This is a genomic window from Dyella ginsengisoli, from assembly GCF_044904665.1.
Classification (GTDB): Bacteria; Pseudomonadota; Gammaproteobacteria; order Xanthomonadales; family Rhodanobacteraceae; genus Dyella_A; species Dyella_A ginsengisoli.
The window spans coordinates 335,691-390,755 of the sequence record NZ_JADIKM010000001.1 but is presented as its reverse complement, the minus strand read 5'-3'; the positions used below and the strand labels follow the sequence as shown (position 1 = coordinate 390,755).

Annotated in this window: 55 protein-coding genes (2 of these 55 running past the window's edge); 36 read left to right on the top strand and 19 right to left on the bottom strand. The window is 69.2% G+C overall.

Going from position 1 to position 55,065, the window contains the following annotated elements; genetic code table 11:
- The 3 genes from rpmB to ISP17_RS01835 form a co-directional block, all read left to right on the top strand.
- On the top strand, window positions 1–115 hold the final stretch of the coding sequence (gene rpmB, locus ISP17_RS01845; protein WP_404629810.1) for a 50S ribosomal protein L28. The gene continues 122 nt to the left of window position 1, outside the view; only the last 115 of its 237 coding nucleotides appear in the window; its start codon lies off the left edge, out of view; the stop codon is at window positions 113–115.
- 11 nt (window positions 116–126) lie between these two features.
- Entirely contained in the window at window positions 127–294 is a 168-nt protein-coding gene (gene rpmG / locus ISP17_RS01840; protein WP_017463578.1) for a 50S ribosomal protein L33, read from the top strand.
- 234 nt (window positions 295–528) lie between these two features.
- The gene (locus tag ISP17_RS01835) at window positions 529–1,053 is read left to right on the top strand and encodes a DUF3016 domain-containing protein (RefSeq protein WP_404629809.1); all 525 of its coding nucleotides are present in this window, start codon (window positions 529–531) and stop codon (window positions 1,051–1,053) included.
- A gap of 79 nt (window positions 1,054–1,132) precedes the next feature.
- Here ISP17_RS01835 and ISP17_RS01830 read toward each other — a convergent pair whose 3' ends face one another.
- A complete protein-coding gene (locus tag ISP17_RS01830; protein WP_404629808.1) occupies window positions 1,133–2,326 on the bottom strand; it encodes a DesA family fatty acid desaturase in 1,194 nt (397 codons plus the stop codon).
- 146 nt (window positions 2,327–2,472) lie between these two features.
- On the opposite strand from ISP17_RS01830, the gene ISP17_RS01825 reads away from it, so the two are divergent.
- The 6 genes from ISP17_RS01825 (at window position 2,473) to mutM (ending at window position 8,306) form a co-directional block, all read left to right on the top strand.
- Window positions 2,473–3,213, top strand: a complete 741-nt coding sequence (locus tag ISP17_RS01825; RefSeq protein WP_404629807.1) for an ABC transporter ATP-binding protein — start codon at window positions 2,473–2,475, stop codon at window positions 3,211–3,213.
- Window positions 3,210–3,995 carry an ABC transporter permease gene (locus ISP17_RS01820; protein WP_404629806.1) on the top strand — a complete coding sequence of 262 codons (786 nt, stop codon included), beginning with the start codon at window positions 3,210–3,212 and terminating at the stop codon, window positions 3,993–3,995. The genes ISP17_RS01825 and ISP17_RS01820 overlap by 4 nt, the downstream gene beginning before the upstream one ends.
- A 5-nt stretch (window positions 3,996–4,000) precedes the next feature.
- Window positions 4,001–5,344 (top strand): GldG family protein, encoded by a 1,344-nt coding sequence (locus ISP17_RS01815; protein ID WP_404631391.1) that lies wholly within the window; start codon window positions 4,001–4,003, stop codon window positions 5,342–5,344.
- 2 nt (window positions 5,345–5,346) lie between these two features.
- On the top strand, window positions 5,347–5,838 hold the full coding sequence (locus tag ISP17_RS01810; RefSeq protein ID WP_404629805.1) for a hypothetical protein: 492 nt from the start codon (window positions 5,347–5,349) through the stop codon (window positions 5,836–5,838).
- 66 nt (window positions 5,839–5,904) lie between these two features.
- Window positions 5,905–7,314, top strand: coding sequence for an NADP-dependent phosphogluconate dehydrogenase (gene gndA / locus ISP17_RS01805; RefSeq protein WP_404629804.1), 1,410 nt, complete (start codon window positions 5,905–5,907; stop codon window positions 7,312–7,314).
- 164 nt (window positions 7,315–7,478) lie between these two features.
- On the top strand, window positions 7,479–8,306 hold the full coding sequence (mutM, locus tag ISP17_RS01800) for a bifunctional DNA-formamidopyrimidine glycosylase/DNA-(apurinic or apyrimidinic site) lyase (protein WP_404629803.1): 828 nt from the start codon (window positions 7,479–7,481) through the stop codon (window positions 8,304–8,306).
- A gap of 103 nt (window positions 8,307–8,409) precedes the next feature.
- On the opposite strand, the gene ISP17_RS01795 is transcribed toward mutM, so the two are convergent.
- Both ISP17_RS01795 and ISP17_RS01790 read right to left on the bottom strand, forming a co-directional pair.
- Window positions 8,410–9,177, bottom strand: a complete 768-nt coding sequence (locus tag ISP17_RS01795) for a hypothetical protein (protein ID WP_404629802.1) — start codon at window positions 9,175–9,177, stop codon at window positions 8,410–8,412.
- A gap of 63 nt (window positions 9,178–9,240) precedes the next feature.
- Entirely contained in the window at window positions 9,241–9,867 is a 627-nt protein-coding gene (locus ISP17_RS01790; RefSeq protein WP_404629801.1) for a thymidine kinase, read from the bottom strand.
- A 217-nt stretch (window positions 9,868–10,084) separates the two neighbouring features.
- Between ISP17_RS01790 and ISP17_RS01785 the strand changes: the two genes are divergently transcribed.
- Both ISP17_RS01785 and ISP17_RS01780 read left to right on the top strand, forming a co-directional pair.
- The gene (locus ISP17_RS01785; protein WP_404629800.1) at window positions 10,085–12,064 is read left to right on the top strand and encodes a UvrD-helicase domain-containing protein; all 1,980 of its coding nucleotides are present in this window, start codon (window positions 10,085–10,087) and stop codon (window positions 12,062–12,064) included.
- A 13-nt stretch (window positions 12,065–12,077) separates the two neighbouring features.
- Complete coding sequence (locus tag ISP17_RS01780; protein ID WP_404629799.1) at window positions 12,078–13,652, top strand: tetratricopeptide repeat-containing sulfotransferase family protein; 1,575 nt, start codon at window positions 12,078–12,080, stop codon at window positions 13,650–13,652.
- A gap of 4 nt (window positions 13,653–13,656) precedes the next feature.
- Here ISP17_RS01780 and ISP17_RS01775 read toward each other — a convergent pair whose 3' ends face one another.
- Window positions 13,657–14,694, bottom strand: coding sequence for an AI-2E family transporter (locus ISP17_RS01775; protein ID WP_404629798.1), 1,038 nt, complete (start codon window positions 14,692–14,694; stop codon window positions 13,657–13,659).
- A 136-nt stretch (window positions 14,695–14,830) separates the two neighbouring features.
- On the opposite strand from ISP17_RS01775, the gene ISP17_RS01770 reads away from it, so the two are divergent.
- The 6 genes from ISP17_RS01770 (at window position 14,831) to ISP17_RS01745 (ending at window position 22,699) form a co-directional block, all read left to right on the top strand.
- Window positions 14,831–15,736, top strand: coding sequence for a 5'-nucleotidase, lipoprotein e(P4) family (locus ISP17_RS01770; protein WP_404629797.1), 906 nt, complete (start codon window positions 14,831–14,833; stop codon window positions 15,734–15,736).
- Between the two features lie 333 nt (window positions 15,737–16,069).
- Window positions 16,070–17,029 (top strand): hypothetical protein, encoded by a 960-nt coding sequence (locus ISP17_RS01765; RefSeq protein WP_404629796.1) that lies wholly within the window; start codon window positions 16,070–16,072, stop codon window positions 17,027–17,029.
- 10 nt (window positions 17,030–17,039) lie between these two features.
- The gene (gene plsB, locus ISP17_RS01760) at window positions 17,040–19,712 is read left to right on the top strand and encodes a glycerol-3-phosphate 1-O-acyltransferase PlsB (protein WP_404629795.1); all 2,673 of its coding nucleotides are present in this window, start codon (window positions 17,040–17,042) and stop codon (window positions 19,710–19,712) included.
- Window positions 19,713–19,776: 64 nt separating this feature from the next.
- Window positions 19,777–21,141 (top strand): metal-dependent hydrolase family protein, encoded by a 1,365-nt coding sequence (locus ISP17_RS01755; RefSeq protein WP_404629794.1) that lies wholly within the window; start codon window positions 19,777–19,779, stop codon window positions 21,139–21,141.
- A 94-nt stretch (window positions 21,142–21,235) separates the two neighbouring features.
- The gene (ubiE, locus tag ISP17_RS01750) at window positions 21,236–22,003 is read left to right on the top strand and encodes a bifunctional demethylmenaquinone methyltransferase/2-methoxy-6-polyprenyl-1,4-benzoquinol methylase UbiE (protein ID WP_404629793.1); all 768 of its coding nucleotides are present in this window, start codon (window positions 21,236–21,238) and stop codon (window positions 22,001–22,003) included.
- Window positions 22,004–22,075: 72 nt separating this feature from the next.
- Complete coding sequence (locus ISP17_RS01745) at window positions 22,076–22,699, top strand: TMEM175 family protein (RefSeq protein ID WP_404629792.1); 624 nt, start codon at window positions 22,076–22,078, stop codon at window positions 22,697–22,699.
- Window positions 22,700–22,738: 39 nt separating this feature from the next.
- Here the strand turns inward: ISP17_RS01745 and ISP17_RS01740 are convergent, their stop codons facing one another.
- Window positions 22,739–23,419: a glutathione S-transferase family protein gene (locus tag ISP17_RS01740; RefSeq protein ID WP_404629791.1), complete on the bottom strand. Its 681-nt coding sequence runs from the start codon at window positions 23,417–23,419 to the stop codon at window positions 22,739–22,741.
- A 22-nt stretch (window positions 23,420–23,441) separates the two neighbouring features.
- Window positions 23,442–24,356 (bottom strand): DMT family transporter, encoded by a 915-nt coding sequence (locus ISP17_RS01735; protein ID WP_404629790.1) that lies wholly within the window; start codon window positions 24,354–24,356, stop codon window positions 23,442–23,444.
- A gap of 138 nt (window positions 24,357–24,494) precedes the next feature.
- Here ISP17_RS01735 and ISP17_RS01730 point away from each other — a divergent pair, with 138 nt between their 5' ends.
- Both ISP17_RS01730 and pip read left to right on the top strand, forming a co-directional pair.
- Complete coding sequence (locus ISP17_RS01730) at window positions 24,495–24,989, top strand: Lrp/AsnC family transcriptional regulator (protein ID WP_404629789.1); 495 nt, start codon at window positions 24,495–24,497, stop codon at window positions 24,987–24,989.
- 32 nt (window positions 24,990–25,021) lie between these two features.
- The gene (pip, locus tag ISP17_RS01725) at window positions 25,022–25,975 is read left to right on the top strand and encodes a prolyl aminopeptidase (RefSeq protein WP_404629788.1); all 954 of its coding nucleotides are present in this window, start codon (window positions 25,022–25,024) and stop codon (window positions 25,973–25,975) included.
- A gap of 16 nt (window positions 25,976–25,991) precedes the next feature.
- On the opposite strand, the gene ISP17_RS01720 is transcribed toward pip, so the two are convergent.
- Window positions 25,992–26,492 (bottom strand): lipocalin-like domain-containing protein, encoded by a 501-nt coding sequence (locus ISP17_RS01720; protein WP_404629787.1) that lies wholly within the window; start codon window positions 26,490–26,492, stop codon window positions 25,992–25,994.
- A 115-nt stretch (window positions 26,493–26,607) separates the two neighbouring features.
- Here ISP17_RS01720 and ISP17_RS01715 point away from each other — a divergent pair, with 115 nt between their 5' ends.
- The 4 genes from ISP17_RS01715 (at window position 26,608) to ISP17_RS01700 (ending at window position 31,262) form a co-directional block, all read left to right on the top strand.
- The gene (locus ISP17_RS01715; RefSeq protein WP_404629786.1) at window positions 26,608–27,459 is read left to right on the top strand and encodes a LysR family transcriptional regulator; all 852 of its coding nucleotides are present in this window, start codon (window positions 26,608–26,610) and stop codon (window positions 27,457–27,459) included.
- Between the two features lie 72 nt (window positions 27,460–27,531).
- Window positions 27,532–28,173 (top strand): glutathione S-transferase family protein, encoded by a 642-nt coding sequence (locus tag ISP17_RS01710; protein WP_404629785.1) that lies wholly within the window; start codon window positions 27,532–27,534, stop codon window positions 28,171–28,173.
- A 90-nt stretch (window positions 28,174–28,263) separates the two neighbouring features.
- Entirely contained in the window at window positions 28,264–30,123 is a 1,860-nt protein-coding gene (locus ISP17_RS01705; RefSeq protein ID WP_404629784.1) for a M1 family metallopeptidase, read from the top strand.
- A 140-nt stretch (window positions 30,124–30,263) separates the two neighbouring features.
- On the top strand, window positions 30,264–31,262 hold the full coding sequence (locus ISP17_RS01700; RefSeq protein WP_404629783.1) for an alpha/beta fold hydrolase: 999 nt from the start codon (window positions 30,264–30,266) through the stop codon (window positions 31,260–31,262).
- 121 nt (window positions 31,263–31,383) lie between these two features.
- On the opposite strand, the gene ISP17_RS01695 is transcribed toward ISP17_RS01700, so the two are convergent.
- The 4 genes from ISP17_RS01695 to ISP17_RS01680 all read right to left on the bottom strand — a co-directional run bounded on the left by ISP17_RS01695 (window position 31,384) and on the right by ISP17_RS01680 (window position 34,387).
- Window positions 31,384–31,962 (bottom strand): methyltransferase family protein, encoded by a 579-nt coding sequence (locus ISP17_RS01695; protein ID WP_404629782.1) that lies wholly within the window; start codon window positions 31,960–31,962, stop codon window positions 31,384–31,386.
- Window positions 31,963–32,083: 121 nt separating this feature from the next.
- The gene (locus ISP17_RS01690) at window positions 32,084–32,926 is read right to left on the bottom strand and encodes a DUF2182 domain-containing protein (RefSeq protein ID WP_404629781.1); all 843 of its coding nucleotides are present in this window, start codon (window positions 32,924–32,926) and stop codon (window positions 32,084–32,086) included.
- Window positions 32,913–33,677 carry a DUF899 domain-containing protein gene (locus ISP17_RS01685; RefSeq protein ID WP_404629780.1) on the bottom strand — a complete coding sequence of 255 codons (765 nt, stop codon included), beginning with the start codon at window positions 33,675–33,677 and terminating at the stop codon, window positions 32,913–32,915. Before ISP17_RS01685 ends, ISP17_RS01690 begins: the two co-directional genes overlap by 14 nt.
- Before the next feature lie 50 nt (window positions 33,678–33,727).
- Window positions 33,728–34,387, bottom strand: a complete 660-nt coding sequence (locus ISP17_RS01680; RefSeq protein WP_404629779.1) for a glutathione S-transferase family protein — start codon at window positions 34,385–34,387, stop codon at window positions 33,728–33,730.
- Window positions 34,388–34,523: 136 nt separating this feature from the next.
- On the opposite strand from ISP17_RS01680, the gene ISP17_RS01675 reads away from it, so the two are divergent.
- The gene (locus ISP17_RS01675; RefSeq protein ID WP_404629778.1) at window positions 34,524–35,744 is read left to right on the top strand and encodes a helix-turn-helix domain-containing protein; all 1,221 of its coding nucleotides are present in this window, start codon (window positions 34,524–34,526) and stop codon (window positions 35,742–35,744) included.
- Window positions 35,745–35,775: 31 nt separating this feature from the next.
- The gene (locus tag ISP17_RS01670; protein ID WP_404629777.1) at window positions 35,776–36,429 is read left to right on the top strand and encodes a Vgb family protein; all 654 of its coding nucleotides are present in this window, start codon (window positions 35,776–35,778) and stop codon (window positions 36,427–36,429) included.
- 40 nt (window positions 36,430–36,469) lie between these two features.
- Here ISP17_RS01670 and ISP17_RS01665 read toward each other — a convergent pair whose 3' ends face one another.
- The 5 genes from ISP17_RS01665 to ttcA all read right to left on the bottom strand — a co-directional run bounded on the left by ISP17_RS01665 (window position 36,470) and on the right by ttcA (window position 40,989).
- A complete protein-coding gene (locus ISP17_RS01665) occupies window positions 36,470–36,715 on the bottom strand; it encodes a hypothetical protein (protein WP_404629776.1) in 246 nt (81 codons plus the stop codon).
- A 71-nt stretch (window positions 36,716–36,786) separates the two neighbouring features.
- Entirely contained in the window at window positions 36,787–37,557 is a 771-nt protein-coding gene (locus tag ISP17_RS01660; RefSeq protein WP_404629775.1) for a M48 family metallopeptidase, read from the bottom strand.
- Between the two features lie 163 nt (window positions 37,558–37,720).
- Window positions 37,721–38,638: a recombination-associated protein RdgC gene (locus tag ISP17_RS01655; protein ID WP_404629774.1), complete on the bottom strand. Its 918-nt coding sequence runs from the start codon at window positions 38,636–38,638 to the stop codon at window positions 37,721–37,723.
- 231 nt (window positions 38,639–38,869) lie between these two features.
- Entirely contained in the window at window positions 38,870–40,069 is a 1,200-nt protein-coding gene (locus tag ISP17_RS01650) for an amino acid aminotransferase (protein ID WP_404629773.1), read from the bottom strand.
- A gap of 38 nt (window positions 40,070–40,107) precedes the next feature.
- A complete protein-coding gene (ttcA, locus tag ISP17_RS01645) occupies window positions 40,108–40,989 on the bottom strand; it encodes a tRNA 2-thiocytidine(32) synthetase TtcA (RefSeq protein WP_404629772.1) in 882 nt (293 codons plus the stop codon).
- A 96-nt stretch (window positions 40,990–41,085) separates the two neighbouring features.
- On the opposite strand from ttcA, the gene ISP17_RS01640 reads away from it, so the two are divergent.
- The 5 genes from ISP17_RS01640 to ISP17_RS01620 all read left to right on the top strand — a co-directional run bounded on the left by ISP17_RS01640 (window position 41,086) and on the right by ISP17_RS01620 (window position 45,574).
- Window positions 41,086–41,292: a YdcH family protein gene (locus ISP17_RS01640; protein WP_404629771.1), complete on the top strand. Its 207-nt coding sequence runs from the start codon at window positions 41,086–41,088 to the stop codon at window positions 41,290–41,292.
- A 10-nt stretch (window positions 41,293–41,302) separates the two neighbouring features.
- Window positions 41,303–41,902, top strand: coding sequence for a GNAT family N-acetyltransferase (locus tag ISP17_RS01635; RefSeq protein WP_404629770.1), 600 nt, complete (start codon window positions 41,303–41,305; stop codon window positions 41,900–41,902).
- A 124-nt stretch (window positions 41,903–42,026) separates the two neighbouring features.
- Window positions 42,027–42,464, top strand: a complete 438-nt coding sequence (locus tag ISP17_RS01630) for a hypothetical protein (protein WP_404629769.1) — start codon at window positions 42,027–42,029, stop codon at window positions 42,462–42,464.
- Window positions 42,461–43,939 carry an RAD55 family ATPase gene (locus ISP17_RS01625; protein ID WP_404629768.1) on the top strand — a complete coding sequence of 493 codons (1,479 nt, stop codon included), beginning with the start codon at window positions 42,461–42,463 and terminating at the stop codon, window positions 43,937–43,939. The genes ISP17_RS01630 and ISP17_RS01625 overlap by 4 nt, the downstream gene beginning before the upstream one ends.
- 24 nt (window positions 43,940–43,963) lie before the next feature.
- Window positions 43,964–45,574, top strand: coding sequence for a diguanylate cyclase domain-containing protein (locus tag ISP17_RS01620; RefSeq protein ID WP_404629767.1), 1,611 nt, complete (start codon window positions 43,964–43,966; stop codon window positions 45,572–45,574).
- 38 nt (window positions 45,575–45,612) lie between these two features.
- Here ISP17_RS01620 and pssA read toward each other — a convergent pair whose 3' ends face one another.
- From pssA to ISP17_RS01605, 3 genes are all read right to left on the bottom strand, one after another.
- Window positions 45,613–47,016, bottom strand: coding sequence for a CDP-diacylglycerol--serine O-phosphatidyltransferase (gene pssA, locus ISP17_RS01615; protein WP_404629766.1), 1,404 nt, complete (start codon window positions 47,014–47,016; stop codon window positions 45,613–45,615).
- Between the two features lie 228 nt (window positions 47,017–47,244).
- The gene (locus tag ISP17_RS01610) at window positions 47,245–47,664 is read right to left on the bottom strand and encodes a DUF4156 domain-containing protein (protein WP_404629765.1); all 420 of its coding nucleotides are present in this window, start codon (window positions 47,662–47,664) and stop codon (window positions 47,245–47,247) included.
- A 109-nt stretch (window positions 47,665–47,773) separates the two neighbouring features.
- Window positions 47,774–50,638 (bottom strand): M16 family metallopeptidase, encoded by a 2,865-nt coding sequence (locus ISP17_RS01605; RefSeq protein ID WP_404629764.1) that lies wholly within the window; start codon window positions 50,636–50,638, stop codon window positions 47,774–47,776.
- Between the two features lie 266 nt (window positions 50,639–50,904).
- Between ISP17_RS01605 and ISP17_RS01600 the strand changes: the two genes are divergently transcribed.
- The 6 genes from ISP17_RS01600 to arfB form a co-directional block, all read left to right on the top strand.
- Complete coding sequence (locus ISP17_RS01600) at window positions 50,905–51,111, top strand: hypothetical protein (RefSeq protein WP_404629763.1); 207 nt, start codon at window positions 50,905–50,907, stop codon at window positions 51,109–51,111.
- Between the two features lie 55 nt (window positions 51,112–51,166).
- Window positions 51,167–51,646, top strand: a complete 480-nt coding sequence (gene trmL / locus ISP17_RS01595) for a tRNA (uridine(34)/cytosine(34)/5-carboxymethylaminomethyluridine(34)-2'-O)-methyltransferase TrmL (RefSeq protein ID WP_404629762.1) — start codon at window positions 51,167–51,169, stop codon at window positions 51,644–51,646.
- 65 nt (window positions 51,647–51,711) lie between these two features.
- Complete coding sequence (locus ISP17_RS01590) at window positions 51,712–52,362, top strand: ubiquinone biosynthesis accessory factor UbiJ (protein ID WP_404629761.1); 651 nt, start codon at window positions 51,712–51,714, stop codon at window positions 52,360–52,362.
- Window positions 52,359–54,008, top strand: coding sequence for a ubiquinone biosynthesis regulatory protein kinase UbiB (gene ubiB, locus ISP17_RS01585; protein ID WP_404629760.1), 1,650 nt, complete (start codon window positions 52,359–52,361; stop codon window positions 54,006–54,008). The genes ISP17_RS01590 and ubiB overlap by 4 nt, the downstream gene beginning before the upstream one ends.
- 104 nt (window positions 54,009–54,112) lie before the next feature.
- A complete protein-coding gene (locus tag ISP17_RS01580) occupies window positions 54,113–54,814 on the top strand; it encodes a pseudouridine synthase (protein ID WP_404629759.1) in 702 nt (233 codons plus the stop codon).
- Between the two features lie 178 nt (window positions 54,815–54,992).
- Window positions 54,993–55,065 carry the start of an alternative ribosome rescue aminoacyl-tRNA hydrolase ArfB gene (gene arfB / locus ISP17_RS01575; RefSeq protein ID WP_404629758.1) on the top strand. 350 nt of this gene lie beyond the right edge of the window, so 73 of the gene's 423 nt are visible here — the first part of the coding sequence; the start codon lies at window positions 54,993–54,995; its stop codon lies beyond the right edge, outside the window.

Genomic DNA, 55,065 nt, shown 5'->3' with positions numbered 1-55,065 from the left:
CAGCGAGAACCGCTGGGTCAAGCTGCGTGTTTCCAATCATGCGCTGCGCACCATCGACAAGAATGGCATCGAGGCCGTGATTGCCCAGCTGCGTGCCCGCGGCGAGAAGATCTGAGGAGCTAGACCATGGCTAACAAGACCCAGGACAAGATCCGCCTGATCTCTTCGGCCGGCACCGGCCACTTCTACACCACGCAGAAGAACAAGAAGAACACGCCGGAAAAGTTCGAGTTCAAGAAGTACGATCCGGTCGTGCGCAAGCACGTGATCTACAAGGAAGGCAAGATCAAGTGACGTGACAGCCCGTTCGCGTCACGCGCGAACGGCTTGCTGGATCGTCATCCCCGCGAAGCGACTTTCAACAGTCGCAGGCTGGTAAAGCAGAGATCTTCCATTCGAAGAAACCCGCCCTCGTGGCGGGTTTTTTTTTGGCCGGCATCCCGTCGCATTCGTCCACCGTCCGTGCGACCAGACGTTATGCTGGATTCCCCCACGGCGAATGCCGCCGCTCTCACGAGGAGATGTGCCATGACCCGATTGCCCACCCTCCCCCGTCTTGCTATCGCAGCCGCCCTGGTCCTGGGCCTGGCCGGACCCGCGTCCGCGACAGGCTCAGCCCAGGTCACCGTCACCTATGACCATCCCGAGCAGTTCACCGAAACCAGGGAAACCAAGGCGTTTGCGCCAATGCGCGCGGACAACAGCTACCTCGACACCCTGAAGAAATACATCGAGCAGCGGGCCGGCAAGGTGCTGGTGGACGGCCAGCAGTTGCAGATCGTGATCACCGACGTCGACCGCGCGGGCTCGTACGAGCCGTGGCGCGGGCCCAGGCTGAGCGACGTGCGCATCGTCAAGGACATCTACCCGCCGCGCGTCAACCTGCATTTCCGCCTGCTCGACGCCAGCGGCGCGGTGCTGCGCGAAGGCGACCGCACGCTGCGCGATCCGGCCTTCCTCAGCAGCGGCGGCAATGCGACCTCGACCGACAGCCTGCGTTATGAGAAGCGCATGATCGACCGCTGGCTGCAGCGGGGACCGGACAAGCTCTGACACCGGCCTCCTGCACGCGCGACAAAAAAAGAGCCCGCCGTGAGGCGGGCTCTTTCATTCCAGCATCGGCAAGCGGCTATCAGCGCGCGGCGACGGTGTAACCCTTGAGTCGGGCCGCGAAGTCCTGCAGGGAGCGGATGCCGCTCTGCTCGGCCTCGGCAATCCACTGCTGCAGGCCCTTCAGGGTCTGCTCGGCGCCGCGCTGCTCCATCAATGCCACCAGGCGCGCACGGAAATCGACCACCGTACGCAGGGTCGGGCGCTTGGCCAGCACGGCCTGCAGCTTGTCGTGGCCTTCGCCGTCCAGCCAGCGGCCGCCATCGGCCAGCGCACGACGCACACGACGCGGCATCGCCTTGATGCTCTCGCCGGCGTGCTGCGCTTCCTCGCGCAGGGTCGGCACGATCACGCCGCGGTAGTAATCGGTCATCGCCTGGAAGCGGTGCGTGAGCACGGCCTTCAGCGTCTCGGCGTCGGGCAGGCTCACGTTCGGGCGCACGTCCAGCGTCGGCGCCACGCGGAGCACCTTGGCCAGGCCAACCGAACGCAGCGCGCAGATCACCGCCCAGCCGATGTCGAACTCCCACTTGCGCAGCGCGAACTTGGCCGAGCTGGGGAAGGCGTGGTGGTTGTTGTGCAGCTCTTCGCCGCCGATCCAGAAACCCCAGGGGATCAGGTTGCGTGCGGTGTCGGCGCTCTCGAAATTGCGGTAGCCGGCCCAGTGGCCGACGCCGTTGACGAAACCGGCGGCCCAGAACGGGATCCAGATCATCTGCACCGCCCACATCGCCACACCGATCACACCGAACAGCGCGAAGCTGATGAACAGCATCAGGGTCGGGCCCCAGTAGGGGTGGCCGCCATAGACGTTGCGCTCGATCCAGTCGTCCGGCGTGCCGCGGCCGTACTGCTCCATGTCCTGCTTGTTCTCGGAGGCGTCGCGATACAGCGACACGCCGTCCCAGAACACCTTCTTGATGCCGTAGATCATCGGGCTGTGCGGATCGTCGACGGTCTCGACCTTGGCGTGGTGCTTGCGGTGGATCGCCACCCACTCCTTGATCACCATGCCCGTGGTCAGCCAGCCCCAGAAGCGGAAGAAGTGCTGGATGATCGGATGCAGATCCACGCCGCGATGCGTCTGGCAGCGGTGGTAGTAGATCGTCACCGTGAAAATGGTGAGCTGGGTGACCACCAGCATGTACACCAGCTTGCCGACCCAGGTCATGTGGGTCAGGCCGGTGATCAGGAAGTTGAGGACGGAGTCCAGCATCTCGAATACATCTCTATGTGGTTGAAAGGCAGTCTAGTGCAGGGTCTCCGTACCCGCCAGCATGGCTCGGGCGCCTGCGCGCGACGCAAGGCGCCCGAAACAACGTGCTGGTTGTCTGAAAGTGGGGGCGCCGTGACAATCATGCAATGAACACAGCACAACCCCTGCTCCGGATCGACCGGCTTTGCCGCCAACGCGCCGGCCGAATCGCCGTGCAGGATCTGTGCCTCGACGTGGATCGCGGCGAAGTGCTCGGCCTGCTGGGCGTCAACGGTGCCGGCAAATCGACGACGTTGAGCATGATTGCGGGGGCCATGCGTCCCGATAGCGGCACGATCCACCTGAACGGCGAGGATTTCCTGGAGTGTCCCGAGCTGGGCCAGCGGCTGATCGGCTGGCTGCCAGAACGTGCCCCGCTGTGGCAGGAACTGACGGTGCTCGAGCACCTGCAGGCGCACGGGCGGCTGCACGGGCTGAACGGCGCCGCACTGCGCCAGGCGACCGAGGCGATGCTGGAGCGCCTCGAACTCGGCAACCTGGCCCGCCGCCTCGCCGGCGTGCTGTCGCAGGGTCAGCGCCAGCGCCTGGGCCTGGCCTGCGCGCTGCTGCACCGCCCGGCGCTGCTGATCCTCGACGAACCCGCCAACGCGCTCGATCCGGTTCAGGTGGCCAGCCTGCGCCAGCTGATCCGCGAGGAGGCCGCACGTGGCACGGCAGTAATCCTGTCCACCCATCTGCTGGCCGAGGTCACCGCGGTATGCGGGCGGGTGGCGATCCTGCACGAAGGGCAGCTGCGCCACGAGGGCATGGTGGACGCCAGCGACGTGCAGGCGCTGGAGCGGCGCTTCTTCGACATCGCGATGAACGGCCGGAGCCAGGCCGCATGAGTGCACTGGCGATGGTGCGACTGGAGTCGCGCCGGCTGTTCGTTCGTCCACTGGCCTGGGTGCTCGGCGCGCTGACGCTGGGCGAACTGGCGTGGCGCTTCGTGCTGCTGCTGGGCAACTTCCTCGCCGCGCAGGTGAAGCTCGCCGCGTTGCCGGCCGGCCCGGGCTACACCGACCTGGTCGCCGTGCCCCTGCTCAGCAGCCTGTTCACCGGCGGACTGGTGCCGTTCGGGCTGGCCGAGCTGGCCTTGCTGGTGGTGCCGCTGCTGACCATGTCCAGCGTGGCCGGCGAACGCAGCAACGGCACGCTGCCGCTGCTGCTGGCCAGCGGCCTGTCGCCCGCGCGCATCGTGCTGGGCAAGTACCTGGCCGTGCTGGGCTGGCTGGCGCTGTGGCTGGCGCTGGCGCTGGCCATGCCGCTCTCGCTCGCCCACGGCACCGCGCTGGACTGGGGCAAGCTGGCCGCCGCCGCGCTGGGGCTGGCCTTGCTGCTGGCGCTGCTGGCAGCGATCGGGCTGGCCTGCTCCAGCTTCGCCTCGCATCCGGCGATCGCCGCCACCGCCAGCCTGGTGATCACCCTCACACTGTGCTGCGTGAACCTGGGCGCGCAGGCGGCCGGCGTCGACAACGGGGCGATCCACTGGTTGGCGCTGGGCACCCATCTCGAACCGCTGCTGCGCGGACTGGTCGCCACCGACGACGTGCTGTGGTTCGTGCTGCTGGCGGCGCTGGCGCTGGTGCTGGCGATCCGCCGGCTCGCCTCGGACCGGGAGCGCGGCTGATGCGCATGAATCGCACCCTGCGTCGCCTCGACGGCTGGCTGTTCGCGCTGCTGGCCTTGCTCGCCGTGGGCGCGGCGGGCTATCTCTCCACCCGCTACGCGCACGTGGCCGACTGGACCCACGGCGGCCGCGCCAGCCTCTCCAAGGAAAGCCGCGCCGTGCTGGCCCGGCTGACCGGTCCGGTCGAGATCACCAGCTACGCCAATCCGCAGGGCAACCTGCGCCAGACCATCGCCGGCTTCGTGCAGCGCTACCAGCAGGTGAAGCCGGACATCTCGCTGCGCTTCGTCGACCCGCAGCTCGACCCGGCGGCGATGCGCGAGCTGGGCATCACCATCGACGGCGAACTGCTGATCCACTACCGCGGCCACGAGCAGCGGCTGGACGACCTGTCCTCCGAAGGCCCGATGACCAACGCGCTGGAGCGCCTGGCCCGCGGCGGCGAGCGCATCGTCGCCTTCGTCAGCGGCGATGGCGAGCGCCGCCCGGACGGCCAGGCCAACGCCGACATGGGCACCTTCATGACCCAGTTGGAAGGCCGCGGCATGCGTGCGGTGCCGCTGAACTTCGCGCAGGTGAGTGCGGTGCCGCAGCACACCGACCTGGTGGTGCTGGCCAGCCCCACCGCGCCGCTGGCGCCCGGCGGCGTGCAGGCGCTGGTGAACTACGTGCGCGATGGCGGCAACCTGCTGTGGCTCACCGAGCCGCGCGCGGCCGGCGCGCCACTCGCCGACGATCTCGGCCTGCAGCCGCTGGCCGAGGCGCTCGGCATCAGCGTGCTTCCAGGTGTGCTCAGCGACGCTTCCGGCGCCGCGCTCGGGCTGGCCAATCCGCACATGATCGCGCTGGGCGACTACCCGGCGCAGGCGATCACCCGCGGCTTCACCCTCACCACGCTGTTTCCTGAAGTCGCGGCGCTGGCCCCCATCGGCGGCAGCGATTGGTCGACGACGCCATTCCTGCGCAGCGGTCCGCAGGGTCGTATCGACACCGGCAGCGAGGCCGACACCTCGCTGCCCGGCCGGCCGCTGGAGTTCGGCTTCGCGCTGCGCCGCCTCTCGCCCAGCCCGGACAAGAGCGAGCAGCGCGCGGCGGTGATCGGCGACGGCGACTTCCTTTCCAACACTTATCTCGGCAACGGCGGCAACCGCGCGCTGGGCGAGCGCATCTTTGACTGGCTGCTGGGCGACGACGCGCTGGTGAACCTGCCGCCGCGCGGTGCGCCGGACCGCTTCCTGCGGCTGTCGCAGGGCCAGTTGAACGCGGTGAGCCTGGGCTTTCTCGCGGTGCTGCCGCTGCTGCTGCTGGCGATCGGCGGGTGGATCGTGTGGCGGCGCAGGCGCCGCTGAGCATGCGTCGCGCCGCACGCCAGCGCCTGTTCCTGCTGCTCGGCGTCGCCGCACTGGTGGCGCTGGCCGCGTGGCAGTGGCAACGCGACGCGGCCGCCGCGCCGGGCGCGCTGACCGGCCTCGATCCGGCCGCCATCACCCGCATCACGCTCACCCTGCAAGGCGGCCAGCCCGAGCACTACGCCAGGCGCGACGGCCACTGGTGGCGCACCGACGGCACGCCCGCACGCGCCGACGACGGCCGACTGGACGAACTTACCGAGATCGCCGCCGCCCCGGTGGCGAGCTGGCGCCCGCTGGGCGACTTCGAACCCGCCCGCATCGGCCTGGCCAAGCCGGTGGCCACGCTGGTGCTGGACGACCAGACGCTGCGCTTCGGCGACACCTCGGCGACCGGCCCGCTGTGCTACGTGCAGGCCGGCGATCGCGTGGCGCTGGTCTCGGTGCGTTACACGCCGCGCCCGGCGACGCACGACGCCATCCGCGCGGATTAGTCACCGTGCTTGCCTGCCCGGCGGCGCGCCCCATATCGATCGAATTCCCTTTCCGGAGCACGCAGCATGAGCAAGCAGTCGATTGGCGTCGTCGGCATGGCCGTGATGGGTCGCAATCTGGCGCTGAACATCGCCAGCCGCGGCCACGCGGTGTCGGTCTACAACCGCAGTCGCGAGAAGACCGACGAGGTGATCGCCGAGTATCCGGACGCCGGTCTGGTGCCCACCTATTCACCGCAGGAGTTCGTCGACTCGCTGGAAAGCCCGCGCCGCATCCTGCTGATGGTCAAGGCCGGCAAGCCCACCGACGACACCATCGCCATGCTCAAGCCGCTGCTGGCCGAGGGCGACATCCTCATCGACGGCGGCAACACGCTGTTCACCGACACCGTCCGCCGCAGCCAGGAGCTGGCCGCGGCGGGTCTGCACTTCATCGGCACCGGCGTTTCCGGCGGCGAGGAAGGCGCGCTCAAGGGGCCGTCGATCATGCCGGGCGGTCCGCGCGACGCCTATGACCTGGTGGCGCCGATCCTCAAGGAGATCGCCGCCCGCGCCCCGGACGGCGCGCCCTGCGTGGCCTACATGGGCCCGGGCGGCGCCGGCCACTACGTGAAAATGGTGCACAACGGCATCGAGTACGGCGACATGCAGCTGATCGCCGAGAGCTACGCGATGCTCAAGGGCGTGCTCGGCCTGTCCAACGACGAGCTGGCGAAGGTCTACGCCGACTGGAACGCCGGCGAGCTGGACAGCTACCTGATCCAGATCACCGCGCAGATCTTCGGCAAGCAGGACGCCGAGACCGGCAAGGCGCTGGTCGACGTGATCCTCGACCGCGCCGCGCAGAAGGGCACCGGCAAGTGGACCAGCCAGAGCGCGCTCGACCTCGGCGTGCCGCTGCCGCTGATCACCGAATCGGTGTTCGCGCGCGTGCTGTCCTCGCTGAAGAGCGAGCGCGTGGCGGCCAGCAAGCAGCTGCACGGTCCCGATGCCAAGGCGTTCGCCGGCGACCGCGCAGCCTTCGTCGAGTCGGTGCGCCGCGCGCTGTACCTGGCCAAGCTGATTTCCTACGCGCAGGGCTTCGCCCAGCTGCGCGCCGCCTCCACCGAGTACGACTGGAACCTCGACTACGGCACCATCGCCAGCATCTGGCGCGGCGGCTGCATCATCCGCGCCCGCTTCCTGGAAGACATCACCCGCGCCTTCGCCGCCGATCCCGCGTTGGCCAACCTGCTGCTGGCGCCGACCTTCGCCAAGGTCGCCACCGACTACCAGGCGGCGCTGCGCGAGGTGGTCACCACTGCCGTACAGGCAGGCGTGCCGGTGCCGGGGCTGGCCTCGGCCATCGCCTACTTCGACGGCTACCGCAGCGCGCGCCTGCCGGCCAACCTGATCCAGGCGCAGCGCGATTTGTTCGGGGCGCACACGTTCGAGCGCATCGACCGCGAGGGCAGCTTCCACGCGGACTGGAGTTGATGGAGCAGGAGTGAGTGAAAAGGAGTGAGGAGCGAGAGTCGGGTTCGCCGCAAATCACGCTCTGACGCCAAACCAGATCTTTCGGAAAAAGCAGGACCGTACCGCCCGATCGCCTCAGCCAGCCTTCTCTCACTTCTCACTCCTCGCTACTCACTTCTCGCCTCATGCCTGAACTCCCCGAAGTCGAAACCACCCGCCGCGGCATCGCTCCGCACTTGGTCGGCCGTCGCATCGGCGCGGTGACGCTGCGCCGGCCCGACCTGCGCTGGCCGATCCCGCGCGAGGTGGCCGAGCTGATGCCCGGCCAGACCATCGAGGCCGTGGAGCGACGGGCGAAATACCTCTTGCTGCGTACCGAGATCGGCAGCGCCCTGCTGCACCTGGGCATGAGCGGCGTGCTGCGCGTGTTGCCGCCGGACACGCCGGTCAACACGCACGATCACGTGGACATCGCCATCGACGCGGCGCCGAACAAGCCGGCGCGCGTGCTGCGTTTCACCGACCCGCGCCGCTTCGGTTGCCTGCTGTGGCAATGGCCGGGCGAAACGCACAACCTGCTCGCCGCGTTGGGCCCGGAGCCGCTCACCGACGCCTTCGACGGCGACCTGCTGTGGCACACCTCGCGCGGCCGCAGCGCCGCGGTGAAGCTGTTCATCATGGACAACGCGGTGGTGGTGGGCGTGGGCAACATCTACGCCAGCGAGGCGCTGTTCGCCGCCGGCATCGACCCGCGCAAACCCGCCGGCAGCATCTCGCGTGCCCGCTACGCGCGGTTGGCCGGCGAGATCAAGCGCATCCTCGCCTGGGCGATCGAGCGCGGCGGCACCACGCTGCGCGACTTCCTCAATCCCGACGGCGCGCCGGGCTACTTCTTCCGCGAGCTCAACGTCTATGGCCGCGCCGGCGAGCCGTGCCGAACCTGTGGCACGAGCATCCGCCAAGTCACGCTGGGGCAGCGCTCCACCTTTTGGTGCCCGCACTGCCAGAAATGATCCTGCCTTTGTAGGAGCCCGCTCGCGGGCGATGCTCCTGGCTCTGAATCCACATCCCGAGCAAAAGGCATCGCCCGCGAGCGGGCTCCTACCGGGTCGGCCATCACACCGGCCAGCGGAATTCCACGAAGGTGTTGTGGAAATCCGGATGCTCCGGGCCGCCGCCCAGGCGGCCGGTGAGGTCTTCGGGAAGACCGGGGACTTCCACCTGCTGGCCGTCCATGAAGCGGCCGCCCAGGGCTTCGAGTTCCACCAACCGCTCGCACAGGCTGCCGGCGAGGTTGACCTGGGCGTCCGGCACGTCGCGCAGGCTGATGTCCGGGCGACCGAACTTGCGCATGCCGCGGCTGTGGATCCAGTTGCGGCCCGGCTCCGCTTCGCCGTCGCGCAGGATCAGCACGTGGCTGCGGATCGGCGCACCCTCGCGCACGAGGTAGCGGCGTCTCCAGCTGTCGGCATCGAGCAGGGTGAGGATCTGCGGATCGAGGATCGCCACGCCGCCGATGTCGAGCAGACCGGCCAGCACGCCCATCACATCGCGCAGGTAGCCGGTGTCGGCGGAGTCCGGAATCGTGCCGCGCACCACCAGCACCTGCGGCGCGTCGACCGCGCGCTGGTAGGCCTCGGGCGACTCCTCCTTGAACAGCTTGCCCATCGAGCCCTTGAGCGGATAACCCTCCCAGCTGCGCAGGGCGTGATGGTGGTGGTTGGTCGAGGTGATGCCGGCCGGCAACCCGGGGCTGCCGTAATCCTGCGAGGGCACGCGCACGGCTTCGAAATCGCCGAACACGTAGAACTGCAGCACGATGTTCTCGTCGTTCGGCTGCCAGTGCGGACGCGCCCAGGCGGTCAGGGGATTCGGCGAGATCATGGGGGAGTCCTAGGCGGAAAAAACGTGAGTGTGAAAGGGGCGATGTGGCCGGCGTGCGAAGGGCTATTCGCCCAGCGGCAGCACGCTCTGCTGCAGTTCGATGCTGCCACGCCCTTCGGTGATGTGCTTGAACTCCGCGCGGCTGACCGAGACATAGCGATCGTTGCCGCCGATCTCAACCTGCGGCCCCTCGGTGACCGCGCGCCCGCGCTCGTCCACGCGCACCACCATGGTGGCTTTGCGCCCGGTGTGGCAGATCGTCTTGATCTCTTCCAGCTTGTCCGCCCAGGCCAGCAGGTAGCGGCTGCCCTCGAACAGCTCGCCGCGAAAATCGGTGCGCAGGCCGAAGGCGAGCACCGGGATGCCGAGCCGGTCGACCACGTCGCTGACCTGCCACACCTGCGCCTTGGTGAGGAACTGCGCCTCGTCGACGAACACGCAGTGCAGCGGCCCGCGCGCCTCGATGTCCCCCTCCACCATCGCCAGCAGGTTTTCCTCGCCGCTGAAGCGACGCGCGTTGGCCTTCAGCCCGATCCGCGAGGCCACCACGCCCTCGCCGAAGCGGTCGTCCAGCGCCGGCGTGAGGATCAGCGTGCGCATGCCGCGCTCGTGATAGTTGTACGCGCTCTGCAGCAGCGTGGTGGTCTTGCCGGCATTCATTGCCGAGTAATAGAAATAGAGCTTGGCCATGGGCGGCAGGGTGTGCGCGGCTTCGACGGACGGTCGAGCATGGTAACGCGCTGGCGCTGCAAGCGAGGAGTGAGGCAAGAGGAGTGAGGAGTGAGGAGTGAGAGGTGGGTCATGCGGCCGGATGGTGCCCGCTCTTGCTCACTCCTCTTGCCTGACTCCCAGCTCTTTGCCCGGCCGCGCTACCATCCCCGTCCACGCCGCGCATCGCTGAAACCCCATGCTCAACCCGCAACAACTGGCCGCCGTCGAATACTGCGATGGCCCGCTGCTCGTGCTCGCCGGCGCCGGCTCGGGCAAGACCTCGGTGATCACGCAGAAGATCGCCCACCTGATCCAGCGTCGGAAGCTGGCCGCCGCCAAGATCGCGGCGATCACCTTCACCAACAAGGCCGCGCGCGAGATGCGCGAGCGCGTCGGCAAGCTGATCAGCAGCGAAGATGCCGCCGCGCTCACCGTGTGCACCTTCCACGCGCTGGGGCTGAAGTTCCTGCAGATCGAGCACGCGCGCGCCGGCCTGCGCCGCGGCTTCTCGGTGCTCGATGCGGACGACAGCGAGGGTATCGTCAAGGAGCTGGCGCCGAAGGGCGCCAAGCCGGACGTGCTGTTCGGCATCCGCAACCTGCTGAGCCGCGCCAAGAACGCGGGTCTGTCGCCCGAGGAAGCACTGGCCGCTGCGCGCGCACCGCGCGAGCTGGAAGCGGCGACGATCTACGAGCTCTACCAGCAGCGCCTGGCCGCGTTCAACGCGGTGGATTTCGACGACCTGATCCGGCTGCCGCTGCGCATCCTGGAATCCGACGCCGAGTGCCGCGACGCCTGGCGCGAGCGTCTGCGCTACCTGCTGGTGGACGAGTACCAGGACACCAACGACGCGCAGTACCGCCTGCTCAAGACGCTCACCGGTCCGAAGGGCCACATCACCTGCGTGGGCGATGACGACCAGTCGATCTACGCGTGGCGCGGCGCCAACCCGGAGAACCTCGACCAGCTCGGCCGCGACTGGCCGAACCTGCGCGTGATCAAGCTCGAGCAGAACTACCGCTGCGGCAAGCGCATCCTGCGCGCGGCCAACAAGCTGATCGCCAACAACCCGCACCTGCACGAAAAGAAGCTCTGGAGCGAACATCCGGAAGGCACGCCGATCCGCGTGCTGGAGTGCAAGGATGCCGAGCACGAGGCCGAGAAGATCGCCTCGATCGCGGTGACCCTGGCCGAGAAGCACAAGGCGCGCTGGCACGACATGGCGATCCTCTACCGCGGCAACTTCCAGGCACGCCCGCTGGAGAAGGCGCTGCGGCTGGCGCGCGTGCCCTACCACCTCACCGGCGCGCTGAGTTTCCTCGACCGCGCCGAGGTGAAGGACCTGCTCTGCTACCTGCGCCTGCTGGCCAACCCGAGCGACGACGCCGCCTTCCTGCGCGTGGTGAACGTGCCGAAGCGCGAGATCGGTTCGACTACGCTGGAAAAGCTCGGCCAGATGGCGCAGTCCAGGCACTGCTCGTTGCTGGAAGCCACGCGCAGCGATGGCGTGCTGCGCCAGCTCACCCCGCGCCCGGCCGCCGCGCTCGCCTCGTTCTCCACCCTGCTCGACGAATTGCGCAGCGCCTCGCTGCACGAAAGCGCGGCGGACCTGGTCGAGCGCATCCTCAGCCGCACCGGCTATGCCGCGCAGATCGCCGCCAGCACGCCGGACGCCAGCGTGCGCGAGCGCAAGCTCGGCAACCTGAAGGAGCTGGCCGACTGGTTCCGCGCGATGCAGAAGGGCGGCAACAGCGCCGGCGACCTCGCCTCGCAGCTGGCCCTGCTCAGCCACGCCGACCGCGACGACCCCGGCAACGCGGTGCGCATGATGACCATGCACGCCGCCAAGGGGCTGGAGTTCCGCTTCGTCTTCATCGTCGGCTGCGAGGAAGGCACGCTGCCGCACGAGGGCGCCATCGACGAGGGCCGCATCGACGAGGAGCGGCGCCTGATGTACGTGGGCATCACCCGCGCCAAGGAAGTGCTCACGCTGTCGTGGTCGGCCAAGACCAAACGCTACGGCGAGATCCACAACAACCAGCCCAGCCGCTTCCTGCACGAGCTGCCGCAGGACGACCTGCACTGGCAGGGCAAGGACCCGGAGGCCGACAAGGAAGCCGTACGCGAGACCGCCGAATCGCACATGGCGAAGATCGCCGCGATGCTCGCCGGCTGATGGGACGCGCCGGATGACCGATCTCGCCCGGCAGTACTCGCAGCTGATCGAGGCGTTCAACCGCATGGACTGGTCGCGCGCAATCGCTCTCGCCGGCCCGCTGGTGCATGCGGCGCCGGAGCATCCGCTGGTGCGCTTCGTGGCCGGCATCGCGCTGCTGGAAACCGGTCGCGCCGACGCGGCACTGCCGCAACTCGAAGCGGCCGCACGACTGGACCCGGCGCGGCTGGATTTCGCCAGCCATCATGCCCGCGTGCTGCTCGCCATCGGCCGCGTGGCGCAGGCGCGCGAGGCGGCCCGCGCGGCAGCGGCGATCCGGGCACGCGATCCCGCGTCGCTGGACGTGCTCGGCCAGGTGCTGGTGCAGCTGGGCGATTACGACGGTGCGCTAGCCGCGTTTTCGCAGGCCGCCGATCTGGCGCCGACCCAGCCGCAACTGCACCTCAACCGGGCCTCGGCGCTGATCGGACTGGGCCGCTTCGACGAGGCGGAACAGGCGCTGGAGCAATGCCTCGCTCTCGCGCCACGCTACTGGCGCGCGCACTACAGCCTGGCGCAGCTGCGCCGACAGACGCCCACGAACAATCACCTCGCCCGCCTGCAGGCATTGCTGCCCGCGGCGGGCAGCGACCCGGCCGCACTGACCTGCATCCACCTCGCACTGGCGAAGGAGCATGAGGATCTGGGCGAGTATCCGCCGGCGATGGCCCATCTGGTTGCGGGCAAGCGGGCGGCGCGACCGCCACGCGGCTACGACCCCGCGCGCGATGCCGCGATGGTGGATGCGCTGATCGCCGCGTTCGGTCCGCTGCCGGCGCCGGCGGCAGACGCGACGATCGACGGACCGATCTTCATCGTCGGCATGCCGCGCAGCGGCACCACGCTGGTCGACCGCATCGTCTCCAGTCATCCCGCCGTGCGATCGGCGGGCGAGTTGCACACCTTCGGCCACGCGCTCGCGCACGCCCTGCACTCGCCCACGCCACACCTGCTCGATCCGGCGGTGTTCGCCCGCGTGCCGGGCATCGACTGGCCGGCGCTGGGCCGTGCCTACCTCGCCCACGCGCGCACCGTGGTGGGCGAGGACAGCGGCCGCTTCACCGACAAGCTGCCGCACAACTTCCTGCACCTGGGGGCGATCACCCGCGCGCTGCCCACCGCGCGCATCGTGTGCCTGCGGCGCCAGCCGATGGACACCTGCCTGAGCAATTTCCGCCAGCTGTTCGCCGCGTCGGCGCCGTACTTCGACTACTCGTACGCGCTGGAAGACGTGGGCCGCTACTACGTGCAGTTCGATCGCCTGATGGCTCACTGGACGCGCGTACTGCCCGGCCGCGTGCTGTCGATCGACTACGAGGAACTGGTCGACCACCAGGAGGCCGTGACGCGGCGCCTGCTCGACTTCTGCGGCCTGCCGTGGGACGACGCCTGCCTGCACTTCGAGCGCAATGCCGCGCCGGTGACCACGCCCAGCGCGGTGCAGGTGCGCTCGTCCCTGCACCGCAACTCGCTGGAGCGCTGGAAACGCTACGGCGCGGCAATGAACGGGCTGCGCGCGATCCTCGTCGAAGCGGGCATCGCCACCTGATCGCTCAAATCAAATCGCGCACTTCCAGCTCGCGCTTGAGGTAGGCGTAGTAGATCGGCGCGGCGACCAGGCCGGCGAGGCCGAAGGCCGCCTCCATCACCAGCATGGCGATCAGCAGCTCCCACGCGCGCGAGCGGATCTGCGTGCCGACGATGCGCGCGTTGAGGAAGTACTCCAGCTTGTGGATCAGCACCAGGAAGGCCAGCGCGGCCACGCCGACGCCGAGCGAGATCGACAACCCGGCAATGGTCACCGCGGTGTTGGAGATCAGGTTGCCGATCACCGGCAGCAGGCCCATCAGGAAGGTGAGCACCACCAGCGTCTTGGCGAACGGCACGTGGATGCCGAACAGCGGCAGCGCGCCGAGCAGGAAGATCGCGGTGAACACGGTGTTGATCAGCGAGATCTTGATCTGCGCGAAGACGATGTTGTGGAACGCCTCGGCCAGCTTCTGGCAGCGCGCGGAGAGCGCCAGCGAGAGCGGACCGGACAGGTGCGCCGGCCGCGTGCGGCCCAGCGCCACGATGGCGCCCAGCACCAGGCCGATGATGATGTGCAGGATCACCCGCGCGGTTTCCTTGCCGGCCAGCTGCAGGCTGCCGGCGTGCTTGCGGGTCAGCTCCACCGCCATCACGCGCAGCTCGTCCACGCTGTCGGGCATCCAGGTGGTGAGCGAGGGCGGCAATTGCTGGCGCGCCTTCTCCACCAGCGGCATCAGCTGATCCTGCCAGAGCACGTCGGGGTTGCCGATCTCGCTGCGCAGCAGGCTGACGATGCCCAGCACCAGCAGCAACAGCAGGCCCACCACCAGCACGCCGATCAGCGCCACCACCAGCATGCGCGCGCGATCGCTGGGAATGCGCCGGCCCAGCAGCGGGCTGATCGAGTACACCAGCTCGTACACCAGCAGCCCGGCGAGCAGGGCCGGCAGCAGGTGCAGCTTCAGCACCAAGAACAGCGCCAGCGCCGCCAGCGCATAGCTCGCGTAGTCCATCGCGGTAAGGCGGCGCGGACCAGGCTGAAAAGAGGGTGTGGACGCCATCGGCGGCGACTTCCTTGGCATGGGGAGGGGCAGTCTGTCAGCCGGGCCGGATGCCCGCCAGTCCGGACCGGGCGACACGACGCTGTCGTAAACTGACCGGATGCTTGTCGATCCGATGTCATCACCAAGGTTACCCATGCGCTCACGTGTTCCCGCCCTGCTGGCGGCCCTGGCCCTGCTCGCCGGCTGCAGCACCTCGCCTACCCGTCATGAGTCCGTCGCCTCCCCTGCCCCTGTGGCGGCGCCCGTCGCCCCGGCACCGGCTGGCCCCGCGGCGGACGACAACCTCAACGCCGTGGCGTGGTCGCAGACCGCGATCGAACACGACCTGCTCTACGTGCAGACCTACCGCGACGCGCAGATGCAGCTGCTCAAGGCGCTGAAGGATCCGCGCTGGGACGCGCTGAGCAAGGACGACCGCGTCGCGCCATTGAAGGGCCTCAAGCCCGCCGTGGTGCTGGACGTGGACGAGACCGCGCTGGACAACTCGCCCTACCAGGCGCGGCTGATCAAGAGCGGCGGCGAATACAACGAGGCCGACTGGGCCGCATGGTGCAAGGAGGAGGCCGCCCGCGCGCTGCCCGGCGCCGTCGAATTCACCCGGTTCGCGGCGAAGCACGGCATCGCGGTGATCTTCATCTCCAATCGCGCCAAGGACCTCGACTCGGTCACGCTGGACAACCTGCGCCAGGTCGGCTTTCCGGTGTCCGGTCCGGATGCGTTCCTCGGCCTGGGCACCTTCGTCGAGGGCTGCGAGCAGATCGGCACCGAAAAGGGCTGCCGACGCCAGCTGATCAGCCGCAAGTATCGCGTGCTGATGCAGGTGGGCGACCAGATCGGCGACTTCGCCGACGTCATCGCCAATAACGCCGCCGGCCGCCAGCAGGCCATGGCGCCCTACCTGCCGTGGATCGGCACGCGCTGGTTCATCCTGCCCAACGCCACCTACGGCAGCTGGGAGCCGGCCTTGTTCAACAACGACTGGACGCTTCCCCGCAACGAGCGCCGGCGCCAGAAGGAAGCCGCGCTGCGCATGAAGTGATGCATCAAATCAAACACTTGCATCACAAAACAAATCCATTGCCTTAACTTTCGCAAGCCATTACCATGGCCGCGCCGACACCTGCTGCTGACTACAGATTTTGCAGGCAAGGCCATTTCCCTTCCGGCTCTGCCGGGACTGACCCCGCAAGGCTCGCGCCGGCGGGGTTTTCTTTTGGGCAGGACGACACGCCCACGACGACAGGCCTTGCCCGCGGGCGGCGCGCTCCCCCGGCCGCCTCTCGAACTTGCGTTGGCCGGAGGCAAAGCCTCGACCACTCACGTCCGACAGGCTGCTAGGCTCCGGCCCTTCCGCCGCCCGGACCTCAGTCCGATGCCCCGTCCGCTTCGTCTCCTGCCATGCCTGACGTGGCTGCTCGCCGCGGCCGTGCTCGTGCTGGCGGGCTGCCAGCGGGCGACCGATATATCCCCGGCGGCCGGCGGCGACTCGCCGACAGCAGCCGCGCGCCTGCTGGTCGACGACCTGCGCCACGACGATCTCGCCGCGTTCTGGAAGCACGGCCTGCCGCCGGCCGATCACGCCGCACTGGTCGAGCGCTGGCGCCAGGCCCAGGTCGCGCAGGCCGTGACCGACGCCGCGCGCAAAGGCTACCGGCAGTTTATGGGCCCACTGACACAACCTGGTGCCCGGGCAGAGCTCGCCCGCCGACTGCAAACCCAGGTGGCGCGGATCGATGATCGCTACGGCGACCAGGTGCCCGTGCTCATCGCCATCGGCGGCGCCGTGTTCAGGAAAATCGTCGCGGCCGATACCGCGCTGAGCCCGCGTCAGGAACAGGGCCTGCAGGACGCCCTGGCTCCCGTGCTGACATGGGCCCAGCACGCGCCGTGGCTGGACCGCGAGCGCGCCGGACGGGCCGCCAACATCGCGGTCGACACCGCCCGCTCGCTGCAGCTGGCGACCCTCGACCAGGCCCGGGCACTCGATTTCCCCACCGCCATGGCCAAGACCTCGCGGCTGTGGACCGGCGCGAAGCAGGTACTCGCGCTGTACGGCCTGTCGCTGGACGCCGTGCTGGATTCGGCGAAGCTGACGCTGCTGTCGCAGCGCGCTGGCGTCGCCCACGTGCGGATCGATTACCTGCTCGAGGGCCAGCCGCAGCGGGTGGTGGTGAAGATGCGTGAGGTCGACGGCCGCTGGTACGCCGACGCCATGCCGCAACTCGCCCGCGCGGTCGCTCCGCCGGACTGGGACGGCTGGTGGGGGCCGTCCCGCGCCCACGTGGGCTACATCACCGCGGGCCGGGACGCGGGCGCATCCCCGGTACAATAGGCGGATGCCCATGACCTCCTCGATGGACACGCCCCCCAATCGCCGCGCGCCGTGGTGGTTCAACCTCACCGGCCACCTGCTGGAGCCGTGGCTGAAGTTGCGCCGCGATCCGGCCGAGCCCGCCGCCTTGCTCAAGGCCGGCGTGCCGGTGTGCTACGTGATCGAGCGCGACGGTTTGTCCGACGCGCTGATCCTGGAGCGGGCCTGCCGCGAGGCCGGGCTGCCCTCGCCGATGCAGCCGCTGGCCGGCACCCGCCGACGCCGCTCGGTGTTCGCGCTGGGCCGCAGCGACGGCCTGTTGTGGGGGCGCAACCGCCAGCGCTCGCCCAAGGACGCGCTGGGCCAGCTCGCCCGCGCGCTGGAGGACGACCCCAGCCGCGACGTGCAGATCGTGCCCGTGTCGATCTACGTGGGCCGCGCGCCCAGCCGCGACAGCGGCTGGTTCCGCGTGTTGTTCTCGGAAAACTGGGTGATGGTGGGCCACTTCCGCCGCCTGCTGGCGCTGCTGCTCAACGGCCGCGACACGGTGGTGCAGTTTTCCGCCCCGGTGTCGCTGCGCGAGGCGCTGGCCGAGGCGGGCGCCATCGCGCCGGAGCGCTTCGCGCGCAAGATCGCCCGCGTGCTGCGCGTGCATTTCCGCCGCATCCGCGCCGCGGTGATCGGCCCGGACCTCTCGCACAAGCGCACCGTGGTCGACGCCGTGCTCAACGCCGAGCCGGTGCGTGCGGCGATCAGCGCCACCGCCAGCAAGGAGAAGATCTCCCACGCCAAGGCCTGGCGCCGCGCGCAGAAGCTGATGCTGGAGATCGCCGCGGACTACTCGCACCCGGTGGTGCGCTCGGCCTCGTTCGTGCTGTCCAACTTCTGGAACAAGCTGTACGACGGCATCGCCATGCATCACTTCGACAAGGCGCGCGCCGCGGCGCCCGGTTACGAAGTGGTCTACGTGCCCAGCCACCGCAGCCACGCCGACTACCTGCTGATGAGCTACCAGCTGCACCACTCCGGCGTGGTGGTGCCGCACATCGCGGCGGGCGCCAACCTCAACCTGCCGGTGATCGGACCGATTCTGCGCCGCGGCGGCGCGTTCTTCCTGCGCCGCAGCTTCAAGGGCAACGCGCTGTACTCGGTGGTGTTCAACGAATACGTGGCGCAGCTGATCGACCGCGGCGTGCCGATGGAGTACTTCATCGAGGGTGGCCGCTCGCGCACTGGGCGCCTGCTGGCGCCGCGCGCCGGCATGCTGGCGATGACCGTGCGCGCGTTCCTGCGCGCGCCGCGCCGGCCGGTGCTGTTCCAGCCGGTGTACATCGGGTACGAGAAGCTGATGGAGGGCAAGTCATACGCGGGCGAACTCAGCGGCAAGCCGAAGGAAAAGGAATCGCTGATCGGCCTGCTCAAGGGGCTCAAGGTGCTGCGCCAGCGCTACGGCCACGTGGCGCTCAACTTCGGCGAGCCGATCGAGCTCACCCCGCTGCTCGACGTGGCCAGCGCGCAGTGGCGCGAATCCAGCGGCGACCCCGATGCCAAGCCCGAATGGTTGAGCGGCGTGGTCGACCGGCTGGCCCAGCAGATCCAGGTGAACATCAACCGCGCCGCGGACGTGAACCCGATCAACCTGCTGGCGCTGGCGCTGCTGGCCACGCCGAAGCACGCGATGGCCGAGGCCGATCTGCTCGCCCAGCTGGAGCTGAGCAAGACCCTGCTCGAAGCGCTGCCGTATTCGGACCGCGTCACACTGACTCCGCTCGATCCGGCCGCGATCATTGCCTACGGCGAGCAGATGGGCTGGATCCGCCGCGTGGCGCATCCGCTGGGCGACGTGCTGGTGGCGGACGACGAGCAGGCGGTGCTGCTGTCGTACTTCCGCAACAACGTGCTGCACCTCACCGCCACCGCGGCGTGGGTGGCGTGCTGCTTCCTCAACAACCGCCGTATGTCGCGCAGCTCGGTGATCCGGCTGGGCAAGCTCATCTACCCGTTCATCCAGGGCGAGCTGTTCCTGCCGTGGGACAGCGAAGGCTTCGGCCAGCAGCTGCAGGCCACCATCGACTTCTTCGTGCGCCGCGGGCTGCTCGAATCCACCGGCGAGGGCCGCGTGCTGGAGCGCGGCCCGGGCCAGGACGACGCGGCCTACCAGCTCAAGGTGATCGGGCGCAGCCTGATCCAGGCCTTCGAGCGCTACTACATCACGCTCGCCGCGCTGGCCAAGAACGGCCCGCATACGCTCACCGCCGCCGAGCTGGAAAACGCCTGCACGCTCACCGCGCAGCGGCTCTCGCTGCTCAGCGAACAGGCCGCGCCGGAGTTCTTCGACAAGGCGCTGTTCCGCGGCTTCATCCAGAAGCTGCGCGAGCGCAAGGTGGTGTGGACCGACGACGCCGGCAAGCTGGACTACGACAGCGCGCTGGAGGACATGGTGCGCGACGCGCGGGTGATCCTGGCCCGCGAGGTGCGCCACTCGATCCTCAAGATCACCCCCGGCGGCGAAGACCGCCAGGAAGCGGATCGCGACGACGAGGAGGCCGTGCGCCTCGCGGCGCCGCACGACGCCACGCCGCCGGACGCCTCGCCGGCCGACCTGCACGCGCGCCACGTGGAGGCGGCGCACCGCGCCCACCTGCACGAGCCGGTCGAACCCGTGGCGCCGGCGGCACCGACCGACGCTCAGCGCCCCGACTAATCGCCAGTGGCCGCGCGCCGCGGCCGCTGCCTAAGATGGCGCTTCCTCGATCCGGAGCGCCACCATGCTTGTTCGTCCCGTCACGATCGCCCTCGCCGCCGCGCTGGCGCTGCCCACCGCCCTGCTGGCGGATACCGACGACGCACCCGCCAAGGGCAGCCTCGCCGTGGTCACCTGCGGTCATGCCATCGATACCGCCGCCGGCAAGCTGTTGGGCGAAACCACGGTGATCGTCGAGGACGGCGTCATCCGCGAGGTGCGCCCCGGCACGGTCGACCTGAAGGCGATGGGCGACCAGGCGCAGGCGGCTGGCAAGCGGTTTCAGGCCATCGCGCTGCCCACCTCCACCTGCCTGCCCGGCCTGATCGACGCGCACACCCATCTCACCGACGAAACCAGCCCCACCGGCTACTCCGACCAGTTCCGCTGGAACGTGGCCGACTACGCGATCCGCTCCACCGTCTACGCCAAACGCACCCTGCTGGCCGGCTTCACCACCGTGCGCAACCTCGGTGACGGCCACAACGAGTCGGCGGCGCTGCGCAACGCGATCAACGCCGGCGTGGTGCCGGGACCGCGCATCTACACTGCCGGCGTGCCGATCGGCTCCACCGGCGGCCACGCCGATCCCACCGACGGCTACCGCCAGGACCTGGCCGGCGATCCGGGCCCGGCCAACGGCATCATCAACAGCCCGCAGGACGCCTGGAAAGCCGTGCGCGAGCACTACAAGGCCGGCGACGACCTGATCAAGATCATGCCCTCCGGCGGCGTGCTGGACGAAAGCGCCAGCGCCGACAACCCGCAGATGACGCTGGAGGAGATCAAGGCGGTGGTCGCCGCCGCGCACGACTACGGCTACACCGTGGCCGCTCACGCGCACGGCGCCGAAGGCATCCGCCGCGCGGTGCTCGGCGGCGTCGATTCGATCGAGCACGGCACCTTCATGAACGCCGAGGACATGAAGCTGATGAAGGAGCACGGCACCTGGTACGTGCCCACCATCATCGCCGGCAAGTACGTCGAGCAGATGGCCGCCAAGCCCGGCTACTACCCGCCGCAGGTCGCCGCCAAGGCGAAGCTGGTGGGGCCGATCATCCAGGCCACCGCCGGCAAGGCCTATCGGGCCGGCGTGAAGATCGCCTTCGGCACCGATGCGGCGGTCTATCCGCACGGGCAGAACGCAAAGGAGTTCAAGTACATGGTCGATGCCGGCATGCCGCCGATGTACGTGCTGCAGGCCGCCACCACCCACGCCGCCGAACTGCTGCACCAGTCCGGCAAACTCGGCCAGCTCGCGCCCGGCTTCGTCGGCGACGTGGTCGCCGTGCCCGGCAACCCGCTGGAGGACATCACGCTGATGCAGAAGGTGAACTTCGTGATGAAGGACGGCGTGGTCTACAAGCAGGACGGCACCCCTGTCGAATGACCCCTTGCAGGAGGACTCGCGCCTGCGTCACGACGCGGCGCGCATCCCCGGCCCAACCGGGAGCGCAAGCGGCCAATCCTGTAGCATTGTGCGGATGAACGAGCAGCCCAAATCCGCCCCGGAATCGACCACCCACTTCGGCTTTCGCGACGTGCCGGTGGGCGAGAAGCAGAAGCTGGTCGGCCAGGTGTTCACCTCGGTCGCGCGCAGCTACGACCTGATGAACGACCTGATGTCGTTCGGCGTGCATCGCCTGTGGAAGCGCCACTTCGTGGCGATCAGCGGCGTGCGCCGCGGCGACCGCGTGCTGGACCTGGCCGGTGGCACCGGCGACATCGCCGCGCTGCTCAAGCCGGTGGTGGGCAAGGACGGCGAAGTGATCGTGGGCGACATCAACGCCGCCATGCTGCAGGTGGGGCGCGATCGTCTCACCGACCGCGGCCTGGTCGACGGCCTGCGCTGGACCCAGCTCAACGCCGAGGCGCTGCCGTTCCCGGATAACTCCTTCGACGTGGTGACCATGGCCTTCGGCCTGCGCAATGTCACCGACAAGGACAAGGCCCTGGCCGACATCTGCCGCGTGCTCAAGCCCGGCGGCCGCCTGCTGGTGCTGGAGTTCTCCAAGGTGCAGAACGAGGCCTTCGGCAAGCTCTACGATTTCCACTCGTTCAACATCCTGCCGAAGCTGGGCAAGCTGTTCGCCGGCGACGCCGACAGCTATCAGTACCTGGCCGAGTCGATCCGCAAGCACCCCGACCAGCAAACCCTCAAGGGCATGATGGAACGCGCCGGCTTCGGCAAGGTGGAAGTGCGCAACCTCACCGACGGCATCGTGGCGATCCACAAGGCGTACAAATTCTGATCCACCGCGACGCGCTGGACAGCGGCCAGACCCTCGCGCAGCATGCGCCGAGCCCCTGCCGAGTGATGGACCATGAGCACGCACGCCTCTCAGCTTGAACGGCTGACCTTCTTCTCCGATGCGGTCTTCGCCATCGCCATCACCCTGCTGGTGATCGAGATCCACGTGCCGCGCCTCGGCGTCGCTGACGATCATGCGTATCTGGTCGCCCTGCATGAGCTGACGCCCAGCTTCATGGGCTTCATCCTGAGCTTTCTGGTGATCGGCGCGCTGTGGGCTGCGCATCATCGCGTGTTCGGCCTGCTGGCGGACTACGACAGCGGGCTGGTGATGCCGAACCTGCTGCTGCTCATGGTGATCGCCTTCATGCCGTTCGCCACCGCACTGATGAGCGCGAACCCGCTGGCCCGCGTGCCGGAACTGTTCTATGCCGGCACGCTGTTCACCGCCGGGGTGCTGCAGCGCTGGCTGTTCGGCAAGGCGTTGCGCGCGCCCTACCTGCGCCGCGACGTGGCACAGGCTGACGTGGTCGCAGTGCGCGCACGCAGCTGGGCCTTGCCCACGGCTGCGCTGCTGGCCTTCGCCCTGGCCTGGGTGGCGCCGGCGTACAACAATTTCGTGCTGCTCATGATCCCGCTGCTGGCGCGGATGTTTCCGCGCCTGGCACGCCGCCGCCTGGCGGCAGCGACGGCCTGACGCGGGAGATGTCGCCGCGCCCGCGTGGTGGCAAGCCGGTCAGCGGGCGCGCAGGTCGGCGGTGATCGTCCCGACCTGGGCCGACTCCACGTCGTGCGGGGTGTCGCGCCAGGTCTCCGCCAGCGCCTCGTCGTACCAGCGACGCATCGACGGTCGCGCCAGCATGCGCTCGACCCAGCCCATCGCCTCGGACGAAAGCGGCAGCCCGTAGGTCTGCACGCGGAACGCCACCGGCGCGTAGAACGCATCCACCGCGGTAAAGTGGTCGCCAGCCAGGAACGGGCCGCCGAAGCGCTGCAGGCCTTCGCGCCAGAGCTCGTCGATCCGCGCGACGTCGGCGGCCAGCGCCGGCCCGATCTCGTGCAGGCGAATGCGCAGGCCGCAGCTCATCGAGCACTGCTGGCGCAGCGCGCCGAAGCCCGAATGCATCTCGGCCGCCGCACAGCGCGCCCAGGTGCGCGCGGCAGCGTCCTGCGGCCAGGCCGGGTGGCGCTCGGCCAGGTATTCGGCGATGGCCAGCGAATCCCACACCACCGTGCCGCCGTCCTGCAGGCAGGGCACGCGGCCGTTCGGCGAGAACGCACGGAAGGCCTCCCAGTTGGAGCCGGGCGTGAACACGTGCATGCGCTCCTCGAACGCGATGCCCAGCTCGTGCAGCAGCACCCACGGGCGCAGCGACCACGAGGAGTAGTTCTTGTTGGCGATGTGCAGGGTCAGCATGACGACGCTCCAGCGGCAGGGATCAGGATTCGCACGGTACCGCAGCGGGCGCCGGCGCCGGCGCACGACGGCGCGCATTGGCCAGCACCACGCCGGCCACGGTCACCACGCCGCCGACCAGGGTCAGCGGCCCGGGCCGCTCGCCCAGCCAGACCCAGCCGATCAGCACCGCGATCGGCGGCGAGAAGTAGATGAAACTGGACACCTGCGAAGCCGAGCTGCGGTGGATCGCCACGTTCCATGCGATGTAGCCGATGAAGGTGGGCGCGATGCCCAGCCACAGCAGCGCCGCGATCGCCGGCCACGGTGCCACCGCCACCGCATGCGGCAGCTGCAGTCCGAACGGCAGCGTGCCCAGCGTGCCGGCGAAGAAGCCGAAGGCGGTGACGCCCAGCGTGCCGTGGCGCGCGAACAGCGGCTTCAGGCCCACGAAATAGATCGCCGAGGCCGCCACGCTCAGCAGCACCAGCGCCGCCATCGGCTCGAAGCGCACCGTCTTGCCGCTGGCCAGCACCACCAGCACCACGCCGAGCAGCGCCACGCCCAGCCCCACCAGCGTACGCGCTGGCAGCCGCTCGCGCAGCCAGATCGCCGACCACGCCGCCGTCGCCGCCGGCACCAGCGAGATCAGGATCGACGCCGTGCCGCTGGCGATGCGCGTCTCGGCGTAATTCAGGCACAGGTGGTAGACGGTGAGGCCGATCACGCCCAGCAGCGCGAGCTGCGGCCAGTCGCGCCGCGGCGGCAGCGGTACCCGCTTGATCGCCAGCAGCAGCGCGAAGCACAGCGAGGCGATGGTCAGGCGCGCCAGGGCCACCTCGCCCGGGGTGAACGCGCTCAGCGCGTAGGCGATCGAGGCATACGCCGATGACCAGGTGAGCAGGGCGATGCCGACGTAGGCCAGCGCGCGGGCATCGAGACGATCGGGGCTTGCCATGGGGGACGTATCCGGGTGGGAAAGCAAAGGATGGGGAAGTGCGCATGCTAGTGGCGCCGCCGGTGACCGGGAATAATGGATGCGGCCCGCCAACGGGCCTTTCGCCATCGAAAACTACACTTGCCCGGGACTTTCACCGTGGAATCCAAACTCGAACTCGACACCAAGGACTGGCAGCTGCTCGAAGCCCTGCAGGCGGACGCCCGCTTGGGCTACGCGGAACTCGGACGACTGGTGCGCCTGTCCGCCCCCGCCGTGGCCGAGCGCGTGAAGCGTCTGGAAGAAGCTGGCGTGATCCGCGGCTACCGCGCGGTGGTCGATCCCAAGCGCCTGGGCTACAGCATCGATGCGATGGTGCGGCTGCGCTGCGACGGCGGCATCTGCGCGCGCATCGGCACGATCGTGCAGGATATCCCCGAGGTGCTCGACTGCCGCCGCCTGGCCGGCGAGGACTCCGCCCTGCTTCACCTGGTGGCGATGTCGATCGGCCATCTGGAAACCGTGCTCGACCGCCTGCTGAAGATCCATCCCAGCATCAGCACCACCACCCTGGTGGTGCTGCAGACGCCGCATGCGAACCGTCCGATCACGCGTGCGATGTGGAACGCGGCGAGCGCGCTGTCGAACGAGTAGCCTCGGCATTTTCCGCGACACGGAATCGACCCATGCGCACGCTCTACCCCGAGATCACGCCCTACCTCGTCGAACAGCTGGCGGTCGACGCGCTGCACACGCTTTACGTGGAGCAGTGCGGCAACCCGGACGGCCTGCCGGTGATCTTCCTGCACGGCGGCCCCGGCGCGGGCCTGTCGGACTATCACCGACGCTTCTTCGACCCCCGGCGCTACCGCATCGTGCTGTTCGACCAGCGCGGCGCGGGCCGCTCCACGCCGTTCGCCGAGCTCACCGACAACACCACCTGGCACCTGGTCGCCGACATCGAGGCGATCCGTACGCACCTGGGCATCGAGCGCTGGGTGGTGTTCGGCGGCTCGTGGGGCTCCACGCTGGCGCTGGCCTACGCGCAGGCGCATCCCGAGCGCGTGCGGGGCCTGGTGCTGCGCGGCATCTTCCTCGGCCGCGACGAGGAGCTGCGCTGGTTCAACGAAGTGGACGGCGGCGCGCGGCAGATCTTTCCCGAGCGCTGGGCGCGCTTCGTGGCGCACATCCCCGAGGCCGAGCGCGACTCCATGCTGGAAGCCTACTGGCGCCGCCTCACCAGCGATGACGAAGCCACTCGCCTCGCCGCGGCGCAGGCCTGGAGCGCCTGGGAAGGCGGCAGCACCACGCTGGTGCACGATCCGGACGGCGGCGGCGACTTCGACGATCCGCACCGCGCGGTGAGCCTGGCCCTGATGGAGGCGCACTACTTCCGCCACCGCATCTTCCTGGAAGAGAACCAGCTGCTGCGCGACATCGGCCGCATCCGGCAGATCCCGTCGACCATCGTGCACGGCCGCTACGACATCATCTGCCCGATGAAGAGTGCGTGGGACCTGAGCCAGGCCTGGCCCGAAGCCGAGCTGCGCGTGGTGCTGGCCGGACACAGCGCGGCCGATCCGGCGATCGTCGACGCGCTGGTCACCGCCACCGACCTCCTGGCCGACCGCTTCGCCTGAGCCCGACTACGCAGCGTCAGTGCAAGCGACGCCACGTCACCTCGCCGTGCGCTCCTTCGGCCGTGCCGCTGGTGGGGCTGACCACGATGTAGGTCAGCTCGTCACCCTTGAGCACATAGCTGGTGCTGCCGCTGCGTCCGTCCCAGTTCGGGAATGAAGCGTGCTCGATGTGCCGGTGCAGCTTGCCATCCTCCAGGCTCACCGTGCCGTAGTGCGCGTTGAAGTCCAGCGAAGCGGCGCGATATTCCTGCGGCGTGCCGCGCGACTTGTCACCGGAGGCGAACGGCACGCGCTGCGCTCGGACGATCTGCATCATGTAGTGACCCTGCGCATCGATCAGCCACCGGCCCTGCGGATGGGGACCGTAGAGTTCCACGCGATGGCCGTCCGGATAGACGTTGTCGACCCGCACCAGGGTCCATGCGCCCTGTAGCGACTTCGACGGGGTGGACGGCGCGGCTTGCACGGAGCCCAGTGCCAGCGCACCGCAAAGGAAGAGCACGATTCGTTTCTGCATGGGACTATCCGCATAGGGGGAGGAGCCCGCAGGCTAGTCCGCCAGCGATGCGGCCTTGCACCCAGCCATCGATATTTCAGTCATTGCAGATCGCAATGGTCACCCCCGAGGCCTCATGAAGACACTCGACCTCGACACCGTCAGGGCCTTCGTGCTCACGGCCGAACTGCATAGTTTCACGCGCGCCGCGCAGGCGCTGGACAGCACGCAGTCCGCGGTCAGCCTGAAGCTGCGAAAGCTGGAAGCCCAACTCGGTCGTCGACTGCTGGAACGCACGCCGCGACAGGTGCGCCTGTCCGCCGAGGGCGCGCTGTTCCTGGAATCGGCGCGCGAGCTGATCGCCGCCCACGAACGCGCGATCGCCTCGTTCGAGATCGAGGAGCGACGTTTGATCGTCGGCATCAGCCATCAGCTGGTGGGCGCCGAGTTGCCCGGCATGCTGCGCCGTCTCTGCGAATCGGACCCCAAGCTGCGCATCGAGCTGCGCGCAGGAGGCTCGCGCGAGATCGTCCAGTCCTACGACGCCGGCGAACTGGATGCGGCGCTGGTGCTGCAGGCCGCAGCTCCGCATCACAAGGGCGAGAGGCTGTTCGACGAAGCCTTTGCCTGGATCGGTGCCGCCGGCTGGCATCCGCGGGAAGGCCAGCCGCTGCCGCTGTCCACCCAGGGCGCCTCGTGCAGCATCCGCGCCGCCGCGGTGACGGCACTGGATCGGGCCGGCATCGCCTGGACCGAAGCCTTCGTCGGCAAGGGTGCGGCCATGGTCGGAGCTGCGGCGGCCGCCGGGTTGGCCATCGCCGTGATGGCCCGCCGCGCGGCCCCCGCTGGCACGGAGGATCTGGGGTCGCGGCTGTCCTTGCCCGAGCTGCACACCCAGGAAGCGGTGCTGTACTCGGCGCTCCACGACCGCCGCTCGCGCGCGGCGCTGCGTACGCTCGCCGATGCCTTCCGGACGATGGCGATCTGACCCGCGCAAGATTCGGATGGCGGCCATCCCCTGCCGTCGCGAGACTGCACACTCCCCACCTGGAGTGCAACGATGCTGACCCTGTTCGACTACCTGCCCTCGCAGAACGCCTGGAAAGTCCGCCAGCTGCTGCAGCACCTGCAGCGCCCTCACCGCACGCTGGAGGTGAGCATCTTCGAGGGCGAAGGCCAGCATCCGGAGTACCTGCGCATCAGCCCCACCGGCACCGTACCGGCGATCCAGCTGGAGGATGGGCGCACGCTGGCCGAGTCCAACGCGATCCTGATGTACCTGGCCGAGAGCACGCCCTACCTGCCCGAGGACGCTTTCGGCCGCGCCAAGGTGTGGCAGTGGCTGAGCTTCGAGCAGGAGCGGGTGGAGTCGGTGATCGGCGCCCTGCGCCACTGGACGCTCACCGGCAAGCTGGCGCGACGCGCGCCGGCGCTGGTCGAGGCCAAGCGCGCGGCGGCGCAGCGCACGCTGGCGATCCTCGAACGCGAACTGGCCGAGCGGTCGTTCCTTGCCGGCGAGCGCTACACCATCGCCGACATTGCCGTGTTCGCCTACGGCAGCCGGGCCGGCGAGGCCGGCTTTCCGCTCGACGACTATCCGCAACTGCGCGCCTGGATCGCGCGCGTGCAGGCGCAAGCGGGGCATCTGGCCGAGAGCCATCCGTACAGCATCGATCCGCTCTCCTCCCGCGATCTGCCCTGACGCGGTGACCGCCGCCGGGCCTTTCCGCACAGGCCCCGGCGCGGAGGCGAATGGCATACTCGGCGTTTGAGCTTTCCCCGGAGTTGCCCGATGCGCCTGTTGCCCACGCTCGCCGCGAGCACACTGCTGCTGCCGCTGGCGGCCCATGCCGCCGACCCCTATTCCTACGCGCAGCCCGACCAGGTCAAGGTCACCCACCTCGACCTCGACCTGAAGCTGGACTTTCCGCACAAGGCGCTGCACGGGAAGGCCACGCTGAGCCTGCAGTGGGTCAATCCCAAGGCCTCCTCGCTGGTGCTCGACACGCGCGACCTGGCCATCGCCAGCGTCGAGGGCATCGACGCCAAGGGACGCGCCAACGCGTTGAAGTACGCGCTGGCGCCGCGCGACAAGCAGCTCGGCAGCAAACTCACCATCACCACGCCGAAGCATCCGGCCAAGGTGCGCATCGTCTACACCACCTCGCCGGAGGCCTCGGGCCTGCAGTGGTTGAGCCGCGCGCAGACGGCGGACAAGACCTCGCCCTTCATGTTCTCGCAGAGCGAATCCATCCACGCCCGCTCGTGGGTGCCGCTGCAGGATTCGCCCGCCATCCGCATCACCTACGCCGCCCACGTCAGCGCGCCGAAGAACGTGCGCGTGATCATGAGCGCACTCAACGACGCCAGGCATCCGCTGAACGGCGACTTCTCGTTCGACCAGCCGCACCCGATCCCGTCCTACCTGCTGGCGATCGCCGCCGGCGACATCGACGCCGAGGCCACCGGCCCGCGCAGTGCGGTCTACGCCGAGCCGTCGATGGTGCACAAGGCGGCGCGCGAGTTCGACGATACCGAGAGGATGATCGCCACTGCCGAGCAGCTGTACGGCCCGTATCGCTGGGGCCGCTACGACCTGATCGTGCTGCCGCCATCGTTCCCGTTCGGCGGTATGGAAAACCCCAACATGACCTTCGCCACGCCAACCATCGTGGTCGGCGACAAGAGCCTGGCCTCGGTGATCTCGCACGAGCTGGCGCACAGCTGGTCGGGCAACTTGGTGACCAACGCCACTTGGCGCGACGGCTGGCTCAACGAGGGCTTCACCACCTACGTGCAGGGCCGCATCACCGAGGCGGTATACGGCAAGGCGCTGGCCGACGAGGAGGCGCTGCTGTCCGCCCGCGCACTGGAGAAGAGCATCGGCACGATGCCGGCGAACAGCCAGAAGCTGGCGCCGCTGCCGGGCGACGTGGATGCCGACGACGCGCTGTCCAGCGTGGCCTACGACAAGGGCTCGTGGTTCCTGCGCACGCTGGAGCAGCGCTACGGCCGTGCCGCGTTCGACCCGTACCTGAAAAGCTACTTCGACCACTTCGCCTTCCAGAGCATCACCACCGAGCAGATGCTGGCCTTCCTCAAGGCCAACCTGATCGACAAGTACCCCGGCAAGATGTCGTGGGATGAAGTGAAGCAGTGGGTCTACGGCACCGGCATCCCCAAGGGCGCGCCGCTGCCGACCTCGGCGCGCTTCGACATGATCGATGCGAAAGTGAAGGCCTTCACCGCCGGCACGCTGAGCGCCGACCAGCTCGACGCCAAGGGCTGGAACACGCAGGAGTGGATGTACTTCCTCGACCGCCTGCCCGACGCGCCCAAGCTGGATGCGATGAAGGCGCTGGATGCCGCCTGGCATCTCACCGACACGCCGAACGCCGAAATCGGCATGCGCTGGTACATCCACGCCATCGCCGCGGGCGACAAGGACGTGTGGCCCGCCGCGCGCGAGCACATGACCCGCATCGGGCGCATCTACCTCACCACGCCGGTGTACCGCGCCTTCGCTGCCTCGCCCGAAGGCCTGGCCTACGCCGAGGCGTCCTACGCCAAGACGAAGGACGGCTACCACCCGCTGACCCAGCAGGTGATCGAAGGCATTTTCGCCAAGGCGAAGGCCAAGCCGGCGAAGTAAGCGCGCGGAGGTTGGGGAGCGCCGCGTGTGCCCCCACCTCCTCGCACCGGTATGCGGCGCGCTGCCCTCGATCCGCTGCGCTGACACATCCGCGCCGTACGCTTCCCGCCCAATCCCACCTCTCCGCACAGGCCCTGGCCATGTCCTCCACGCCCGCCATCCCCTCCGCCACCTCCCGCCCGCTGTGGCAGCGCCTGCTGCTACGACGGCTGAAGTTCCTGCTTGGCGTCATCGTGATCCTCGCGCTCGCGCTGGGCGGCAGCTACCTGTTCGCGCCGCAGTGGCTGTTGCGCGCGGACGTCGCGCGCCAGGCGATGGCCGCACATCTCGACACGAAGACCGTGCAGGCCGGCGACACGCGCTGGTCGTACTACGAGGGCGGCGAAGGTCCCACCCTCGTGCTGCTGCACGGCTACGACTCCAGCAAGGAGGTGTGGCTGGAGGTGGCGAAAGAACTCACGCCGCACTTCCATCTGATCATTCCGGATCTCCCCGGCTGGGGCGACTCCTCGCGCAACGACGGCGCCAACTACGACATCGGCGCGCAGGCCGCACGCCTGGACGAGTTCATGCAGGCGCTGGGCCTGCGCAGCGTCACCGTGGTGGGCCACTCGATGGGCGGCGCCATCGCCGGCGTCTATGCGGCGGAACATCCGCAAGTGGTCAACCGACTGGTACTGGTGGACTCCTTCGGCCTGACCTCGAAGGAGAACGACTTCGACCGCCGCTCGCTCGCCGGCACCAACCCCTTCACCTACGACGACCGCGCCGGCTTCCAGAGAGCCGAGTCGCTCGCGTTCAAGACCGTGCCGGACCTGCCCGGCCGCTTCGTCGACGTGCTGATCCAGCGCAACCAGCACGACCGCAGCTTCCTCGACAAGACGTTCAATGAACTGCGCCAGCCCTCGCAGTATCTTTCCGTGCAGCAGCGCCTGGACAAGCTCACCATGCCGGTGATGGGCCTGTGGTGCCGCGACGACAAGATCATCGACATCTCCGCGCTCGACAGCCTGCGCAATGGCCTGGTCAACGCCGCGGCGATCAGCACCACCACGCTCAGCGGCTGCAACCACATGCCGATGCTGGAAAAGCCCGAGCAGACCGTGCAGGTGCTGACCGCGTTCGAGCTGTCGCACTGAGTGCCCCAAAGACGGAGCACGCCGTAGAGAGGAGCGCTTGTGCCCCAAGCCGTCGCGCGCACGGTGCGCTCCTGCAACAGCGTGGCCTCGCAGGCGCATCCGGTGCACGAGCCGGCATTCTCTACAACACCCGCGGCAGCAGCGCCTTCACCCGCCGCATGTAGTCCTCATAGCGCGCGCCGAACTGCTCGCGCATCCAGCGCTCTTCCAGCTTCAGCTTGAACCAGAACGACACGCCGACGATGGCGGTGCCGAGCAGGCCGCGCCATTCGCCCAGCGCGAACGTGGTGCCGAGATAAGCCATCAGCAGGCCGGTGTAGATCGGATGGCGCACCCAGCGGTACGGGCCGCGCTCGATGAGCTCGTGATCGCGCTTCACCTGCACCACCGCGCTCCAGTTGCGCCCCAGCGTGGCCCGCGCCCAGATCGCGAACGCCACGCCGGCCCACAGCAGCAGCACGCCGAGCAGGGGCAGCCACTGGTTGGATGGTACGAAGCGTGCGCGCAGCAGCGTGTCCTCGCCACCGCGCCACGGCAGCACCAGCACGGTGCCCACCATCAGCGGCAGCCAGTATTTGAGGAAGCGGTCGAAGAACGGTTCGCTGCGCGCGGTCGACTTCACCGCCCGCGCCTGGATCGCCCAGTACGCGATGACGGCGAACCAGCCGGCCTCGATGAGCTTGGCGATGGGTAGCTGCATGGGCGATCCGGTGAAAGGAGGCGGCTTTCCGCGTGGGTCGAAGCGTGCATCGGCCGGGCCGTGGGCAGCAAGTTGCAGCTGTCATGCATCGGAGCGGTGAGTCATGCAGCGAGCAGCGGGCTCATGCGGCTCCGATGACCGCGCTCGCGAGCAACCATGATCCGAGGCCCAGCGCGACACAGCCGCTCGCCCTCGCGACGCGCGCTCCGGCAGGCGCGCACCGTTCGGCGGTGATGGCGACCGACACGGCGGCCATCACCCGCAGATCCATGATGCCCAGCACCAGCATGACCGCGGTCAGGCCGGCGCAGCTCGCAACGCAGTGCGCGCCCAGGCGCAGCCCGTGGCGCCATGCGTCTTCGGCGCGCAGCACCGGCGCGTGGCCGGCGCGGGGTGCCTCCCGGCAGCAGGCCAGTCGACGCGCCTTCCACGCGGTGAGCTGGAACACGCCGGCAAGCAGCACCGCCCCGCCGATCGCGACGGGGACCGCACGCGCCAGCGTCGGCCACGGCATCGCCAACGCCGCCAGCGTGACGCTCGCCGCACACGCGGCGATGCCGACCCCGAGCCACACCAGGAAATAGCCTGCGCCCACGAGCACCGTCAGCCGCGCGGGATGCCGTGCGCCGGACCGGCCGATCGCGCAGCGGTAGCGCCACAACGTCGGCGCCACCGACGGCAGCATCATCGCCACCGTCATCGCGCTCCACATGGCGACGAACGATGCCGCCGGGCCGGGCCAGGCCTGTCCGCACATCGGCAGCCATGCCATCGACATCGTCCAGCCACCGCGCATCGGCATGGCGCCCATCGTCGACATCGATGCACCGAGCCCGACCGTGACCGCCGCGCTGGCGACGAACAGCAGCACGCAGACGAGGCCGAACGCGCCGCGGGCGGCAGCTTCCGCAGTCGCATGGATGCCCGCGCCGCGTCGTCCGCGCGCCGGCTCAACGCTCGCCATACTCGTCGTTCCGCCGCCACCAGATGCCCGTCTCGTTGCGTCCCTTCGGCGCCCGGTCGAGCCATTGGTACATGCCCCACAGGCCGTCCAGTCCGCGCGCGTAGGTGGAGTAGGTGTGATAGACCGCGTCGCCCTCGCGCACGAAAGCGCTCATGCCCGGCCGCTCGCGCACGTAGGTGGGTGCGTCGGTGCCGCAGGACGCGGCGAACTGCACCACCGGCTCGGGAAACCGTGTCGCCGCGATCGGATGCCCGCCGCGCCGGTAGTTGTATTCGACTTCGCCCTCGCGCTGCTGCTGCTCGGTGATCGAGCTGCTGAAGTCGAGGTTGAAATCGCTGTCCTGCGAGGAGGCCCAGGGGAAGGTCCAACCCAGCCGCCGCTTGTACGCCTGCAGTTTCACCAGCGGCGCACGCGACACCGCCGTCAGCATCACGTCGTGGTTCGCCAGGTGAACCGCGAAGCCATCGAAGCCATCGGCGATGGCCGAGCAGGATGGGCATCCCGCCCGATAGTCCGGCCCGAACATGAAGTGGTAGACGAGCAACTGCGAGCGTCCGCGGAACAGCTGTTCCAGCGTGGCCTCGCCGTCGTCGGTATCGAACCGGTACGCCTTGTCGACGCGCACCCACGGCAGCTCCTGCCGCTGGCGCGCCAGGTCGTCGCTGCGCCGGGTGTGTTCCTTCTCTGCGGCGAGCAGCGCCACGCGCTGCTTCAGCCATTGTTCGCGGGTGCCTACGGCGTGGTTTGTCATGGGTTGCTCCTGAAGTCTGCGGGGGGATGGCGGGCGAGTGCGCGCGCGCATCAGGCGGCGAGCGGAGCGTGCCGGGCGTAGTCCGCCAGCTGCGCCGCCAGCGCCCGCTGGAAGGCCGGACGCGCCTCGCAGCGCTCCACGTAGGCGGCCAGCGTCGGGCACCCGTCGACCAGGTCGGTGTGCCGCAGGAAGCGCAGCACCGTCGCCATCAGGAGGTCCGCCGCGGTGAAGCGGTCGAGCAGGCAGTCGCGCGTGCCGAGGTGGCCCGCAAGTACCGCCAGCCGCGCGTTCACCGCCTCGACCACGGCGGGGCGACGCAGCGCCACCCACGGTTCGTCGGCGTGCAGCAGGTCCATTTCCAGCAGGCTCTGGATCGGCGGCTCGACCGTGTTCAAGGCGGCGAACATCCAACTCACCACCTCGGCACGCGCCGGCTCGTCGACGGGCATCAGCAGCGGCGATTCCGCGGCGATGCGATGCACGACGGCACCGGATTCGAACAGGCCACGGCCGTCCGCCTCGAACGCCGGCACCATGCCGAACGGCTGCCGCTGGCGGTAGGCACCGGCGTGACGCTCGTCGAAATCGATCAGCTGCACGTCATAGGCGAGGCCGGCCTCCTCCAGCGCCCAGCGCACGCGCAGGTCGCGCACCAGCCCTTGGGCGAACGGCGGCGCCCAGCGAAATCCCCACACGACGATCTTGTTCATGGCACATCCTCCAGATGAAATGCATCGGTCCGCTGCCGGCCGGCGGCCGCATGCGGTGAGCGTGGGATAGGCTAGGTCGGGCCGATCAGGCGGAGGGAGTGACAACGGTGGCGCGATTGGAAACGGGCCGGCTGCGATGGATTCACTGATCACCGCCGCGGCGCGCGCGCTTGCCGCCGGCGATCCGCTCGGCGCGCTGAAGCGCGTCGCGCTGCGCGAGGACGCAGCGGCCCTCGCCCTGCGCGGCATCGCGATGGCGCAGCTCGGTGATTTCGTGCGATCGAAGGCGCTGCTGCGCCGGGCGACGCGCGCGTTCGGCGCGAACGAAGCGGTGGCGCGCGCACGCTGCGTGGTCGCCGAGGCCGAAGTCGCCCTCGCCTCGCGCGAACTGGGCTGGCCGGCGAAGACGCTCGATGCGGCGCGCGCCACGCTGGAGGCCCACGGCGACCGCGTGAACGCGGCGCACGCGCACTATCTGGCGATCCGCCGCCTGCTGCTGATCGGCCGACTCGACGAGGCCGAGCGCCTGCTTGGCGCATTCGATCCCGCACCGCTGCCACCCGCGCTGCTGGCCGCCCATGCGCTGGTGCTTGCGGGCATCGCGATGCGGCGCCTGCATACGGCGGCGGCGCGCGATGCGCTCGCCCATGCCGAACTCGCCGCGCGGCGCGCGGGCATCCCCTCGCTGATTGCCGAGGTCGAGCACGCCGCGTTCGTGTTGCGCGCACCCGCGGCGCGGCTGCTGGCCACGGGCGAAGAGCGGCTGCTGCGGTTGGACGAGGTAGAGGCCTTGCTGGCCTCGGATGCACTGGTGGTGGACGCCTGCCGATATGCAGTGCGCGCGCGCGGCACCGTGGTGCCGCTGGCGAGCCGGCCGGTGCTGTTCGCGTTGGCGCGCCTGCTGGGCGAGGCGTGGCCGGCCGACGTGCCGCGGAACATCCTCATCGCCCGCGCGTTCCGTGCCAGGGCGATCGACGAATCGCATCGCGCGCGCCTGCGCGTCGAGATCGGACGGCTGCGCGCGGCGCTGGGTTCGCTGGCCGAGGTACGCGCCACCCGGCACGGCTTTGCGCTGGTGCCGCACGCCGGCCGGACGGCCGTGGTGCTGACGCGACCGGTCGAGGAAAAGCATGCCGCGGTGCTCGCCCTGCTCGCCGACGGCGAGTCGTGGTCGAGCTCGGCGCTGGCGCTGGCGCTGGGCGAGAGCCAGCGCACGGTGCAGCGCGCGCTCGACGCGCTGGCCACCGCGGGCAAGATCCAGTCGTTCGGCCGCGGCCGCGCGCGGCGCTGGATGACGCCGCCGATGCCGGGATTCGCGACCGTTCTGTTACTCCCCGCGCCGCTGCCCGGCGACTAGCATGTCCGCACCGCGTGCCCAGGACCGAGCCATGAAACGATCAGCCGCCGACATCGTGCGCGAGCACGGTCCCTTCCCCGGCGTCGACAGCGTGGGCGGAGTCACCTACGACGGCCGGCAGGTGTGGATGGCCACCGGCGACCGCCTGCGCGCCATCGATCCGGCCAGCGGCGAGGCGCTGGGTTCGATCGACCTGCCCGCGCACGCGGGCACCGCGTTCGACGGTGAGCACCTGTTCCAGATCGCCGAGGATCGTATCCACCGCATCGATCCGCAGACCGGCCGCGTGCTGGCGACCATCCCCGCACCCGGCGGCGGCGGCGACTCCGGCCTGGCCTGGGCCGAGGGCACGCTGTGGGTCGGACACTACCGCGAGCGCAGGATCTACCAGGTCGATCCGCAGACCGGGGCGGTGCTGCGCACCATCGAATCGAACCGCTTCGTCACCGGCGTCACCTGGGTCGACGGCGAGCTTTGGCACGGTACCTGGGAAGGCGAGCAGAGCGAGCTGCGGCACATCGATGCCGACAGCGGCGAGGTGCTGGAAAGCGTGGAGATGCCGCCGGGCATCGTGGTGTCGGGACTGGACTCCGATGGCGCCGGGACGTTCTTCTGCGGCGGCGGCAGCAGCGGCAAGCTGCGGACGGTGCGTCGACCCGGGCAAGCCGCCGCCGGCAAGCGCTGACCAAGGCGCGCGGCGCACCGTTTGCCGCTGCAGCGACGGACTATCGCCCCCGCCGCCACCTGGGCGGCTCGCCCTTGAGCCAGCAGATCAGCAGCAGAGCGATCGTCGCCACACCCGCACCGACGAGGAATGCGCCATGACCGGCAGCCGGCGGAAACGCCGCGCCCCATGCCACCAGCGCCGTGGCGTAAACGGCGAGCACCAGCCATCCCTGCCAGGTGCCGGGAAGGCCCCAGCCCCACCCGTAGCGCTTGGCGGGGAACCAGTATTTCGACGACTCGGTCATGGGTGCTCCTGCGGTTTGCCCGGCGCGCCAGCGGCGACGACGGTTTTCCGTGCGCGATCCGCGCCGCGGCGTCAGTCGGCCACGTCCGCCACCAGGCGGTCCAGCTCGGCCTTCAGCAGCGAGCCGTTCTGGCGCAGCCAGTCGCGCTGCTCGCGCCAGCCGGGGAACAGGGTTTCCACCAGCGCCCAGAACCGCGGCGAGTGGTTGCGTACCTTGAGATGGCACAGCTCGTGGGCGAGCACGTAGCGCAGCGCGGCGGGCGGGGCCAGCGCGAGGGCGAGGTCGAGGTTGATGCGGTCGCGCGTGTCCAGGCTGCCCCACAGGCTTTTCAGCGGGCGGATCTTCAGCGCGGTGGGCGCCAGGCCCAGCTGCGGCACGTAGCTGGCGAGCCAGCGCGAGACGTCGCGGCGGATCAGGGATTCAAAATGCGAGGCGAGCAGGCCGCGCGCCACCGGCAGGGCGCGGGTATGGGGCCGCGGGATGATCAGGGTGATGCCGGCCTCGGCACTCTCGATGCGCGGATACGGGCCTTCGGCCCAGTCCAGCGACACGCGTTCGCCTCTCACCGGAATGTCGGTGGTGTAGCCCACGCGCAGCGGCGGCAGCGGCTTCACCAGCAGGTTGAGCTCGTCGAGCTTCTGCTCCAGCCAGTCGGCGTGGCTGCGCAGGAAGGCGCTGACCTGGGCCGGGTGCGTGCCGTGCGGATAGCTGACCCGCGCGCCCTTGGGCGTCACCGTGAGGCGCAGGCGACGGGCGCGCGGATGCGCCGCCTTCAGCACGCGGATCGTGCTGCCGCCGGCGGTCGCCAGTTCCAGCCAGTCGCCTTCGAGTTGCTGCGCCATGCTGCCGTCTGCCTGTGGGTCAAGCCGCGGCGCGGGCGTCGTTGAAGTCGCCCGACCACGCTGGGGGTTGCTCAGGATTCTGGCAGGGTTTGGCGACGCGCACGTGATGTTTCAACCGGGTGCGGCCACGCGTGCCGCGGCCCGCACCATGCGCCCGCGTATGTCAGGCGTCGGCCGGCCGCGGCAGGCCGAACCACTCTTCCAGCTTGGCCAGCAGGCGCTCCAGCTCCAGCGTGAGCAGGGCGAAGCTGGCGTCGGCCTCGGCGGCGGCGTCCTGGTGGCTGTCGCCCATTTCGTCCAGCACCACGTCGAGGAACTTCAGCTTGCGCACGATCAGGTCCTCGCCCAGCACGAAGCTCATGCGGTCGTCGAACACCAGGCCGAGCTGGAACACCTGCTTGCCGTTGCGCAGGTGCTCCTTGATCTCCTCACTGTCCAGCTCCTGCCGGCGGCACTTGGCGATGGCGCCGGTGGCGGTGGCCGGATCGCGCAGCTCCACCTCGTCGCCCAGCGCCAGCCCGGCCGGCAGCGTGCCGTTGGCGAGCCAGTCGGTCATCAGCACGCGCGGGCCCTCCTCCGGCGCCAGCGGCACCGCGGGGAAACTGCCCAGCGCCTCGCGGATCTGGGTCAGCGCGTTCTCGGCGGACTTGCGGCTGGAGGTGTCGAGCACCAGCCAGCCGTGCTTCCGGTCGACGTAGGCGGACAGCCGCGAGGTGCGCACGAAGGCGCGCGGCAGCAGCTCGGTGAGCAGGTCTTCCTTGATCCGCTTGCGCTCGCGGCCGCCGACCTTGCGGCCCTCCTCCTCGGCGATCTTCTGCACCTTGCGCTGCAGCTCGTCGTTGACCACGGCGGCCGGCAGCAGCTTGTCCTCGCCGCCCACGGTGACCATGGTGCAGGCGTTGACGACGTGGGTGAGCGCAGCCTCCTCGCCGCGGCCCACCGGCGGCACGAAGCCCTTGGTGAACATTTCGAGCGGGCCGCAGGGGCGCAGGCGGTGCTCGGCGAGGGCGTCATCCAGGCGGTTCAGATCCTCGGCGACGGCGGGGGAAAAGCGGAACAGGGTGAGATTGCGAAAAAACATGCGGTGTCCGGGTTGGGCGGCCGGGGAGACGCCCGGTCCGCTGGTGAAGATGTGTGGTTTGGCGCCGTCGATGTGCTCCAACAGCCCGGCTCTCCCTCACCGTCATCCCGGCGAAAGCCGGGATCCAGCGTCTTTCGGAGTGCACGACAGAGGCGCTGGATTCCGGCTTTCGCCGGAATGACGGGCGTGGAGGTTGGGGCGCTTATGGATCACGGGCTGCGACTAACGATCTCAGCCCACCACCTTGGCGACGGCATCAGCCACGTAACCGAGATTCTGCGTGTTGAGCGCCGCCACGCAGATGCGCCCGGTACCGAGCGCATAGATGGCGAACTCCTCGCGCAGGCGGTCGACCTGGGCCTTGCTCAGGCCCGAGTAGGAGAACATGCCCGCCTGGCGCTGGATGAAGCCGAACTCGTGGCCGTGCGCGGCGAGCTTCTGCACCAGCCCGGCGCGCATGGCGTGGATGCGTTCGCGCATGGCGCCCAGCTCGCTCTCCCACAGCGCGCGCAGTTCGCCGCTGGCCAGCACGCCGGCCACCAGCTGGCCGCCGTGGGCGGCCGGGCTGGAGTAGTTGGCGCGGATGGTCTGCTTGATCTTCGAGCGCAGCCGCGCGGCTTCGTCACGGTCGGCGCCGACCATCGAAAGCACGCCCACGCGCTCGCCGTACAGCGAGAACGACTTCGAGTACGAACTGGCCACCACGAACGCCTCGATGCCCGACTCGGCGAACATGCGCACGGCGGTGGCGTCGGCGTCGATGCCCTGGTCGAAACCCTGGTAGGCCATGTCGACGAAGGGCAGCAGATTGCGCTCCTTCACCAGCTCCACCACCTGCGCCCACTGGTCGGGGTTGAGGTCCACGCCGGTAGGGTTGTGGCAGCACGCGTGCAGCAGCACCACGGTGCCCGGCTCCAGCTTGCCCAGGTCCTCCAGCATGCCGGCGAAATCCAGGCCGCGGGTGCTGTCGTCGTAGTAGCGGTAATCCAGCAGCTGGAAGCCGGCGGTGCGGAACACCACGTGGTGGTTGCCCCAGCTCGGGTTGCTGATGGCGATCTTCGCGTTGACACCGCCGACCTGCTTGAGCAGGTCGGCGGCCACGCGCAGCGCGCCACTGCCGCCGATGGTCTGCGCAGTGGCCACGCGGCCGGCTTCGAGCAGCGGCGAGCCTTCACCGAACAGCAGCTGCTGGCTGAGCTTGTTGTACGCCGGCAGGCCATCGATCGGCAGGTAGCCGCGCGGCTGCGTATCGCGCGCCAGCGCCTGCTCCACCTGCTGCACCGCTTTCAGCACCGGCACCCGGCCCTGCTCGTCGGTGTAGATGCCCACGCCGAGGTTCACCTTGTTCGGGCGCGGATCGGCGACGAAGGCCTCGGTAAGGCCGAGGATCGGATCGCCCGGGGCCATTTCAACGGATGCAAAGAGGGACATGACGGTACTCGAATGATTGCAATTGGAAGTATGGACGTCTAAACGACTTCGTCCGCGGCAGGCTCGCCAGCATAACCGGCCAGCCACGCGCGCGCATCGGCACCGGACGCGCCTTCTTTCGCGCCCAGCGCGGCGAAGTCGAACAGCTTGCGATCGGCCAGCTGCGAGGGCGACACGCTGCCGAGCGCACGAAAGATGTTCTCGCTGCGCCCGGGCTGCAGCTTTTCCCACTCGACCAGCATCTGGCCAACGGCCTTGCGCTGCAGGTTCTCCTGCGAGCCGCAGAGGTTGCACGGGATGATCGGAAACGCCCGCTCCGCCGCGTATTCGGCGATGTCGCTTTCCTTGCAATAAGCCAGCGGGCGGATCACCACGTGGCGGCCGTCGTCAGAGCGCAGCTTGGGCGGCATCGCCTTCAGCTGCGCCTGGTAGAACAGGTTGAGGAAAAACGTGCCCAGGATGTCGTCGCGGTGATGGCCCAGCGCGATCTTGCTGACGCCGTTGTCCGCGGCCCACTGGTACAGCGCGCCGCGGCGCAGGCGCGAGCACAGGCTGCACATGGTCTTGCCGGCTGGGATCACCCGCGTGACCGTGCTGTAGGTGTCCTGCTCGATGACGTGGAACGGCACGCCGCGCGCGGTGAGGTAATCCGGCAGCACGTGGGCGGGAAAACCCGGCTGTTTCTGGTCCAGGTTCACCGCTACCAGCTCGAAGCGCACCGGCGCCTTCGCCTGCAGCGACAGCAGCATGTCCAACAGAGTGTAGGAATCCTTGCCGCCGGACAGGCACACCATCACGGTGTCGCCGTCCTCGATCATGTTGAAGTCGGCGATCGCCTGGCCGACCTGGTGGCGCAGGCGCTTGGCCAGCTTGCCGGCTTCGTAGCTGTGCTTGCGTGGGCGGTCGGGCGAGGCGGACATGGGCGGGGAAGGGGTACGGAAGACGCCCATTGTAGCGGGCTGACCCGGGCCGGGCCGGGAGCGTACACTGCGGCCTTTCTTCCACGCGCATCCGCCATGACGGCCCCGGACTTGCCCTCGATCGCCCAGATGCTGGCCGAATTGCGGCGCGAACACCGCGCGCTGGATACACAGGTGGCCGAGATGGTCGCTGCCGGCTCGCGCGACGAACTGCAGATCACCCGCATGAAGAAGCGCAAGCTGCTGCTGAAGGACGCCATCGCGCGACTGGAAAGCAAGCTGATCCCCGACCTCGACGCCTGAGCCCCGCCGCATGACGCCCCTCGCCCCCGTGCACCTGGAGGACGACCACGTCCTGCTCGAACCGCTGCACGCCGAGCACGCGCCCGCGCTGGAAGCGGCTGCCGCCGATGGCGAGTTGTGGAACTTGTGGTTCACCAGCGCGCCGCCGCCGGGTACCGCCGCCGGCTACATCGCCACCGCGCTGGCCGGGCAGACCGAGGGCCGCATGCTGGCGTTCGCGGTGCGCGAGAAGCGCTATGGCGAGATCGTCGGCACCACCCGCTACTACGATTTCGACCCGGCGCTGCCGCGCGTGGCGATCGGCTACACCTGGTACGCCAGGCGCTGGCAGAAGAGCCACCTCAACACCGCCTGCAAGCGTCTGCTGCTCGATCATGCGTTCCAGTCGCTGGGCTGCGTGGCGGTGGAGTTCCACACCGACCACCGCAACCTCGACTCGCAGCGCGCCATCGAGCGGCTCGGCGCGCATCGCGACGGCGTGCTGCGCGCCCACAAGCGCCGTCCCGACGGCAGCCTGCGTGATACGGTGTGCTATTCGATCCTCGCCGGCGAATGGCCGGACGTGCAGCGCTGGCTGACGCTGCGCCTGCAGCGCCTGGCCGACGCCTGAGCGCCGCGCTCGCCGGCACGCGGTTCGATCGATCGCACGCAGGCTCACGCCTCGTAGACATGGCGAACGCCCGAACAGCCTATGCTTGCCGCTGGTCGCGACGTTCGCTTGAACGCCGGACCTCATGGGATCGCCGATGCACGATGACGGAAACGAGATCCCGGCTTCATGGGAGCGGTTGGCCGCCAGGGGCGCGGATGCCGGTGAGATTGCCGAACATGCCGTTGCCCTGTGGCGCGGCATGAGCGATGCGCTGTCGCCGATCATCGGGCAGTCCGGCATCACCGCGCTCTACCAGCGCAGCATCTACCTGACCGGCGCGGACCATCGCTGCCTGCGAGGCGCCAGCGAGCTGGCGGCCGCACCCGACTCCTTCGCACCGCTGCGCACGGCGCTTGCCCCGCTTTCCGGCACGGACGCCGCGCTCGCTGCCAGCGCACTGGCGTACACGTTCCGCGACCTCTTGGCCCATCTCATCGGTGGCTCGCTCACCGAGCGGCTGCTGCGATCCGTCTGGATCTCCCCAACAAGCGGCCAAGCCGTACAGGACACCGCGTCATGAGCATGGCCAAAGCCACCATCCACCGCTTGCCGACCGGCGTGCCCGGACTGGATGACGTTCTCGGCGGCGGGCTGCCGGAGTTTTCGTTCAACGTGCTGGCCGGTCCACCGGGCTGCGGCAAGACCACGCTGGCGCACCAGATGATGTTCGCGCTGGCCACGCCCGAGCGGCCGGCGCTGTATTTCACCGTGCTGGGCGAGCCGCCGCTGAAGATGCTGCGCTACCAGCAACAGTTCGGCTTTTTCGACAGCGAGAAGGTTGGCCACTCGGTCCACTTCATCAACCTGGCCGAGGAAGCGGGCACCGGCGACCTGGGCAAGGTGCTGGCACGCATCGTGGACGAGGTGCACCGGCACGGGCCGGGGCTGGTATTCGTCGACTCGTTCCGCTCGGTGGTGCTGGCCGGCCGCGATGGCGATCAGACCTTTCTGAGCCTGCAGCAGTTCATCCAGCGCCTGGGCATGCTGATGACCAGCTGGCAGGCCACCACGTTCCTGCTCGGCGAGTATTTCCACGACAACGATCCCAGCCCGGTGTTCACCGTGGCCGACGGCTTGATCTGGCTGCGCCAGAGCGTGCAGGGCAACTCCATGGTCCGCAAGATGGACGTGATGAAGATGCGCGGGCAGCCCACCCAACCGGGCCTGCACACCTTCCGTATCAGCGATGCCGGCATCCAGGTGTTCGCGCCGCCGCCGCAGCCGCCCACCGCATCCTCCATGGAGGAGCCGTTTGCCCATCGCCTGGGCCTGGGCGTGCCCGAGCTCGACGCCATGCTCGGCGGCGGTCTGCCGGCTGGCTACTCGCTGCTGGTGGCCGGACCCTCCGGCTCGGGCAAGAGCATCCTCGCCGGCGCCTTTCTCGCCGAAGGTGCGCGCCAGGGCGAAACCGGGGTGATCGCCGCGTTCGAGCAGCGCGCCGACCGCTCGCGCGGGCGAACCGTGGTCGAGCTGATCAAGAGCGGAAGGATCGGCGTGGTCGACACGCGCGCGCCGGGGTTGTCGGTGGACGAGATGTCGATGCTGCTGCTCACCGAGATCCGCCGGCTCAAGGCCACGCGACTGGTGATCGACTCGCTGTCCGGCTTCGAGCTGGCGCTGGCGCCGACCTTCCGCGAGGACTTCCGCGAGTCGCTGGCGCGCATGGTGTCGGCGCTGTGCGGCGCCGGGGTCACCGTGCTGATGACTTCCGAGCTGGAAGACCGCTACACCGAGCTGCGCTTCAGCCCCTACGGCACCGCGTTCCTCACCGACGCGATCGTCGTGCAGCGCTACATCGAGGTGGACAGCCGCCTGCAGCGGGTGATGGCGGTGGTCAAGGTGCGCGCCAGCGCGCACTCGGACGAGATGCGGCAGTTTTCCATCGACGATCACGGCATCCGCATCGGAGAGCGGCTGGCGGGCTACGAAGGACTACTCGGTGGCAGCCCCTCGCGACCGTCCGGATCGGCGCCCCCCGGTTGCGACGATGGATGACCGGTGCCTTCTGGAACGCATGCCATGAGCCCATCGACGGACCACGGCGGCAACCCGCCTGTCCCCGACAGCGCTCTGTCGGCGGCCGACAAGACCACCCTGCGCGATGCGCTGGCCCAGCTGCACGATGATCTGGGCCAGGCCCGCAAGACGCTGGGAAGCTCCCTGCACGAGGCGGAGCTGAAGGAGGCCAATGCCCGGCTGGTGGTGGCCGCGCTGCGCGCGGATGCCATTGCGGAAACCGCGCTGGAGCATCTTTCCGAGCTGGCCCGCAGCGCCTATCGCGACACGCTCACCGGCACGCCGAACCGCCTGCTGATGCGCGACCACCTCGATTCGGCGATCGCGCTCGCGCGCCGTGAACACGGGCACTTCGCGGTGTTCTTCATCGACTTCGACCACTTTCGCCAGATCAACCGCATGCTCGGCCATGCGGTGGGCGACGAGGTGCTGCGCCTGGGGGCGCAGCGGCTGGGCTCGGTGATCCGCGCCACCGATACGCTGAGCCGCCAGGGCGGCGACGAGTTTCTTGCGCTGATCAGCCAGCTGCACGGACCCGAAGACGCGGCCCGCGTGGCGCGCAAGATGCTGGCCGCACTGGCCCAGCCGGCCGAGGTGGCCGGCCATCGGCTGGCGCTGTCGGCCAGCATCGGCATTGCCATCTATCCGGAAGACGGCACGGATGCCGCCAGCCTGATGGAGCACGCCGATGCGGCGATGTACACCTCCAAGAGCGCCTGCCCCGGCAGCTTCCGGTTTTTCCACGGCCGCGGCACCAGCAGCCCTTCGGCCGCCGAGAACACGCCGACGACGGCGCCGGTATCCGAGTCGTCGAACCACGACCAGCTGCGCGAAGCCAACGCGCAGCTGGTGATCGCCGCACTGCGCGCGCAGACGCATGAGGAACAGCTGCTCGAAGCGCAGCAGCAGCAGACCAAGTTCGTGGCGATGGTGGCGCACGAGCTGCGCCACCCGCTGACCCCGCTGAAGCTGGCCGCCGACATGCTGGCCAGCCAGGACGGCCACGACCACGCATCGACCGAGCGCCTGCAGGGCATCATCACCCAGCAGGTGTCGCACCTGTCGCGGGTGATCGGCGACCTGCTGGACGGCACCTGCATCCACGCCGGCAAGCTGGTGCTGCGGCGCAAGCCGGTCGACATGGTGGCGGTGCTGCGCCAGAGCTGCGAAAACTGCCAGCCGTTGCTGACGCGCCGCCAGCAGACTTTGCGGCTGGCCCTGCCGCCGGGCCGCGTGGAGTTCAACGGCGACCCGGTGCGGCTGAATCAGATCTTCGGCAACCTGCTGGACAACGCTTCCAAGTACACCCCCAAGGGCGGCGAGATCGCGCTGGAGCTGGTGGTGCGCGGTGACGCGCTGGAGATCACCGTCAGCGATACCGGCATCGGCATCGCACCGGACGCGCTGGAGGCGATCTTCGGCCTGTTTGTGCAGCACGAGCGTGGCGCCGCGTTCGCCCAGGGCGGCATCGGCATCGGCCTGGCGGTGGTGCGCGAGCTGGTGCAGGCCCACGGCGGCACGGTGGTGGTGCACAGCGCCGGCGCCAACATGGGCAGCCGCTTCATCGTCACCCTGCCCAATCTGGCGTCCAATGACGCCGTGCTTTCCGGGTAACACCCCGCCGAGCCCCGCGGCCGCCACAACCGGCGCCGCTACAGCAATCGATTGGCCAACCGGTCCAGCCGCACGCCCTTGAGCCGGCGCAGCAGCTTGCGCACCGGGGCCGGGTAGTCGCGCACCGTGTCCAGCGCGTGGTGATCGCGCAGCCGCGTGGCGTGGCGCCTGAGCGCCGCCCACTCCGCCGCATGCTGCGCGCGCAGGTGGCCGTGCGGATCGTGCAACACCAGCGCGTTCTCCAGGTCCAGCGCCCAGGCGCGCGGGTTGAGGTTGTTGCCGGTGAGCACGGCCACGTCGTGGTCGATGAACAGGCCCTTCAGATGAAAGCTGTTGTCGGCGTGCTTCCACAGGTGCAGCACCAGCTGGCCGCTGGCCAGGTGCTTCTGGTGCACCCGCGCGAAGCGGCGCAGGTTGCTCTCGTACAGATACGGCAGCACGCCGATGGTGCGAAACGGCTCGCCCGGCGGGATGTAGAAATCGTTGGCGACCTTGTCGCCCACCATGATCTCCACCGTGCAGCCGCGGCGCAGCAGCAGGCCGATCGCGGCGCGCACCGGGCGCGGCAGATTGAAGTACGGGGTGAGCAGCACCACCCGCTCGCGCGCACTGGCGAGCAGCGCCAGCAGGGTGTCGTTGAGCGTGTTGTCGGTGCGGCCGAAGCCGGCCAGCGGCGTTACCGCCACGTCGTCCGCGCCGGGCACTTCGTCGTGCGGCACGGCGTACTGCGCGACAGCCAGCTGCTGACGCAGCGTGCGGATCGCCGGCAGCAGACTCGGCGTGCTGGGCACCAGCGGCACGTTCAACCGCGCCACCGCGGTGCTGCCGAGGAATACGCGCTGCACGTACTCGACCATGGCGTCGGCCAGCGGCGCGTGGCGCAGCAGGTGGTAGCGATCCAGCCGGTAGCGGCCGTGACGGGCCAGGTAGACGTTGTTGAGGCTGGCGCCGGAGTAGAGCACCGCGTCGTCGATCACCATGCCCTTGAGGTGCAGCACGCCGAACAGCTCGCGGCTCTGCACCGGCACACCGTAGATCGCCACGCCGTCGCCACGCTCGCGCGCCCAGGCGCGATACATGCCGGCGTTGCCCTCGCTGCGCGCCTTGCCGATCAGCCCGCGCTGCGCCCGATGCCAGTCGACGAACACGGCAATTTCCAGCGCGGGCTGGCGCGCCTTGGCCGCGTACAGCGCGTCGAGCACCTCGCGGCCGCCGTCGTCGTCCTCCAGATACAGCGCCACGATCACGATGCGCCGCTCGGCTGCGGCGATCTCCGCCAGCAAGCGAGCGCGGTAAGCCGCCGGATCGGGCAGCGTCTCGATCGCGCCGGCAGGCACGGCAAACGCCGGCAACGCATCGCGCTGCGCCTGCGCCCGCGACGCGCGGCGGAACGGCAGCAGCCGGCTGGCCATGCGGCCGGGAAGACGGGTCAGTCGTTTCATGTCAGGCAAGGATGCCGCCAGGTACGTGCGCGCAAAGTGTCGAGCATGGGGGTCGCCATGATCAGCGGGAAGCGCGGCAATGACGGCTCCGGTGCGGACACTGACCGCCGGCGGCAGCGGCGTTTACGGCGGCGGGCGAGCCATGAGGCGTCTGGCTTTCACCGGGCTCGACCACCGCGCTCGACGACGGCCGTGCGTAGCATCGCACCACGGCGCTCGCTGGCCGGCTCAATGACCCTGGATGGGATAAGACTGGAAGCCGGCCGCCGGCACCGTGGCCGGCGCGCTGCTGCCGCTGGTGGCGGGTGCGGCTCCGCCGGCGGCAGGCAGGCGCTGGCTGCCGCAGCGGTAGGCGCCCCACGGCTGCGAGCCGTCGGTCGGGTCGGCCAGCGGCTTGATGGTGTCGGCGTTCATCTTGGCCGCCTCGTTGCGCGCCATCACTTCCAGCTCGTCGCGCACCTTGATCTGGTTGCGGTCGACCGGACCGACGCGGTCCATCACCGACACGGTGACCTTGCCCAGCTCCTGGCACTGCGAAACGTCGCCGCTCCAGGCGGTGCGCACGGCCTTGCCGGAATCGTCCAGCTTGATGCCCCACGAGCAGGCGCTGAGCAGCACGACGGGAACGAGCAACAGGGTCTTGCGCATGGAAAGCTCCGCGATGGATGGCATGAGGGGCCGGGCAGTCGCCTGCCCGGCCCCTCATCGTAACGCGGGAACGCCGCGGCGTTCCCCAACCGACGCTTACCGGTGCGCCTTACTTGCCAGTGGCCACCGGCTTGCCGTCGGCGTCGAGCACCTGCATCGCGCCCAGGTCGAGCTTCTTCAGCGGCTGCTCGATCTTCGACAGGTCGCCCACGATTACCCAGGTGAGCTGGTTCGGGTGGATGACCTCCTTCGCCGCGGCGTTGACCTCGGCATCGGTCTGCGCCTCGGTGCGGGCCTTGAGGGTCTGCACGTAGTCGTCGGGGCGGTGGTACAGCACGATGCCCTGCAGCGCGCCCATCACCGCGCTGGTGGTCTGGTAGCTGCCCGGCATGGAGCGCACGTCGCCGGACTTGATCTTGTCGATCTCCTCGGTGGTGAGCGGCTTGTCGCCGACCACGCCCCTGGCCTCCTTCAGCATCTCGGCCACCGACTCGGCGGTCTTGTCGGTCTGCACCGGGGCGTACAGCAGGAACGGCCGCTGACCCTGAGCCGGCTGCAGGAAGCTGAAGGCACCGTAGGCCCAGTGCTTGTCCTCGCGCAGGTTCATGTTGAGGCGCGAGGTGAAGGTGCCGCCGAACGCGCTGCTCATCGTCTCGATCGGCAGGTTGTTCGGCGCCTCGGTGGACGGCGCCACGATACCGGCCAGGATCAGGCTCTGCTGCGCGCCCGGCCGGTTGATCAGATACACCCGCGGGTTGGCCGGCGGCGCGACCTTCGCCAGCAGCTTGGCGGGCACCTTGCCGCTGGCCTTCCAGTCGCCGAACACCGCGTTGAGCTCAGGGATGATCTTGTCCAGCGTGGTGTCGCCGGCGACCAGGATCTTCACGTTGTCCGGGCGGATGAAGTCGCCCATGAAGCGATGCATGTCCTGGGTGGTGAGCGAGGTGATCGACGCCTCCGTGCCCGAGCCGGTGAACGGGATGGCGTACGCATTGCCCTCGCCGTACAGCAGCGGCGGCAGCGTGCGCAGCGCGATGCCCACCGGCTGGCTCTTCTCCTGCGCGATGCGCGCCAGCCACTGGCCGCGCACGCGCGCCACGTCGGCGTCGCGGAACGCCGGGTTGCGCACGATGTCGGCGAACAGCGCCAGCGACGGCTTGAGTTGGTCATCCAGCGCATTCAGCGACGCGTTGCAGAAATCCAGCCCGCAGCCGCTGCCGATCTGTGCACCCAGGCGCTGCTCGGTCTTGGCGATCTGCACCGAGTCGAGGCGCTTGGTGCCTTCGTCGAGCATGGCCATGGTGAAGCTCGACGTGCCCAGCTTGCGGCCTTGGTCGGCGGCGAAGCCGGCGTTGAACATCAGCTGCACTTGCACCGCCGGCACCGCATGACGCTCGGCCAGCACCACCTCGATGCCGTTGGCGAGCTTGCCGCGCTGGATCGCCGGGAAGGTGAGGTCGGGGAAGCGGGTGACCTCGGGTACGCCCTTGCTGCGGTCGACGTCGGTCTTGACAGTGCGGTAGTCGCCCTTTGGGCTGAGCACCGGCTTGGGTGCGCCCGGCTCGGCCGGCCGACCGGCCACGGTGGCCATGTCGGCGTTCTCGACCTTGCCCGGCACCACGGTGAGCGTGTAGTCGCCCCTGGCGATCCACTGGTCAGCCGCTGCCTTCACGCTGGCCGGCGTCGCCGCCATCAGCACGTCGAAGTCCTTCAGATACTGACCCGGATCGCCCGAATACAGCTGGCCCTCGGCGAGGATCGAGGCCTGCGTGTTGACCCGCTCCAGCCCGCGCACGAACGAGGCGCGCACCTCGGTCTTCACGCGGGCCAGCTCGTCGTCGGTGGGGCCGTCCTTGAGGAATTTCCGCCACTCGTCGGCGACCGCCGCTTCCACCTTGGCCGGGTCGACGCCCTTCTTCACGTCCACCTGCAGCTGGAACAGGCTGGCCAGCACGTGCTGCTCGATGTCCACCGACACGCTGTCGGCAAGCTTGTCCCGGTAGACCAGGCGCTGGTACAGGCGCGAGGTCTTGCCGCCGCCGAGCACGGCCGCGGCCAGGCTCAGCCGGGTGAGATCGTCGCTGGTGCGCGAGGGCACGTTCCACTCGCGGTAGATGCGCGTCTGCGCCACGTTGTCGGTCATCGTGCCGCGCGTGGATTCCTTGCGCGGTGCCACCCACGGCTGCGGCCGCGGGACCTGCGGCCCGGCGGCGATGTCGCCGAAGTACTTCAGCGCCTTCTCCTTCGCCTGCGCCACGGTGATGTCGCCGGACAGCACCAGCACGGTGTTGGCCGCGCCGTAGTAATCGCGGAACCACTGCTTCACGTCGCCCAGCGAGGCGGCGTTGAGATCGGCCATCGAGCCGATGGTGTCGTGGTGGTAGGGATGATTGGCCGGGAACGCCTCGGCCTGGATCAGCTCGCCGACGCGGCCGTACGGCTGGTTCTCGCCCTGGCGCTTCTCGTTCTGCACCACGCCGCGCTGTTCGTCGAGCTGCGGCTGGCCGATCGCGCCGAGCAGATGGCCCATGCGGTCGGACTCCATCCACAGCGCCATGTCCAGCGCGGTGGTCGGCACTGTCTCGAAGTAGTTGGTGCGGTCGAGCCAGGTGGTGCCGTTCTGGTCGGTGGCGCCGGCCAGCTCGAACGGCTTGAAGAATTCGTCCTTGTGGTTTTCCGAGCCCTGGAACATCAGGTGTTCGAACAGGTGGGCGAAGCCGGTCTTGCCCTTCGGCTCGTAGGACGAACCCACGTGGTACCAGATGCTCACGGCGACCACGGGCGCCTTGTGGTCCTCGTGCACCACCACGGTGAGGCCGTTGGGCAGGGTGAAGCGCTCGTAGGCGAGATGCGGGATCTGCTCTGCCATCGTCGCCATGGCAGGCGCGGTGTCGGCAGCGGCTGCGAATGGCAGCGCGCCGGCACCCACGGTCAGCAGGCCGGCGATCAGCAGAGCAAGCGGTTTCTTCGACACGGTGAAACTCCTTTCTCACGGGCAATTCCCCGACGGTAGCGGCGCCCGTGCGCGGTGTGCAAATGACGAACGGCAGGGGTGGGACAGTCTGTCCGCCGCGTTGTCCGCTGCCGGACGAGCGGTGTCCGCGGACAGTCGCGCGTCGCCGCTCGCGTCATGACAAATGTCATCGCATCAACGGGTTATCTGCGACTTCCGCGCTGGCACGGCACTTGCGAGAGTAGCGGCACGGACACCTTAGCCCGGTCATTGAAAGGAGACACCCCATGAAACTCGAATCGCTTCTGCTGCGCGGCCTGTTCGTTGCCTGCCTCACCGTCTGCGGCCTGATCGTAGGCGCCATGCTGGTGCAGACCCCGCCCGCCGTACGCCTGGCTGGCAGTGCCGTGGCCCCGGTGGTCGGCATGGTGGTGCCGGCCAGCGGCTGCGCGCTGCCGCCGGACGGCGTGGTGTGCCCGCGCCAGGCCGGCTGATTGCGCTGGCCTGATCCGGACGACAGCGCCGCCGCTTCGCGGCGATAATCGCCGGATGCTCCACGTCATCCTGTTCCGCCCCGAAATCCCGCCCAACACCGGCAACGTGATCCGTCTGTGCGCCAATACCGGCGCCGCGCTGCACCTGATCCGGCCGCTGGGTTTCGACCTCGACGACGCGCGGCTGCGCCGCGCCGGCCTCGACTACCACGAGTACGCGGCGCTGGCCGTGCACGACAGCCTCGACGCCTGCCTTGACGCCATCGGTCGACCGCGGGTGTTCGCCTTTTCCACCCGCGGTCGCGTGGCGCATGTCGATGCGGCGTTCCAGCGCGGCGACGCCCTGCTGTTCGGCTGCGAGACCGCCGGCCTGCCCGGCGATGTGCTCGACGCAATTCCCGCGCCGCAGCGCCTGCGCCTGCCGATGCGGCCGGACAGCCGCAGCCTCAACCTCTCCAACACCGTGGCGATCGCGGTCTACGAGGCGTGGCGGCAGTTCGGCTTCGAGGGCGCCGCGCCGCTGCCGTCGGGCTGATACCGAGTGCGGCACGCCAGCGCGGCGGCTGCCGGGCTGGACGGTACGGCCGCTACAATCGCCGGATGACTGCCTCCGCCCCCAACGCCTGGCTCCCGCCGCCGCTGCGCAAGCTCGCCGGCCGCGCGCTGGAAACCGCGCTCAACCACACCCTTTCGCTCGATCCGGACACGCAGCACAAGCTCGCCGCGCTGCACGGCCGCAGCGTGCAGTTGCACCTGCGCGGGCCGGAGATCGCGCTCGCGGTGACGGTGGAACAGGGGCAGCTGCGCGTGGGTCCGCCCGCCGAGGACAGCCAGCTGCACGTGGCCGCCTCGCCGGGCAGCCTGCTCGGCATGCTGCTGCGCCGGGGCGACGACGGCGTGGCGCCGGGCAAGGTGGAGATCGCCGGCGACGCCGACCTCGCGCGGCGGCTCGAGAAACTCGCCAGCGGCTTTGCGCCCGACTTCGAGGAAGCGTTCGCGCGCACCTTCGGCGACGTGCTCGGCGTGCCGCTGGCGCGTGTGATCCGCGCCGGCCTCGCCCATGCGAAGGACACCGCCACCCATCTCACCGAAGACAGCGCCGACTGGGTGCGCGACGAGGCGCAACTGGTGATGGGACCGGGCGAAGTGGATGCCTTCCTCGACGGCGTCGATGCGCTGCGCGAGCGCAGCGAGCGGCTGGAAGCGCGGCTGGCCCGCCTGCAGCAGCGCATGCAGGGGCGCGGCGCATGAGCTCGCTCACGGTGTTTCCGCGTCTGCTGCGCGTGGCCTCGGTGCTGTTGGCATGGCGGCTGGACGAGATCGTCGAGGCCGCCCACCTGTTCCGCCCGCTCAAACTGGTGCGCCCGTTCTTCGGCAAGCCGCGCCCGGACGTCGACACACTACCCCGTGGCGCCCGCCTGCGCGGCGCGATGACCGAACTGGGGCCGATCTTCGTCAAGGCCGGCCAGGTACTGTCCACCCGCCGCGACCTGATTCCCGCCGACATCGCCGACGAGCTGGCGCTGCTGCAGGACCAGGTACCGCCGTTTCCCGGCAGCGAGGCGCGCGCCATCGTCGAGCGCGAGCTGAAGCAGCCGGTGACCACGCTGTTCGCCCGCTTCGACGAAACCGCGCTGGCCTCCGCCTCGATCGCCCAGGTGCATGCCGCCACGCTGCGCGACGGCCGCGAAGTGGTGGTGAAGGTGCTGCGGCCGGGCATCGCCAAGCGCATCGCCAACGACGTGGCGTTGCTGCGCTCGCTGGGTGAGCTGGTGAACCGCTGGCATCCGAACGCCGACAAGATCCGCCCGCTGGAAGTGGTGGCCGAGGTCGAGAAGATGCTCGAGAACGAGCTCGACCTGCAGCGAGAAGGCGCCAGCGCCAGCCTGCTCAAACGCAATTTCGAAAGCGGCGTGGACATGTACGTGCCCGCCGTCGAATGGGACTACACCACCGACGGCGTGCTCACACTCGAGCGCGTGTACGGCGTGAGCTGCGACGACGTGGCGGCGATCGACGCGGCCGGCATCGACCGCAAGGCGCTCGCCGTGAAGGGCGTTCGGGTGTTCTACGAGCAGGTGTTCCGCGACAACTTCTTCCACGCCGACGCGCACCCGGGAAACGTCTGGGTGGACCTCGCGCGCAAGGACGATCCGCGCTTCATCGCGCTGGACTTCGGCATCATGGGTTCGCTGCCGGAGGCCGATCAGTACTGGCTGGCGCAGAACTTCATCGCGCTGTTCGAGCGCGATTATTTCCGCATCGCCCAGCTGCACATCGACGCGGGCTGGATGCCGCCGCATTTGCGCGTGGACGAGCTGGCCGCCGCGGTGCGCACGGTGTGCGAGCCATACTTCACCCGACCGCTGTCGCAGATCTCCATCGCCGAGCTGGTGGTGAAGCTGTTCCGCACTGCGCAGAAGTTCGAGCTCACGTTGCAGCCGCAGCTGATCCTGCTGCAGAAGACTCTGCTCAACATCGAGGGCGTCGGGCGCATGCTCGACCCGGATATCGACATCTGGGCGGTGGCGCATCCGGTGCTGGAACGCATCCTGCGCGAGCGCTACAGCCTGCGTCGCACACTGAAGGAGGCGCGCAAGCGGCTGCCCGAGTGGATCAATGCGGCACCGCAGTTTCCCGAGCTGGTGCGCGACGCGCTCAAGCAGGCCGCGCGCGGCGAGGTGCGCAGCGTCAGCGATCCGCTGGCACTTCTGCAGCAGGCGGAACTGGCCCGGCGCCAGCAGCGCGTGCTCGGCGGCGCACTGCTCGGCGGCAGTCTGCTGATCGCGGCCGCGCTGCTGTGGACGCTGGCGCCCCAGCAGGGCGTGTGGCCACCGCTGGTTGCCGCCAGTGCCGGCCTGCTCGCCTTCGCCTTCACCTGGCCCCGCCGCCGCTGACCCTCGGGTAGGAGCCCGCTCGCGGGCGCTGCCTTTCGCTCTGAATCGACATCAAGCCAGGAGCATCGCCCGCGAGCGGGCTCCAACGGCAACACGTGGACCGCATGATCGAGATCCTCCATCAAGACGACGCGCTCATCGCGGTGAACAAGCCCGCGGGCCTGGCCGTGCACCGCTCGAAGATGGTGGGCAACGCGGAAGAGTTCCTGATCGACCTGCTGCGCGAACAGGTGGGCGGCACGGTGTATCTGGCGCACCGACTCGATCGCGCCACCAGCGGCGTGCTGCTGATCGCGCGTTCCAGCGAAGTGGCCAGCGCGCTCGGCGAGCAGTTCATGGGGCGCGACGTGCACAAGCAGTACCTCGCCGTGGTGCGCGGCTGGCCGGAGCCGGTCGAGGCGCTGATCGACTACCCACTGCCCGGCTCGCGCGAGACCGGTCCGCGGCGCGAGGCGCGCACGCGCTATCGCCGGCTGGCCACGGTGGAGGTGCCGATCGCGCTGGGGCGCTACCCGCAGCAGCGCTATGCGCTGGTGGAGGCGGAGCCGGAGACCGGACGCTTCCGCCAGATCCGCAAGCACATGGCGCACATCCACCATCCGATCATCGGCGACTGCCAGCACGGTCGCGGCGACCACAACCGCCTGTACAAGCAGTACTTCGGCTGCCACCGCATGCTGCTGCACGCGCGGCGCATCACGCTGCGCCATCCGGTGAGCGGCGAGCCGCTGGTGATCGAGGCGCCGCTGGACGAGGCGTTCAGCGCGCTGCTCGCGCGCTTCGGCTGGGGGATGAGCGAGGAGTGAGTGAAGAGGAGTGAGAAGTGAGAGAGGGCAGGAGCGGCCGCTCGCTTCTCCCACTGTTCCTGCCCTGGCGTGATGGCTCGCCTTTCCCGTTCCGCCTTTTCTCTTTGCTTCTATCCGCTCTTCTCTCACTCCTCACTCCTCTCCACTCACTACTCGCTCTGCCCCTACACTGCCGCCCATGCTCCAGATCAGCCGCACCCTCGCCATTCCCGACGCCGAGCTCGTCGAGCGCTTCCTGCGCGCCGACGGCC

Bases quoted from the DNA above. Each gene is read 5' to 3' on its own strand.
- ISP17_RS01695 (WP_404629782.1), bottom strand. From the start codon at position 31,962: ATGCAGCTACCCATCGCCAAGCTCATCGAGGCCGGCTGGTTCGCCGTC.
- plsB (WP_404629795.1), top strand. From the start codon at position 17,040: ATGACCTCCTCGATGGACACGCCCCCCAATCGCCGCGCGCCGTGGTGG.
- ISP17_RS01640 (WP_404629771.1), top strand. From the start codon at position 41,086: ATGACGGCCCCGGACTTGCCCTCGATCGCCCAGATGCTGGCCGAATTG.
- ISP17_RS01740 (WP_404629791.1), bottom strand. From the start codon at position 23,419: ATGCTGACCCTGCACATCGCCAACAAGAACTACTCCTCGTGGTCGCTG.
- ISP17_RS01720 (WP_404629787.1), bottom strand. From the start codon at position 26,492: ATGCAGAAACGAATCGTGCTCTTCCTTTGCGGTGCGCTGGCACTGGGC.
- ISP17_RS01775 (WP_404629798.1), bottom strand. From the start codon at position 14,694: ATGGCGTCCACACCCTCTTTTCAGCCTGGTCCGCGCCGCCTTACCGCG.
- ISP17_RS01665 (WP_404629776.1), bottom strand. From the start codon at position 36,715: ATGACCGAGTCGTCGAAATACTGGTTCCCCGCCAAGCGCTACGGGTGG.
- ISP17_RS01755 (WP_404629794.1), top strand. From the start codon at position 19,777: ATGCTTGTTCGTCCCGTCACGATCGCCCTCGCCGCCGCGCTGGCGCTG.
- ISP17_RS01825 (WP_404629807.1), top strand. From the start codon at position 2,473: ATGAACACAGCACAACCCCTGCTCCGGATCGACCGGCTTTGCCGCCAA.
- ISP17_RS01655 (WP_404629774.1), bottom strand. From the start codon at position 38,638: ATGTTTTTTCGCAATCTCACCCTGTTCCGCTTTTCCCCCGCCGTCGCC.
- ISP17_RS01590 (WP_404629761.1), top strand. From the start codon at position 51,712: ATGACTGCCTCCGCCCCCAACGCCTGGCTCCCGCCGCCGCTGCGCAAG.
- ubiB (WP_404629760.1), top strand. From the start codon at position 52,359: ATGAGCTCGCTCACGGTGTTTCCGCGTCTGCTGCGCGTGGCCTCGGTG.
- ISP17_RS01745 (WP_404629792.1), top strand. From the start codon at position 22,076: ATGAGCACGCACGCCTCTCAGCTTGAACGGCTGACCTTCTTCTCCGAT.
- ttcA (WP_404629772.1), bottom strand. From the start codon at position 40,989: ATGTCCGCCTCGCCCGACCGCCCACGCAAGCACAGCTACGAAGCCGGC.
- ISP17_RS01705 (WP_404629784.1), top strand. From the start codon at position 28,264: ATGCGCCTGTTGCCCACGCTCGCCGCGAGCACACTGCTGCTGCCGCTG.
- ISP17_RS01785 (WP_404629800.1), top strand. From the start codon at position 10,085: ATGCTCAACCCGCAACAACTGGCCGCCGTCGAATACTGCGATGGCCCG.
- ISP17_RS01735 (WP_404629790.1), bottom strand. From the start codon at position 24,356: ATGGCAAGCCCCGATCGTCTCGATGCCCGCGCGCTGGCCTACGTCGGC.
- ISP17_RS01630 (WP_404629769.1), top strand. From the start codon at position 42,027: ATGGGATCGCCGATGCACGATGACGGAAACGAGATCCCGGCTTCATGG.
- ISP17_RS01710 (WP_404629785.1), top strand. From the start codon at position 27,532: ATGCTGACCCTGTTCGACTACCTGCCCTCGCAGAACGCCTGGAAAGTC.
- ISP17_RS01635 (WP_404629770.1), top strand. From the start codon at position 41,303: ATGACGCCCCTCGCCCCCGTGCACCTGGAGGACGACCACGTCCTGCTC.
- ISP17_RS01625 (WP_404629768.1), top strand. From the start codon at position 42,461: ATGAGCATGGCCAAAGCCACCATCCACCGCTTGCCGACCGGCGTGCCC.
- ISP17_RS01815 (WP_404631391.1), top strand. From the start codon at position 4,001: ATGAATCGCACCCTGCGTCGCCTCGACGGCTGGCTGTTCGCGCTGCTG.
- ISP17_RS01675 (WP_404629778.1), top strand. From the start codon at position 34,524: ATGGATTCACTGATCACCGCCGCGGCGCGCGCGCTTGCCGCCGGCGAT.
- gndA (WP_404629804.1), top strand. From the start codon at position 5,905: ATGAGCAAGCAGTCGATTGGCGTCGTCGGCATGGCCGTGATGGGTCGC.
- rpmG (WP_017463578.1), top strand. From the start codon at position 127: ATGGCTAACAAGACCCAGGACAAGATCCGCCTGATCTCTTCGGCCGGC.
- ISP17_RS01650 (WP_404629773.1), bottom strand. From the start codon at position 40,069: ATGTCCCTCTTTGCATCCGTTGAAATGGCCCCGGGCGATCCGATCCTC.
- ISP17_RS01660 (WP_404629775.1), bottom strand. From the start codon at position 37,557: ATGGCGCAGCAACTCGAAGGCGACTGGCTGGAACTGGCGACCGCCGGC.
- ISP17_RS01810 (WP_404629805.1), top strand. From the start codon at position 5,347: ATGCGTCGCGCCGCACGCCAGCGCCTGTTCCTGCTGCTCGGCGTCGCC.
- ISP17_RS01580 (WP_404629759.1), top strand. From the start codon at position 54,113: ATGATCGAGATCCTCCATCAAGACGACGCGCTCATCGCGGTGAACAAG.
- ISP17_RS01795 (WP_404629802.1), bottom strand. From the start codon at position 9,177: ATGATCTCGCCGAATCCCCTGACCGCCTGGGCGCGTCCGCACTGGCAG.
- trmL (WP_404629762.1), top strand. From the start codon at position 51,167: ATGCTCCACGTCATCCTGTTCCGCCCCGAAATCCCGCCCAACACCGGC.
- pip (WP_404629788.1), top strand. From the start codon at position 25,022: ATGCGCACGCTCTACCCCGAGATCACGCCCTACCTCGTCGAACAGCTG.
- ISP17_RS01600 (WP_404629763.1), top strand. From the start codon at position 50,905: ATGAAACTCGAATCGCTTCTGCTGCGCGGCCTGTTCGTTGCCTGCCTC.
- ISP17_RS01830 (WP_404629808.1), bottom strand. From the start codon at position 2,326: ATGCTGGACTCCGTCCTCAACTTCCTGATCACCGGCCTGACCCACATG.
- ISP17_RS01620 (WP_404629767.1), top strand. From the start codon at position 43,964: ATGAGCCCATCGACGGACCACGGCGGCAACCCGCCTGTCCCCGACAGC.
- ISP17_RS01820 (WP_404629806.1), top strand. From the start codon at position 3,210: ATGAGTGCACTGGCGATGGTGCGACTGGAGTCGCGCCGGCTGTTCGTT.
- ISP17_RS01715 (WP_404629786.1), top strand. From the start codon at position 26,608: ATGAAGACACTCGACCTCGACACCGTCAGGGCCTTCGTGCTCACGGCC.
- mutM (WP_404629803.1), top strand. From the start codon at position 7,479: ATGCCTGAACTCCCCGAAGTCGAAACCACCCGCCGCGGCATCGCTCCG.
- ISP17_RS01780 (WP_404629799.1), top strand. From the start codon at position 12,078: ATGACCGATCTCGCCCGGCAGTACTCGCAGCTGATCGAGGCGTTCAAC.
- ISP17_RS01765 (WP_404629796.1), top strand. From the start codon at position 16,070: ATGCCCCGTCCGCTTCGTCTCCTGCCATGCCTGACGTGGCTGCTCGCC.
- ISP17_RS01670 (WP_404629777.1), top strand. From the start codon at position 35,776: ATGAAACGATCAGCCGCCGACATCGTGCGCGAGCACGGTCCCTTCCCC.
- ISP17_RS01835 (WP_404629809.1), top strand. From the start codon at position 529: ATGACCCGATTGCCCACCCTCCCCCGTCTTGCTATCGCAGCCGCCCTG.
- ISP17_RS01700 (WP_404629783.1), top strand. From the start codon at position 30,264: ATGTCCTCCACGCCCGCCATCCCCTCCGCCACCTCCCGCCCGCTGTGG.
- ubiE (WP_404629793.1), top strand. From the start codon at position 21,236: ATGAACGAGCAGCCCAAATCCGCCCCGGAATCGACCACCCACTTCGGC.
- ISP17_RS01770 (WP_404629797.1), top strand. From the start codon at position 14,831: ATGCGCTCACGTGTTCCCGCCCTGCTGGCGGCCCTGGCCCTGCTCGCC.
- ISP17_RS01680 (WP_404629779.1), bottom strand. From the start codon at position 34,387: ATGAACAAGATCGTCGTGTGGGGATTTCGCTGGGCGCCGCCGTTCGCC.
- ISP17_RS01790 (WP_404629801.1), bottom strand. From the start codon at position 9,867: ATGGCCAAGCTCTATTTCTATTACTCGGCAATGAATGCCGGCAAGACC.
- ISP17_RS01610 (WP_404629765.1), bottom strand. From the start codon at position 47,664: ATGCGCAAGACCCTGTTGCTCGTTCCCGTCGTGCTGCTCAGCGCCTGC.
- pssA (WP_404629766.1), bottom strand. From the start codon at position 47,016: ATGAAACGACTGACCCGTCTTCCCGGCCGCATGGCCAGCCGGCTGCTG.
- ISP17_RS01685 (WP_404629780.1), bottom strand. From the start codon at position 33,677: ATGACAAACCACGCCGTAGGCACCCGCGAACAATGGCTGAAGCAGCGC.
- ISP17_RS01690 (WP_404629781.1), bottom strand. From the start codon at position 32,926: ATGGCGAGCGTTGAGCCGGCGCGCGGACGACGCGGCGCGGGCATCCAT.